Genomic DNA, 57671 nt, shown 5'->3' on the forward strand with positions numbered 1-57671 from the left:
GCACCAACGTTCTCACCTGCACGACCTTCGTCAAGCAGTTTACGGAACATTTCAACACCAGTACAAGTAGTAAGAGTAGTCTCTTTGATACCAACGATTTCTACTTCGTCACCTACACGTAGGATACCGCGCTCGATACGACCAGTTACAACAGTACCACGACCTTGGATTGAGAATACATCTTCAATTGGTAGTAGGAACGGTTGGTCAACTGCACGCTCTGGCTCAGGAATGTAAGAATCTAGTGCTTCTGCAAGCTCAACGATCTTGTCTTCCCACTGCTTCTCGCCGTTTAGTGCGCCAAGTGCAGAACCTTGGATAACTGGTAGGTCATCACCTGGGAAGTCGTATTCAGAAAGAAGTTCACGAACTTCCATCTCAACTAGCTCAAGTAGCTCTTCGTCATCAACCATGTCACATTTGTTCATGAATACGATGATGTAAGGGATACCAACTTGACGACCAAGTAGGATGTGCTCACGAGTTTGAGGCATAGGGCCGTCAGTCGCAGCAACAACTAGGATACCGCCGTCCATTTGTGCAGCACCAGTGATCATGTTTTTAACATAATCCGCGTGTCCTGGACAGTCTACGTGTGCGTAGTGACGTGCTGGAGTGTCGTACTCAACGTGAGAAGTTGCGATTGTGATACCGCGCTCACGCTCTTCTGGAGCGTTATCGATAGATGCGAAATCTTTAGCAACACCGCCGTATACTTTTGCAAGAGTAGTACAGATAGCAGCAGTTAGAGTTGTTTTACCGTGGTCAACGTGGCCGATAGTACCAACGTTTACGTGCGGTTTCGTACGTTCAAATTTTTCTTTAGACACAATCGTGTTCCTTCCTAGTTATGATTCGCCACGTTCATTATTGAGCGAGACGCGCCAGAAATTGCTATTTTATGCGCCAACTCTCGTTAGCGCAATATTTGGACGCATTGTTCTTTCAAAAAATGAAAAAAAATGCCTTCCTTTTGTTTAACCACGCTCTGCAATGATTGCTTTTGCAACATTGTTAGGCACTTCAGCGTACTCACTAAACTCCATAGAGTAAGAAGCACGACCTTGTGTCGCAGAACGTAAATCAGTTGCGTAACCGAACATGACAGACAACGGAACTTGTGCACGAATTATCTTCAGGCCAGCTGTCCCCTCGTCCATACCTTCGATGATGCCGCGACGACGGTTAATATCGCCAACAACGTCACCCATCCAGTCTTCTGGAGTAGTTACTTCAACTTTCATCATAGGCTCAAGCAAAACTGGTTGCGCTTCAAGTGCACCCGTTCTGAAAGCCATAGAGGCAGCGATTGTAAACGCCATCTCACTTGAATCTGTTTCATGGTAAGAACCATCATATAGTGTAGCTTTGATATCCAAAACTGGATAGCCAGCAAGCACACCATTGTTCATCTGCTCTTCAACGCCTTTAGCGACTGAAGCAATAAACTCTTTCGGTACGATACCATTGGCAATTTCATCCACAAAGACAAAGCCTTCGCCAGCTTCTGATGGTTCCAGTTTTAGCCATACGTGACCGTACTGACCTTTACCACCATGTTCACGGATAAATTTACCTTCCGCTTTCGCTGTACCACGAATAGTCTCACGGTAAGCCACTTGCGGGTTACCAACGTTGCAGTTCACGCTAAATTCACGCTTCATACGGTCAACGATGATATCTAAGTGTAGTTCACCCATACCAGAAATTAGAGTCTGGCCAGTTTCCGCATCCATATCAACGCGGAACGATGGGTCTTCCGCTGCTAGTTTACCTAGAGCGATAGTCATTTTATCTTGATCAGCTTGAGAGCTTGGCTCTACAACGATCTGAATAACTGGGTCTGGGAACTCCATGCGCTCAAGAACAATCTTATGGTTCTGGTCACAAAGGGTTTCACCAGTAGTCACATCTTTCAGGCCAATGATAGCTGCGATGTCACCTGCTCGTACTTCTTTTACTTCTTCACGCTTGTTTGAGTGCATTTGAACAATGCGACCTAAGCGTTCACGTTGCTTCTTCACAGAGTTGTAAGCTGTTTTACCGCTTTCAACAACACCAGAGTAAACACGGATGAAAGTTAAAGTACCAACGAATGGGTCTGTTGCAATCTTGAATGCTAGCGCTGAGAACGGTTCTTTGTCGTCTGCGTGACGCTCTGCTTCGTTCTCGTCTTCATCGATACCTTTAATTGCAGGGACATCAACTGGAGAAGGAAGGAAATCAACAACTGCATCTAGAACAGCTTGTACACCTTTGTTTTTGAATGCACTACCACAAGTAGCAAGTACGATTTCATTATTAAGGGTACGAGTACGAAGACCTTGTTTGATTTCAGCTTCTGTTAGTTCACCTTCTTCAAGGTACTTATCCATCAGCTCTTCATTTGCTTCTGCAGCAGCTTCAACAAGTTCTGTACGATATTCTTCAGCCATTTCTTGCATGTCTGCAGGGATATCTTCGTACGTAAAAGTCATGCCTTGGTCAGCTTCGTTCCAGTTAATTGCCTTCATCTTGATAAGATCGACAACGCCTTGGAAGTTTTCTTCAGCACCAATGTTCAGTTGAATTGGAACAGGAGTTGCGCCTAGGCGGTCCTTGATCTGTTCAACTACGCGCAAGAAGTCTGCGCCGGTACGGTCCATTTTATTAACGAAAACCATACGTGGAACTTGGTACTTATCAGCTTGACGCCATACTGTCTCTGACTGAGGTTCAACACCAGATGAGCCACAGAACACAACAACTGCACCATCAAGTACACGCAAAGAACGTTCTACTTCGATTGTGAAGTCAACGTGTCCAGGAGTGTCGATGATGTTGATACGGTGGTCCGAGAACTGAGCTTCCATACCACGCCAAAACGTAGTGGTTGCTGCTGAAGTGATCGTAATACCGCGCTCTTGCTCTTGCTCCATCCAGTCCATGGTTGCTGCACCATCGTGAACTTCGCCGATTTTATGAGAAAGACCGGTATAGAACAGAATACGTTCACTTGTGGTTGTTTTACCTGCATCTACGTGAGCAACGATACCGATATTACGGTATTGCTCTATAGGAGTTTTACGAGCCACGGTTGAATCCTCTTATTAGAGACTTAGGGACTATTGCTATGCCTAGATTATGCGTTAAAAGCGATGCTTCGCTAAAAATTGCTTGCCCTAGAAATAGCAATAGTTCCTAGCATAAGCATAGGAACTAAAGAAGTGCTGCAAGGAACCTTGCAGCACTAAAAAGGTATTACCAACGGTAATGTGCGAACGCTTTGTTTGCGTCAGCCATGCGGTGAACGTCTTCACGTTTCTTAACCGCAGTACCTTTGTTCTCAGACGCGTCTAGCATTTCAGCAGCTAGGCGTTGAGCCATAGATTTTTCACCACGCTTACGCGCAGCTTCAACTACCCAACGCATAGCAAGAGCGTTACGGCGAACCGGACGAACTTCTACAGGTACTTGGTAAGTTGAACCACCTACACGGCGAGATTTAACTTCTACCGCTGGGCGAACATTTTCAAGAGCTTCTTCAAATACAGCTAAGTGGTCTTTACCAGACTTCTCAGCCATTGAATCTAGTGCAGTGTAAACGATTTTCTCTGCAGTAGATTTCTTTCCGTCAACCATAAGGATGTTAACGAATTTTGCCAGCAATTCAGATTTGAACTTAGGATCTGGAAGGATCTTACGCTGACCTATTACGCGACGACGTGGCATGGATATTCTCCGTTGTCTTCTTCAGGTTTTTTCCAAAACTTTTCAGAATAATAAATAAAATAGTGTTTGGCCTTACTTAACGCTTTCTTTTAAAAAAGAAAATGCATTAAGACTTAGGACGTTTCACACCGTACTTAGAACGACCTTGTTTACGGTCGTTAACGCCAGCACAGTCTAGCGCGCCGCGAACAGTGTGGTAACGAACACCCGGAAGGTCTTTTACACGACCGCCACGGATTAGTACAACACTGTGCTCTTGAAGGTTGTGACCTTCACCACCGATGTACGAAGTTACTTCGAAACCGTTGGTTAGACGTACACGACATACTTTACGTAGTGCCGAGTTAGGTTTTTTAGGTGTAGTAGTGTAAACACGAGTACATACACCACGTTTTTGTGGGCACGCTTCTAGTGCAGGCACGTTGCTTTTAACAACTTGCTTTACACGAGGCTTGCGAACCAACTGGTTAATAGTTGCCATTAACTAGCTCCTGAAATTTACTTGAAAGTAAGCTTTGTGAAAAATCTATCCCTAATCACAAGTCGTAATTAGGGACGCAAAATTCTATTCAGCAGTGGGAGGTGTGTCAAGAAATATACAGATCTTTTTTAGCCGTCTAGAGCTCAGGATGGTCTAATTTTAACCAAACTGATAAAACACGCTTACCAAGTCACTGATTTGTCTTTCAAAACCGTCAGTTTAACGAAGCCATCGAAGTCAACTTGATCAATGGTACTTGAGACAAGTAGTTGTAAACCTCGGCTATCGAGATCTGGTTTTAACACCGACACCTGCTCTACTGCGCAGATTTGAGTGAATAACTCATGATTTGGAAGGCAAACATACACCGCATCTTCCACCAAAAGGAACTGATCCTGTGGCTGAGAGTAGGTCAATGCGAGTTTAAGTTTGTCGACTGATTTTACGATATGAAGCATAGCGTCCCTTAGAAAGTCAGTATCTGTTGGCACTGAGATAACTTCTGCGTTAACTCGTCGGCTTCAACGGTGGTCACATCGATCAACAGGTTGTCTGCTGAAAGACCAAACTGACTCAGACTATGCTGACACACATACACCTGTTCGATGTCGTAAAGGTCCATAAGTTTGAATGCAGAGATGTAGTCACGCGATAGTGTTTCGTCGGGCTGCTGCGCTTTAAGAAGCTGAGTCACCCCATCACCAACAAAGAACACGGCAATGTCTTCACTGTATGCGGACGCAGCAAGCAGGGCGTCTAACCCTTCTCTACCCGCAGCGGTCGTATGAGGGTAACTGTTAAATATAAAGGCTAACTTTCTCAAAACTGCACCACCCTATCTTGCGTTAGTAGTGCTTCCGATAAGCTCCCTAATCCGGCCTGAGTAAATCCAGTTGCTAGGTTAGAGGCACTTAGTTGATGTTGCTCTGCTTCTTCAGAGCTAATCACTCCGCGTCTTAGCGCAGCAGCCACACAGGTTTCAAGGCTAACATCGTGCTCATCAGCCAGCTTTTGCCAAGCTGAAGCTAAGTCAAATTCATCGTTAGCCGGTACGGTAAGGTCTGAGCCGTTACTGACGCCATCTTGATAGAAGAACACACTGTGAAGTTTGTGGCCCTGTTTAATCAGAGCCACGGCAAACTGGTAGGCACTTCTTGCTGACTGTGAGCCATACACCGGCCCATTAACTAGGAGTGTATAGCTTAGCAACCCTCTTCATCCTCTGTTTTACGTTGGCGGATGTATAGGTACACGGTGTGCTTAGAGATGTTCAGTCGCTCAGCAACGCGGTTAATCGCGTCTTTGATGTCGAAAATACCTTTATCGTACAACTCCATCACGATCTGACGGTTCTTAGTATTATTCGATACCGATTTGTCAGCGTTAATTTCTTCTATGGTGCGTTCAACCGTTTGGTCGACAAGTTCTTCAACGTCACTAGCGAAGTTAACCGATGATGCGGCTTCGTCTGCGTCTTGCGTAGGCATGAACGATTGCAGTACTTGTGAGAATGGCGCGTCTAGGTTCACGTTAATACACAGTAGGCCAATCACTCGGTCTTCACCGTTGCGGATAGCAACCGTGATCGACTTCATCAACACTCCACCTTTAGCGCGAGTGAAATATGAACGTGAGAAGTTACGCTTAGAACCTTCAATATCTTTTAGCATCTTCAATGCAAGATCGGTGATCGGCGAGCCAACCTGACGACCTGTATTTTCGCCGTTGGCAATTTTAATCGCAGAAGTATTGAGGTCTTCTAAAGAGTGCAAAACGATTTCACAAAACGGACCAATAAGGCTCGCAATACCGTCAACAACGGCCTCATAAGATCTTAGAATGATTTTATCGTGTTCACTGAATGGCATAACGTGGACTGATTCCATTTCAAGTAACACATCTGCATTGACTGTTTCTGTAGTAGTCACTTATTCCTTACCTTCGTGTGAAAAATCAACAAATTTATGTAAGTTTATCAGAAAATTTTAATTGCACACCTAGCTAACATTGCAACTAGTGATTTAGAACAAGTTTAAAAATCAAATACTCATCTTCAAATCATAAAAAAAGCCTAACTCAAAGTTAGGCTTTTTATTCAATCAACGTATTTTAGTACGAGGCTTTTGACCGATATTACTGTGCAGGAGCTGCTTCAGCGTTATCGATGTTTAGTAGTTCTACTTCGAATACTAGCGTTGAGTTAGCTGGGATAGTCGGTGTGTCTTGCTCACCGTATGCTAGCTCTGGCGGGATAACGAACTTGTACTTAGAACCGACTTGCATCAGCTGTACGCCTTCAGTCCAGCCTGGGATTACGCGGTTTAGTGGGAATGTTGCTGGTTCGCCACGATCGTAAGAGCTATCGAACTGAGTACCATCAGTTAGTGTACCTTTGTAGTGTACTTGAACTGTATCGGTGTCTTTTGGAGAAGCGCCTTCACCTTGTGTCATTACTTGGTAAAGTAGGCCAGATTCAGTTTGCTTAACGCCTTCAGTTTTAGCGAACTCAGCACGGAAGTCATCACCAGCTTTCTTCACTTCTGCAGATTTTTCTGCCGCTTGTGCTTGCATCGTTTCAGCAACACGCTTGTCTAGAGCTTCAAGAGCTGCGCGAGTTTCTTCTTCGTTAAGTGCTGTTTTCTCTGCAAATACGTCTTCGATACCTTGAAGAACCATATCTTTGTCTAGGTTGATACCTAGCTCGCTTGGCTTATCAATGCTTGTGCTTAGGTAGTTAGCGAAAGATACACCGATTGCGTAAGCCGCTTTGTCATCTTCTGTTTTAAAGTTTACTGCTTCAACTTTAACTTCTTCTACCTGTGGAGCTTCTGCCTTTGGTTCTTCTTTCTGACAACCAACTGCTAGCATAACCGTTGCGGCAAGCAGTGATACTTTTAAAACTGATTTCATTGAATTCTCCAATTAATGGCCAAGCCATTGGTTATTGTGCACAAATCTAATGATTAGATTGGTGTGAATACGTTAGTTATAACAATATACTAGTCATATGTCTTTCGACAAAAACCGGATTATTAGACGTGATGCAAATATTTTTCCATTCATTGCTATGTGCAATTGTCATCACCTTGTTAAATGGATGTTTTTTCTTCCAAGATGATGAGCAACGTTGGGAAATTGAACCCAACGGTGCCACCAGCTTTGCACTCAGCAGAGATGGACGCTTCGCCCTGCTCTACTCTCAGCAAAAACAACTACTGCTTTGGGATCTCGCCCAAAACCAAGAGTTGGCTCAGCTTGGCCCACAAGATCAGTTAGAAAACCAAGTATCACGTATCCGTATCTCGGACAATGGCCGTTTTGCCATTACCGCGAGCCAAATGAACTTCGCCGTTTGGGACTTATCTTGGACTCAAGCACAAGGGCTATGGTCTATCTCAGACGGCTTGATTCGCGATGTCGATATCTCTAGCAATGGTGAAAAAGTACTGCTTGGCCTTTCTAATGGCAAAGCCATCTATGTGGACTTAGTCACCGGACGCCGTCTGGAGTTCCTCGCTCACCGAGAAAAAGTGAATTCCGTATCCCTTTCATCCAATGGTCGCTACGCCTTATCCGGTGGCAACGACTACAAAGCCTACCTTTGGGATACTGAGTCGGGCTTGGTATTGCGCTCCTTTGAGCATGAACAAAGAGTAGTACGAGTCGCGCTACAACGCGATGGTGAGCTGGCTTTTACCTCTGATGGCGGCAACCAAGCAATGATTTGGGATCTTGAAACGGGCGAACCTCAAGCACAACTGCAAAGCTGGTCTCGACAGTTGATTTTCTCGAGTGCTCGTTTTTCTGATGACGGCAGTATGTTGGTGACAGGCACACCATCTAGCCAAGTGAGTGTGTGGAATACTCAGGATGGCAAACGAATTTCTCGCCACGATGCTGAGCCACTAAAAGATGCTCGCCCTCCTCGTGCGGTAGTGTATGATGCAGCCTTTGATGATAAGAACCGTGTGATATCGGGCACCTCTGCGGGCATTGCCCAAGCTTGGAATGTGGATTAAGAACGATGACAGAAAAGCGAGTTGAACAACTAGAAAGCCGCGTTAATGACCTAGAGTGTCAGCTAGCTTTCCAAGAACAGACCATTGAAGAACTCAATGAAGCGCTTAGCCAACAGCAAATGTTGATCACGAGAATGCAAGATCAGATGAAGTTCGTGGTTGGCAAAGTGAAAAATATGGATGGCTCTAACCTAGCAGACGCATCAGAAGAGACGCCACCTCCACACTATTAAGTTCAATTCAAATGGGCTACTGCTCATTTGCCATAATTGAAAAACAAAGGGCGGCAGAAAATATCTGTCGCCCTTTGTTTATGTACTTGGTAATTTAATTTACGCCTGTATGAGATTACTCATCAGCATAAATCTTCACTTCTACACGGCCTTGAGTATCAACGCTTGCACGATACATCCCAGAGCTGTTCATACCAAAATGAATATCGCCTTGGTCATCGATAGCGATCAAGCCACCTTCCCCGCCCATGGTTTTCAGTTCACCTTGGATAATGTGTTCACAAGCGGTATGCACATCTTCTTTGAGATAACGCATTCGTGCCGCCACATCACTCGCAACCATCTTTCTTAAGAAGAACTCGCCCATCCCGGTTGTTGAGACAGCAACGTTGCCATTTTCAGCCATGGTTCCTGCACCAATAATCGGAGAATCCCCGACACGACCGTATTTCTTATTGGTCACGCCACCGGTACTGGTGGCTGCCGCTAAGTTGCCCGCTTGGTCTAATGCGACTGCACCGACCGTGCCGTACTTTTTGTCGTCAGGGTATTTCTCAGCTTGCTGTTCATCATATTTCGCTTCAGACAAAGCAAAAATGCCTTTCTCTTTCATCGACTGAAGCTGGTCATAACGGCGTTCAGTAAAGAAGTAGTCTTGCTCAGTAAACGTATATTCATGCTCAAACGCAAACTTCTCGGCGCCTTCACCAATCAATAGTACATGGTCGCTTTTCAGCATCACATCACGCGCAAGTTCAATCGGGTTTTTGATATGACGAACGCCTGCAATTGCCCCCGCATCCATTTCGCGGCCATGCATCACAGAAGCGTCCATTTCAACAAATTCATCATGCGTTAGAACCGAGCCTTTGCCGGCATTAAAGTGGGGACTGTCTTCCATCACCTTAACCGATGCGACTACCGCATCCAGAGCATCACCACCCGATTGCAATATTTTATAACCAGCCAAAACCGATTTTTCCAAAGCCTCGGTAATACCCGCTTTTAATTCATCGCTCATTTGCTCTCGCAAGATGGTTCCTGCACCACCATGAATGGCAATTGAAAAAGGCTGTGACATACAAACTCTCCACTGACGTCGTCTTATAATATTGTGCTATCAATACCACATCCATGGTTCGATGTCTGATAGCGAAAACCAAACTTTTTGCGAATGCTTAGACTTTCGGACACTTGGTTTGGTGGATAAAAGCGAGATCAAAAAGCTAGAATCCTAAACACAAAAAGCCTCCACAAGGGAGGCTTTCAAGATTCTTAAACTAAACCGTTAATTCGGTATTAGTGAGAACCACAGCTACCGCCGCCGCAGCAGCCGTCTTTTTTCTCTTCACCGTGGTCATGGCCTTCGCCACCACAGCAACCGCCTTCGTGGTCATGATCGTGGTCGTGACCGCCACAGCCGCCTTCTTGGTGTACGTGACCGTGTTGAACTTCTTCTTCAGTCGCTTCACGAACCGCTACAACTTCAACGTCAAACGTTAGAGTTTGGCCAGCTAGCATGTGGTTACCATCAACAACAACTTCGTCGCCATCTACTTCAGTAACTTCTACTGGGATTGGACCTTGGTCAGTATCCGCTAGGAAACGCATGCCAACTTCGATTTGCTCAACACCTTGGAATACGTCAGCAGGAACACGTTGAACTAGTGCGTCGTTGTGCTCGCCGTATGCGTCTTCTGGAGTAACCGTTGCAGAGAACTTGTCGCCAGCTACTTTGCCTTCAAGCTCTTTTTCAAGACCTGTAATTAGGTTGTTGTGACCGTGAAGGTAATCTAGTGGAGCTTCTGCAGTTGATTGGTCAACTACTACGCCATCTTCAAGTTTCACTTGATATGCAACACTAACTACTACGTTCTTTTCAATTTTCATGAGAGCTCCAAGGAGGTTTGGACTAAGCTCGAACAGTTGAGCTTAGGAAAAATTCTGTACCCGGATATTATGGGGATCAATTAACGAAACTCAATCATTCAGGCTTAAAAATACCGATCATTTCTTGATTCGCGTGTTCAGATTTCTCTACAGTTTTCGGTTTACGCTGTTCTGTGAAGTCACAATCGACACATTCCACCAGCTCGATATTATTTTCAATCCACCAACGGAGTGTGTCTTGAGTATTACAACTTGGGCAGCTTGCTCCTGCGATAAAGCGTTTTTTCTGTTTCACGTTCTTATCCTTTACTACTCTGGATTCGTAGTTCTTCCACTCTAGATCTATTTAAGAAAAAGCAGAGACCACGTTTATTATTAGATTAGTTATCTAGACTGTTATTTCTTAGCTCAAGCTATATCTCTAAACTCAAGCTATTAGTTATCAATTCAGGCTACTGCCAATAGTTTCGAGACTGGTGATCGTTTTCCATCTCGTGTCCAAAAATCTCTTCAAGCTCTTTACGAGCCTCTTTCGCTCTTTGGGCCAACTCGGCATCTTCGTTATGCTGAGGCAGTAACTCTTTGAGCATACCATTATCCAACTTTCTAAAGTGTGCTTCTGCTCGCTTCGCTTTATATGGATGCATACCAAGTTCAGTCAATGTTTGACGACCTAAATCCAGTGCACCAAGGAAGGTTTCACGAGAGTAGTTACTCACACCGTGGTTAAGTAATTGATATGCTTCAACACGGCTTCGTGCACGAGCTAAGATCTTTAAGCGCGGGAAGTGCTGCTTACATAAATCGACGGTTTTCATGATTTCATCGGGAGAATCAGTACACAGCACAATCGCCTCTGCTTTATCAGCACCAGCTGCGCGTAACAGCTCGAGGTGAGTCGAGTCTCCGTAAAATACTTTGTAGCCAAACTTTCTAAGGATATGGATTTGGCTGGCATCACTCTCAAGAACGGTAATACGAATCTTATTGGCATACATCAAACGACCAATGATCTGACCAAAACGACCAAAGCCTGCAATGATCACTCGAGGACTGCGATCGACAACATCCGAAGACATTGCGTTTTCGCTGATTTGGTTAAGTTGACGAGCAAAGAATCGGTCTTGCAGCTTGAGCATCAATGGCGTGGTCACCATCGACAAACTCACAACCACCAGTAAGAACGACACTTGTTCGCCGCTTAAGATACCTTGAGCACTCGCCGCGGTAAAAATAACGAAAGCGAACTCACCACCTTGGCTGAGAATCATCGCCATGCGACTACGGGCTTTGGCTTGAGTACCGAAAATACGAGCTAGCCCATACAGCACTAAGCCTTTCAAAACCACGAGAGCTAATACAGCAATCAGTATCGCGAATGGGCTTTCAGCAAGTAAACCTAAATTCACCGCCATACCCACAGAGATGAAGAACAGACCAAGCAACAACCCTTTGAATGGGTCAATCGCAATTTCAAGCTCATGTCGATATTCACTTTCAGCTAGAAGCACGCCCGCTAGGAAAGTACCCAATGCCATCGACAAGCCAATCTGTTGCATGATGACGGCAATACCAATCACAAGTAACAGCGCTGCAACAGTAAATAGCTCACGCACACCACTCATAACGACGTAGCGGAACAAAGGCCTCAATAAGAAGTGGCCACCGACCAGCAGACCAATCACACCACCCAGCATCCAAAGCATGTCCGCCCAGCTGCCGCCTGTATTACCTGCTAGCAAAGGTAGCATTGCTAGCATAGGGATTACTGCAATATCTTGGAAAAGTAACACTGCAAAGCCAGACTGCCCCGCTTCTTTACCACCGAGTTCACGCTCTTCAATAACCCGCAACGCGATTGCGGTCGAAGACAAAGCTAAGCCCATACCTATCACTAGGCTAGTTTGCCACGTTAAACCGAACATACAGGCGATGGCGGTAATAATCAGGGTGGTGATCAGCACTTGCGCGCCACCCAGCCCGAGAATGGGGGCTCGCATCTGCCACAATTTTTTGGGGTTAAGCTCTAAGCCAATCAGGAAGAGCAGCAGTACTACCCCGAATTCGGAGAAGTGCAGAATCGCCTCTACGTCACTGATTAAGCCAAGTCCCCAAGGGCCAATCGCGACACCAGCTAACAAGTAACCGAGTACTGAACCCAAGCCAGCTCGCTGCGCGATAGGAACCGCAACCACAGCAGCCGCTAAAAATATAACGCTACTTTGTAGAAAATCATTAGTCAGAGCCATCATCTGCTCCTATATCTTGTAGCGGGTCTCGCAACCAATTTCGATACGCTTCTGCGTGTTGGTAACGCGTCATATCGGTAACATTTCGTGCCCAGTGTAAAACCAAAGGGGATATCCAATTCATCTGACACAAAGCAGCGGTAAGCTCGAATGGTTGCAAAATCTCTTGTAATGGATATTTATTATAGCCTGCGGCACCAAACGCCTCTTCTTTACCACCGGTTGTGATAACGCTACGCCAGTGTTTGCCCTTAAGTGCGCTTTGCTCACCAAAGGCAAAACCCTTACCTAACACGCGATCAAACCACTCTTTCAACAACGAAGGACATGAATACATAAACAAAGGGTGTTGGAACACAATCACATCATATTCAAGCAGCAACTCATGCTCGGAAGGCACATCAATAAAGAAGTCCGGATAGATGGCGTAGAGATCGTGGATTTTGACATTCCCAAGTGACTCTATCTTTTTAACCATGATCTGGTTAGCGATAGAGGTTTGCGGCTCAGGGTGCGCATAGATGACCAGCACCTTTGGCACGGGTTTGTCTGTCGAGGGAGTATTACTCATTCCTTTGAAACATTCCTTTGAAGGCTAAACGGTGGCAAGGCCACAAGAATTTAAGCAAAAGTTATTAATATGTTATTGGCATCATAACGCAAATTGCATTGTGATCGACTTTTATCTGGTTTCAGCCTACTATGCAGGCGTCTGTTCACCTCTAATTTCTATGCTATTTCAATTATGATTACTTTCTCTGATATTCAATTGCTACGCGGCGGTAAGCCACTCCTCGACCAAGCATCTGCGACTTTTCACCCTGGCGACAAGATCGGTTTGGTTGGTAAAAACGGCTGTGGTAAATCTACGCTATTCGCCTTAATTAAGGACGAACTGTCTATTGATGCAGGCTCATTCAGCAAACCTGCCCATTGGGAAATGGCTTGGGTTGCTCAAGAAACACCAGCATTAGAAAGAACAGCAATTGAATACGTGATTGATGGTGACCGTGAATACCGCGGCCTTGAAGATCAACTAGAGAAAGCTGAACAGGCCGACAACGGCACCTTGGTCGCAGAGATCCACGGCAAGATTGAAACCATTGGTGGCTACAGCATCAAGGCTCGCGCTGCCGAGCTGTTAGACGGCCTAGGCTTTAGCCAAGAACAAATGGCGTGGAACCTGACTCAATTCTCAGGTGGTTGGCGTATGCGTTTAAACCTAGCGCAAGCTCTACTGTGTCGCAGTGACCTACTGCTACTCGATGAACCTACCAACCACTTGGATTTAGACGCAGTAATGTGGCTAGAGCGTTGGTTACAAAGCTACCCTGGTACGCTAGTGCTTATCTCGCACGATAGAGACTTCTTAGACCCTATCGTCAACCGCATCGTGCATGTTGAAAATCAACAGCTCAATGAGTACACGGGTAACTACTCATCGTTCGAAACCCAACGAGCGCAAAAACTGATTCTGCGACAAGCGATGTACCAAAAGCAGCAGAAACAGATGTCTCACATGCAGAGCTACATTGACCGTTTCCGTTACAAAGCGTCAAAGGCTCGCCAAGCGCAAAGCCGTATTAAAGCGCTAGAGAAAATGGAACAAGTACTACCTGCTCAGTTTGATAACCCATTCAGCTTTGAGTTTAGAGAGCCAGACGCACTACCAAACCCAATCATGATGATGGATGAGGTATCTGCGGGCTACGACGACAACCTAATTCTAGAAAAGATTCGCTTGAACCTAGTACCGGGCAGTCGTATTGGTTTGCTTGGTCGAAATGGTGCTGGTAAATCCACGCTGATTAAGTTGCTTTCAGGCGAACTGAAACAACAAGGCGGCGAACTGAGCTATTCGCAAGGCGTTAAGATTGGTTACTTTGCACAGCACCAATTGGAAACGCTGCACCCTGAAGAAACCCCGCTGCAACACATGATGCAGATTGCGCCTAAACACACCGAACAACAACTGCGTGATTACCTAGGTAGCTTCGGTTTCCAAGGTGAAAAAGCGCTCGATAAAGTAGCACCTTTCTCCGGTGGTGAAAAAGCACGTTTAGTATTAGCGCTACTGGTATGGCAAAAACCAAACCTGTTGCTACTCGATGAACCAACCAACCACTTGGATCTCGACATGCGTCAAGCGCTGACTTTTGCCCTGCAGACGTTTGAAGGCGCAATGGTTATCGTATCGCACGACCGTTACCTACTGCGTGCAACTACCGATGATTTATACCTTGTACACGACCGCCAAGTAGCACCGTTTGATGGTGACTTAAGCGATTACTACAAGTGGCTAACCGAACAGCAGAAAGTTGAGCGCAAAGAAGCACAAGCATTGGCACCAGCAAAAGACGGTGCCAACAGTGCAGCAGCGAAAAAAGAGCAAAAACGTAAAGAAGCCGAGTTCCGTAAACTGACGGCACCACTGCGTAAAAAGCTTACTCAATTTGAAAAACAGATGGATAAATTAACTCAGGCTCTTGAAGAAGCCGAGCAAGAATTATCCGACACTTCACTGTATGAAGCTGAAAATAAGGCTAAACTGAATAAAGTACTCGCTCTCCAAGCGAGCAGTAAGTCACAGCTAGAAGAAGTTGAAATGGATTGGATGTCCACTCAAGAAGAGCTTGAGCAGATGGAACAGGATATGGATAGCTTATGAGCCCAGAGCACGCCCCAATATCACTAACACTGGAACGACTATGGCAATTTAGCCTTCAGTACTACAGTGTGCGCGGTGTAAAGGATGCGTGCCTAGCTTTGCAAAACCAGTTCCACGGCAACGTCAATTTACTGTTGCTTCTCAAATGGCTTGATGAGCAGCAATTGTCTTTTGCTGAAGAAGAGTGGCACAAAGTACAACAATGCTTGAGCCGCTCTGAAACCCTGCTTCATAGTTATCGAGAGCTACGTAAACACCTCAAAGCACACGTTGTCGACTCACTATACCGTGAAGCCTTACAGTTTGAGTTACAGCTTGAAAAGCAACAACAGTCCGATCTCGTCGACTGTATAAACTCCCTACAGCTTTACGCTAACCAGCAATCACCGCTCGCGTTTCAGTACTGTCGTTTATTAGGAGCAGAAAACCTCTACGACGCTTTTTCTGAACCAGCACCTCAGCCCTAGCTCATTCTCTTTCCTTTTTCTTCAATCAAGATCCAAGCTTAACTGCGCCCTGTCTCTCTTCATTTGCATGCACTGACTAATACGCACAATTAAGTGTTTAACGCACCTAACATTGATATTATTCAACTGGTTACCCATAGCCTGTTTTTGTGTCTCGTATAAGTGAAAGCCTTGCGCTTATGCCGAGAATCAACCAAGCTCAAATAAAAACGTGGGCGTTTCACTGCAAGCTCAACACGTTATCAAAGCCCATCAAAGAAGCATGGATCGTTTTTATGACAATATTTACCGCAGCCGCTGGTCTCTCTAATCCGCACTTACAAACCTTAGTGCCACGGTTTATTAGAAAACAGGCGCTGTTTCATCCTCACTGGCAAACCTTAGAAACTCCCGATGGTGACTTTCTTGATCTTGCTTGGAGCGAATCACCAGACTGTGACAACCCAAGCAATGATGATCGAAGTAACAAGCCGATATTCGTTCTATTCCATGGTTTAGAAGGTAGCTTTGAGAGCCCTTACGCCAACGGATTGATGAATGCATTTGCTAAAGATGGTTGGTTATCGGTAATGATGCACTTCAGAGGCTGCAGCGGAAAACCCAATCGCCTAGCTCGTGCTTACCATTCAGGTGAGGTCGAAGATGCGCGCTTTTTCCTAAGACACCTACACGCCCAGTTTCCGAATAACCCGAAGGTTGCGGTTGGCATATCTTTAGGTGGGAACATGCTGGCGAACTATTTAGCTGAGTACGCAGACGACCCATTGCTGTCGGCGGCGACAATCGTATCTGCTCCATTTGACTTAGCGTGTTGCTCGAGTCGTATTGAGCGCGGTTTCTCCAAGCTTTATAAGAAGTACCTGCTCAACTCTCTAAAATCGAATGCGTTAAAAAAAGTTAACCTGCTACAGGAAAAACTTGGCATCACAGCTGAAGCCATCAAGAACATCACCAAACTGTATGAGTTTGATGAACGAATCACTGCACCGCTGCACGGCTTCAAAAATGCCCAAGATTATTATGCGCAATGTTCTGCGCTGCCTAAGCTCAACAAGATTAAACTGCCGACGCAGATCATTCATGCCAAAGACGACCCTTTCATGACCGATGATGTGATCCCAAAGTTCGTTCTACCCGATAACATCGATTATCGACTGTTCCAAAAAGGCGGACATGTTGGGTTTATTACTGGCAGCACACTCAAGCCAAGATTTTGGTTAGAAGAAGCCTTGCCTGCCTACTATGAAAGTATCCAAGATTCGGCATAATGACCGAGCCTTAGTAAATAGAAGCAAAACATTACTAAGCACACATATTTCTACATCAATAAACATATCTATGAACATATCCATGAACATAAAAGAGAGAAGTATTTATGATCATCCCATGGCAAGACATTGCGCCAGATACACTGGAAAACCTCATCAAAGAGTTCGTGCTGCGTGAAGGCACAGACTACGGCGACGTAGAGGTTTCACTGCAAAACAAGATTGACCAAGTGAAACATCAATTAGCTTCAGGAGAAATCAGCATCGTGTTTTCTGAACTCCATGAAACCGTTGATATTCAAGTCACAAAACGCTTCTAAGCTGCGCTCATAAAGGAGCCGTGTTATAGTGGTAAACGATTGCTAACAAGTAAGTTACTCAAAAGACAAGGGTTGTCATGTCCGCTAAACATCCAATTATTGCGGTGACGGGTTCATCTGGAGCCGGCACCACCACTACCTCAGAAGCCTTCCGTAAAATGTTCAATATGATGGACGTGAAGGCAGCTTGGGTTGAAGGGGATAGTTTCCATCGCTTCACACGTCCAGAGATGGATGTCGAGATCCGTAAAGCGCGCGAGCAAGGTAAGCACATCAGCTACTTTGGTCCTCAAGCCAACGACTTTGGTGCGCTAGAAGAGTTCTTCCGTAAATACGGTAACGAAGGTACAGGTAAAGTAAGAAGCTACCTGCACACCTTTGATGAAGCCGTGCCTTACAATCAAATGCCGGGCACCTTCACGCCATGGCAAGAGATCCCGGAAAATTCCGATGTGATGTTTTACGAAGGCTTGCACGGCGGTGTGGTTGATGGCGACATTAACGTTTCTCAACACGTCGATTTGCTGATCGGCATGGTGCCCATCGTAAACCTAGAGTGGATTCAAAAATTCGTTCGTGACACTCGCGATCGTGGTCACTCACGCGAAGCGGTAATGGACTCCATTGTTCGTTCAATGGATGATTACCTCAACTACATTACCCCGCAATTTTCGCGCACTCACATAAACTTTCAGCGTGTTCCAACCGTAGATACATCGAACCCACTCAACGCCAAAGGGATTCCAAGTTTAGACGAAAGCTTCGTAGTTATACGTTTGCGTGGCATCAAAAACGTCGATTTCCCCTACCTTCTGGCTATGATTGATGGCTCGTTTATGTCTCGTCATAACACGCTAGTGGTGCCAGGCGGCAAGATGAGTTTTGCTATGGAGCTCATTGTGAGGCCAATCCTGCAACAACTTATCGAAACCGGAAAAATAGGTTAACAAAACGACATTCTGGTTGATTACTTTTCATACCGTGATCATGTGCACAATTTTGCGTAAAAAATCGTAGCTTGGTCACGATTAAAATCAAGAAATAGTACCTGAAAAAGGATACTATTCTTAAACGAAACACAAGATAGCTTGCAGCACTCAACGAGTGCTCTTATCCTACAAGTCAATCCAGGCTTAGCTAAAATACGGAAAGCGGCAAGCATACCCTGCAGAGGAAGTGAGATATTATGGTTCTAGGTAAACCTCAAACCGATCCAACATTAGAGTGGTTCCTTTCACACTGTCATATTCATAAGTACCCTTCAAAAAGTACTTTGATTCATGCTGGTGAAAAGGCAGAAACCTTGTACTACATCGTTAAAGGTTCTGTGGCAGTTCTTATCAAAGACGAAGAAGGTAAGGAAATGATTCTCTCTTACCTAAACCAAGGCGACTTCATCGGTGAGCTTGGCTTGTTCGAAGAAGACCAAGAGCGTACTGCTTGGGTTCGTGCTAAATCTCCTTGTGAAGTAGCTGAAATTTCTTTCAAGAAATTCCGTCAACTTATCCAAGTGAACCCAGATATCCTAATGCGCCTTTCAGCGCAAATGGCAAACCGTCTACAAGTAACTAGCCAAAAGGTTGGTGACTTAGCGTTCCTTGACGTAACAGGTCGTATCGCTCAAACGCTACTAAACCTAGCGAAACAGCCAGATGCAATGACTCACCCTGACGGCATGCAAATCAAGATAACTCGTCAAGAGATTGGCCAGATCGTTGGTTGTTCTCGTGAGACAGTTGGTCGTATCTTGAAGATGCTAGAAGAGCAGAACCTAATTTCTGCACACGGTAAAACTATCGTGGTATACGGCACTCGTTAATCTCGATTAACTGAGCCAAAAATTTGAAAGCCACCAAATGCAAATTTGGTGGCTTTTTTGTTTTCTAAAGATCTATAGAACAGAAACGAGAAGAACTCACAGAATCCTATTTGTAAACTTCCTCGAAGCGAAGCGTACTCGCATATCTAGGATAAGTCCGTTCTCGTACCTTTTATTAACCGTTGGTGCTCTCAAAGATCTTATCCGCCGATGCGGCCACAAAACCTGTGTAAAGCTCACCGTTGACCATCGCATAACGCTTAGCGAACTCATAGAAACCACCAGGAATCATCTCATTGCCTTCAACAAATGAAACTGGGACTTTGTCTGCCATTGTTGATGATTGCTCTAATAAGACCTCTGGAGAGCCTTTAACCTCACCGCCAGATGCGTTGATAGTAAAGCCAGACTCGCTCAGGTAGTCATTCACCGCCTGCACTTCATCAAAGTTATTCAGCTGGTTCACACTTACCGTAAAGTGGTTTGCACCATATCCATGAGCCGCTAGCCAAGATGCGTATTCGCTCTCTTTAGCTAGTACTTGGAAATCAGCGAAGCTCAAATCCCATTGGCGACCACCAAACAAGAACTCATGACCTTGAAGCTTGCTTGCATCAACCTGCTCAACTAACTTAGCAACGATCTGTTGTAATTCACTAGAACACTCTTCGACCTTCAATTCACTAATGAACACTTTTGGCTGCTTCGGGTCTGGGTGCTCGTAGTGTTTAGCCACTAGCTTCTTGCTCTCAAACAGGTAGTCGCCACACGCCTTGTAACCCAGTTCCAGGAAAGGCTTAGCTAGTGTTTCAATACCGAGAGGGGCAACATTAAAAGTACGCAGTGCAATATGGTCGTTGATCAGCGCTTCATCTTCTTTCAGCAAGTGATGCACTTTCTCAGCCGATGGACACAGCCTGTGAATGTAATCGTCCCATAGTGATTTAAAGAGTAGATCGGGCGTCATGGTGACTCCTTGTCAGAGGTTCTAGCAAGCTAGTAATTTGGATTAGAAAGGGAGAGGCTGAGACACAGAGTCAGCAGCCATCAGCCTGTGACATACTTGTTCTATTATTATCTACCGCCCAATCTAGGTGTCGGACGTGATGGAAAAGGGAAGCGATAACACCACTTCCCTGTTTCAAGCTTAACCAATGAGCCTAAGACTCATTAGCCTAAATTAAAGCTCAATACCTGGGCTAAACGATGCTGGTAGTTGAGTTTCGCCACCTTCCATTGAAGCCATAGGGTAAGCACAGTAGTCAGCTGCGTAGTAAGCACTTGGACGTAGGTTGCCTGAAGCACCCGGACCACCAAACGGTGCATCACCACTTGCGCCTGTTAGCTGACGGTTACGGTTAACAATACCCGCACGGATATGGTCAACGAAGTATTCCCATTCAGAATCGTCTGTTGATACAAGGCCTGCAGACAAACCAAAGCGTGTGTCGTTAGCTAACTCGACCGCTTGCTCTAGCGATTGGTAACGAACCACTTGCAGCAATGGACCGAAGTACTCTTCATCTGGCAGGTCAGCAATATTGGTTGCATCGATAATGCCCGGAGAAACAAACGCCGCTTGACCCGCTTTTGCTTCTACTAGGCTGACACCACCTAACGATTGCAGATTAGCTTGCGCGTCTAGAATAAATTTAGCTGCAGCTTCAGAGATCTGAGGGCCCATGAAAGGTGCAGGTTCAGCGAATGGCTGATCGACACGAATCTTTTGCGTAGCTGCGACCAGTTTATCTAGAAGCAGATCGCCCTTCTCGCCAACAGGCACATACAAGCGACGAGCACATGTACAACGCTGACCCGCACTGATGAACGCCGATTGGATGATAGTGTATACCGTTGCGTCTGCATCACCGTATTGGTCGCTGATCACCATAGGGTTGTTGCCGCCCATTTCTAGTGCCAGCATCTTGCCCGGTTGGCCCGCGAATTGACGATGCAGGATATGACCAGTATTCGCACTACCCGTAAATAGCACGCCATCAAGACCTTTAGCATCAGCCAGTGCGATACCTGTCTCTTTAGCGCCTTGCACTAGGTTGATTACGCCAGCAGGAAGACCCGCTTCTTGCCATAGCTTCATTGCGAATTCACCCGTCCAAGGTGTCTGCTCTGAAGGCTTGAATACTACGGTGTTGCCCGATAGCAGAGCTGGAACAATATGACCGTTAGGTAGGTGACCTGGGAAGTTGTAAGGGCCAAATACAGCCATAACACCTAATGGACGATGACGCAGTACGATTTGGTTACCTGCCGCTTCACGCGAAGCTTCACCAGTACGCTCGTGGTATGCACGAATAGAGATAGCGATCTTGCCCGCCATCGCGCCCGCTTCAGTGCGAGTTTCCCAAATCGGTTTACCCGTCTCTTTTGCAATAATCTGTGCAATCTCTTCGCTGTTCTCTTTTACCTTCTCAGCAAAGTTCAACACGATCGCTTCACGCTCTGCAAAGCTCAATTTTTTCCAAACCAAGAAGGCTTCACGAGCTGCTGCTACTGCAGATTCAACCTGCGCTGGTGTTGCGCTATCACCCTGCCACACTACTTCATTGTTGTATGGGCTTACTGATGTCATGGCGTCACCTTGACCTGCCACCCACTGTCCTGCTATCCACTGAGTCATACTTCTATCCTTAAAATCTTCGACAGATAATCGCCGCTCTTACTGAGCCAACATGCGAACAAATTCGCCTTCTTTTACTTCAAGAGCGCTCGCTACTTCAGATGATAAAATCACTGTGTCGCTTGCTTGGTCATACGCACCTTTCGCGGCTACTGCGCGGAAGTTCTCAAACGAGGTATTACCAATTAGGAAGTCTTTAGAGCTAGAATGCTCTGCAATTTGAACCTGTGCTCTAATTGAGTGACGCACCGATTCGATGTTTCTTAGATCACACTCAACCGTTGGGCCTGCATCAAAGATATCGACATAGCCACGGTTAGTGAAACCTTCACGTTCCAACAACTTAAGTGCAGGGCGCGTATTGTCATGAACCTCTCCAATCACCGCCTGAGCTTCTTTGCTCAATAGGTTCACGTAGATAGGTAGCTTTGGCATTAGGTCAGCAATGAAACCTTTCTTACCTATACCGGTTAGGTAATCCGCAAGCGTGAAATCAATCGAGAAGAAATGCTCTTGCAGCCATTGCCAGAAAGGAGAATTACCTTCTGCATCCGATACACCACGCATCTCAGCAAAAATCGTTTTCGAAAAACGCTCTGGGTGCTCAGACATGATCAGGAAGCGACACTTCGACATCAAACGACCATTCAATCCACCACGGAAAGCTGGGCGCAAGAACAATGTGCAGATCTCACTGCATCCTGTGTAGTTATTACCGAAAGTCAGTAGCTTCACGACGTTATTCACGCCAAGCTTTTGCGATGAGTGAACCACTTTGCTGATGTGGTACGAATAAAACGGGACATCCCAGCCAATTGAGGCTTCAATGCCAGTCGTACCCGCAACTTCACCGGTTTCTGTGTCGAAGCCAACCATCAGGTAGCCTTCGTCACCGGGCTCAGTCACGTTTTGCTTGGCAAAGCTGTATTCAGAGTGAGTAATACGGTTAGTTAACAGTTCTTCGTTAACCGGAAGAGATGTGAATCCGTGACCAGATTCAACCGCGCAGGTATGCAGCGCATCGTAATCAGATAATTTTATTGGGCGAACAACTAGCATCAATATTCCCTCCAGATGCAAAATAGGCCCAAAACCAGAAGCTTGGGCCTTTAGCAGAACGTCATGGGAGCGCTCTATTGGCGATCATTCCTATGACGCCGCTCAGGCTAAACTAGCGTAGCGATTGCTTTGTCTAGTTTTGATAAGCCTTCTTCAATTTCTTGTGTAGTAATAACCAGTGATGGCGTGAAACGAACCACGTTTGCACCCGCAACCAGTACCATCAAGCCTTGTTCGCCTGCTGCTACCAATACGTCACGTGCACGGCCTTGCCACTCTTCGTTAAGTGCAGCACCTAGTAGTAGGCCTTTACCACGAACTTCACTGAAGATTTGGTACTTGTCGTTAATCTTAGCTAGACCATCGCGGAACAGAGCTTCACGCTCTTTCACGCCAGCTAATGTTTCAGGTTGGCTAACCACATCAACAACCGCCTCAGCAACAGCACACGCCAGTGGGTTACCACCGTAAGTAGAACCGTGCGTACCAACTTTTAGATGTGTCGCGAGTTCAGTGGTCGTAAGCATTGCACCGATAGGGAAACCACCACCTAGAGATTTAGCCGTGCTTAGAATATCTGGTGTCACACCTAGGCCTTGGTAAGCGTAAAAGTTACCGGTACGACCATTACCCGTTTGCACTTCATCAAAGATAAGCAGTGCATTGTGTTTATCACACAGTTCACGAACCGTGTTCACGAATTCAGACGTTGGAGAGATGATACCGCCCTCGCCTTGCAGAGGTTCCATCATGATTGCACAAGTACGATCAGAGATGTGCGCTTCTAGCGCTGCAATATCGTTGTAAGGCAGGTGAGTCACATCGCCCGGTTTAGGACCGAAACCATCAGAGTAAGCTTCTTGACCACCAACCGTTACGGTAAAGAAAGTACGACCGTGGAAACCTTGTTTGAATGCAATGATTTCAGATTTCTCAGGACAGTGAACATCCGCCGCCCAACGACGAGCTAGCTTCAATGCTGCTTCATTCGCTTCTGCGCCAGAGTTGGCAAAGAATACTTTTTCTGCAAAACATACGTCGGTTAGCTTTTTCGCTAGACGCAGTGCAGGTTCGTTGGTCATCACGTTACTTAGGTGCCAAATCTTGTTTGCTTGCTCAGTAACTGCGTTAACCATTGCCGGGTGACAGTGACCCAAACAGCTCACAGCGATACCACCAGCAAAGTCGATATACTCTCGGCCTTGTTGGTCCCAAACGCGTGCGCCTTCCCCTTTTACTGGGATCATTTCCATTGGGTTATAACAAGGCACCATCACCTCATTAAACAGACTACGTTCTACTTTATTTTCCACTGTCATCGTACATTCCTTCTCGATACCGCAAGCTTCGCAAATAAGCGTAATGGTTCATAAGTGAGACAAAGATATTTTGTCTCGCCATAATCCCGCTGCAGCATTATATTTACATTTAATTAACCTTTTCAATAGTAGATTATTCTTTAGCCATCCCTCACAACCAGCTAAACGTCACTACCTATGACTATTTATGCATCAATTAATCTGTTTTATGAAGCTTTTTTTACCTAAACGTATGACTAGTAATAGCAAAGCCTTACTGGCACAGCGGTATATAGGGTTCGAGAGGAAATAACGCGAATAATTTTGCATAGGCTAAAAACTTAGCGAAGCGAGAGAGAAATGTTATAAAAAGTGATCGGCGTCAGAGGGAGAGAGACGCGTAAAGCCCGAATTTAAACGCTTAACGAATGGGCTGACAGGTTTAACTGGCTTATTTAGGCGGAGAAAGGGTCAAATTTAAACACTTAGCGTGCTAGGAAGTTAGCGAGAAGTTGGTGTCCTTGCTCTGTTTTAATCGATTCAGGGTGAAATTGCACCGCATCAATCGGCAAGGTTTTGTGTTGATAACCCATGATCTCATCCATGCTGCCATCTTCAAACTCCGTCCAAGACGTCAGTTCAAAGCAATCTGGTAGCGTGCCATTTTTCACCACTAGTGAGTGGTAACGTGTCACGGTCAATGGGTTGTTCAATCCCTGAAAAACACTCTTGCCATTGTGGCGTATCGGAGAGGTTTTACCGTGCATCACTTGTCTGGCTCTCACCACTTCACCACCAAACACTTGGGCAATGGCTTGATGACCAAGACACACTCCTAAGAGCGGCAGTTTACCAACGAAGTGTTCGATGACTTGTAGAGAAATGCCCGCATCATCCGGTGTACAAGGACCCGGCGAGATAACAAGATGACTAGGATTTAGCGCTTCGATGCCCGCAATATCAATCTCATCGTTGCGAACAACTTTTACAGTTACCCCTAACTCACAGAAATACTGATACAAGTTATAGGTAAAGGAGTCGTAGTTATCGATGATAAGTAACATGGGTCGAAATCGTTTGCTAAATACTAAAGGATTGGGAGATATAGGGGCGGTATTGTGCAATACCCATAGCGAAAGGCAAGTGGAAACTGCATTTCGCCAATAATTAAGGCCAACCTAAGTTGACCTTAATTGTTTACAGATAGCCTTAAGTTACCTGAATTGGCTTGCTTGTATGGCTTGCCAATCTACTTACGATTTAGCTACTTGCGACGACGCCACATTGCTAGACCAAACAATGACATCAATGCACCCAAGCCGAATGAACCGCCGACTCTGAGCTCAAGAACCGCAGGATCATGATCCGATGAACGGAAGTGATCTTGGTACTTAGGCAGATCGCCTTTATACTCTTCGTTGTAGTCAAACAACGTCGATTCGCCACCGTTAATGTGCCAGTCAGTTGCATCCACAACCATGTCTTTCAGGCTGTCGCTGATCAACAGGTGATCCAGTGCGCCCACTTCGTCATTGTATGAGTAGCTCCAGCTGTCTGGGTGCTTTTGAGCCACAGCATTAATGTAACCGTAGTTCTTAGTAATCACCGCGCCGTTATCACCAAACTGTTCAACACCATCAATGTAAGTGTTACGAGCCGCTTTGATTTGCTTACCGTATTTCTCTTCAGAGTAATCCGTTAGCACCAGCATTGGATCTTCCATGCCGTACGAGTTCATATCACCCAGGATCACTTTGTGACCTTTGATACCATCGAGCGCTTCACCCAGTGCCACCGCCGCAGCTACGCGGAAGTTCTCACATGAGCCTTGCTTGTCGGCATCAACACCACCTTGACCACCCTGTTCAACCGGTGCTGCATCTTCCCAACACTTAGAGCCTTTAGATTTAAAGTGGTTAATCGCTACGGTCAGTTTCTCTTTGGTACCTTTGACCTTGAAAGTTGGCGCTAATGAGTCACGCTGGTAGTTCTTACCGTCCTCAATCACCTTACCTGAATCGTCTAACACCTCTGGTGCTTGTTGGCTTGGCATCGCGATAACGCGGCTGTCTTTTAGCTTAACTACCTTCTTACGGTAAATAACACCCGTTGTGATTACGTCAGTACCAATCGAGTCCATCTCGTCGGTTACGCCATCTTCATTTGAATCAACAGCGACAAACGTATAACGGTCTTTCTTACGCTCAATGCGATCATTCAGCTGGTTAACAAGCTGTTGAATCGCTGAACCTTCACCAAAGCCGTTGTTCTCAATTTCCATCAAACCAATGATGTCAGCGTCTAGACGAAGAATCGCGTTCACAATCTTCTCTTGCTGCATTTCAAACTCAGTGATGGTGTTCGCGCCACGGTTGTTGCCGTGCTGGTTCGCGTCACCGCCAAATGGAGAGTTGAAGTAGTTCAATACATTGAAGGTCGCAATACGCAGGTCACCTTCATCCATGTCTGGTTTGTCAGTACGTGGGTCGTTACGAACGAAGTTTTCAGCCGAGATCTGGTTAGTCGCAATTAAACGGTATTCACCGTAGCTGTAAGTCAACACACCTTCTAGGCCGACAATGGTGTCATCGATACGGATGTAGTCTTCGGTCGAACCATCTTGGTCGATGTCGGTACGGCCAAAATCTGGGTAGAAAGGAACTTGTCCGTCACCCGCTTTTTGATCCGTTTCAACGAAAAGGCGACGATCAGCGTTGTCTTCTGTTTGTTGTTTCGCTTCATCAGAACCGGCAGCAAAAAGCTGGTTCGGCTGCATGTTGATACGCTCATGGGCTAATACCATGTTGTTACGACGACCTGCGTAGTCATAAACGAAGGTACGCGTCACTCGCATATCAAGCGCTTCGGTTGTTTTCAGCAACATGCCTTCGTAGCGTTCAAGCGTTGCAGCGAAGTTCTCATCACTGTCTAGCGCTTCAATCGCCGTCGCTTCAGGGGATTGCTGTTCGCCCTGCTTTAGCCATTGGTTGTTTTCAACTTTAAGCTGAGTGTGGCTGTAGTATTCTTGAACCTTACCTTTCACACACACCACATCACCCGCAACTAAATCTGAGCTTGACTGGTTAGTGTGAATAAATAGACCTTCAGAGGTACTTGAATTGAAGTCATCCTCAATCGCTTGCAGATAGAAGCCTTTGGTTAGGCCAGTAGTCACTGCGCTAACTACACCTTTTACGAAGTATTCATCGTCGGTGATGTACGGGTAGCCATCGATGAACGGTGATGTTGCACCCTCGCCTTGGATCTCTTGAATGGTGGTAAATACCGGGTCTGAGCCATCTTCTGTACAAGTAAAGGCTTCTGGCAGCTCAACACTGTCTAGTGAACCTAGCCCTTCAATACTGTCTTTTGGTAGCGATACCCATTGTGAAGCATCAAACGTCGCAGAAGGTGTTTGTGTCGCACGAACCAAAGTAACATCTTTGCCCCAGTCCACATCGCCCATCAAACCAACAACATCATGCACCGAACCATCTGCATTCAAGATAGCTAGCGGGTCGTCACCATTATGATTAGCCAATGAAGCATTTAGAATGTCAGCGACCGCCTTAATCTCATCACTAGCACTGGTATGAGCAACAACAAGCACCTCACCGGGCGCTAAAACGTGGCCATCTAAAGGTAAAGTGGCGCCCCATGATCCGTTGCCATTGGCAGACTTCGCCAGTGAGTAACCATCTAAGTTAATGCTGCTATCGCCGTTATTGGCGATCTCAACCGCTTTGTTGTAGCTGCCGCCTTCCACATATTGTGAAATAAACAAATCAGCGTGTGCGCTTGTGGTTAACAAGCTACCAATTGCCACTGCTAGCAATGAAGGTTTGTGTAAAAGAGCCATCCGTTTCACCTGAGTTCATTGATTTATAGTCACTGCCATCTATGGGCAGTCATGTATTTTGTGGTAACTATCAGGTTTATTTATGAAAGGAATAAGTCAGTTGGCAAGAAAATGAGGAACTTATCACTTTGGAATCATCAATTGTTTGGCACGTTATATATTTCCAACATATATAGAAATGAGTATGAATTTATAAAGTTCAGAAGTGCTGAATAAGATCATCTGCACAGCATTAATATGATGGATATGCTAGTCAGATACTGCGTAAATTATCAATTCAAACAAGGGGTTTTCGAGGAAGGTAAATGGAATGGGCATTAAAAAGCCCAAAGTAAACAAAAGCTACTTTGGGCTCAAATTTTCAAGCGAGTCGTGTTAGTTCACCCTATGGGCGAGTAACAAAACCTACTGCTTCGTATGCTTTTTTCAGTGTTACTGCAGCACGCTCAGACGCTTTTTCAGCACCCGCTTTCATTACTGCGTCCATGTAAGCACGATCAGCACGGATACGGTGGTATTCAGCTTGAATCGGCTCAAGCATCTCAACTAATGCTGCGCCTACATCTTTCTTGAATGGACCGTACATCTCAACACCTTGGTATTGCGCTTCGATCTCTTCAAACGTTTTACCTGTCGCTGCTGAGTAAAGACCCATTAGGTTAGAGATACCCGCTTTGTTTTCCCAATCGTGAGCAATACGTGGCGGTGTTTCTGCATCAGTTTGCGCTTTGTTGATCTTCTTGATGATCGACTTAGGCTCTTCTAACAGAGTAATCACGTTCTTACGGTTATCATCCGACTTAGACATCTTCTTAGTCGCATCTTGCAGGCTCATTACACGTGCATTCACTGTTGGAATGTAAGGTTCTGGCACTTGGAAGATTGGCGTTTCAGGACCGTAGATGTTGTTGAAACGAGTTGCGATATCACGCGCTAGCTCTAGGTGTTGTTTCTGGTCACTACCTACTGGCACTTGGTGAGCACCGTAAAGCAGGATGTCTGCAGCCATCAACACTGGGTAGTCGTATAGGCCTACGTTTACGTCGTTTGAGTGACGTGCAGACTTATCTTTAAACTGAGTCATACGGCTCAGTTCACCCATTTGCGTGTAACAGTTAAGAAGCCAACCAAGTTGAGCATGCTCTGGTACGTGTGACTGAACAAATAGCGTGCTCTTCTTTGGATCAACACCGACAGCAAGACAGATTGCGAGTGCGTCTAGAGTCGCTTCATGCAGTGCTTTCGGGTCTTGGCGAACCGTAATTGCGTGAAGGTCTACAACACAGTATTGGCAATCGTAATCATCTTGCATCTGTTGCCATTGACGTAGAGCACCCAAGTAGTTACCGATACTTAGTTCACCAGATGGTTGAACACCACTCAATACGATGGGCTTGCTCATGGTTTTAATTCCTTTGCTTATTCGCTAAGTTTATTGAACGCTTAGCTTCTTAACTTAAATATAGAAAAGCCGCACAGCTCTTTCTGCGCGGCTCATCCAGTGTACTCATTGATAAGTATTTTGCTAGTGGGTTAGCTAACTTTTGTCCGCTTTATGCTGAAACTAGAACGACATCTAGTAATTGAGCAACGTTATCCGCCACATAGTCAGGGTTTGATGCTGAAATTGGCTCACCGTGATTGTAGCCATAAGTCAGACCAAACGAGTAGCAACCCGCATTCTTAGCCGCTTTGATGTCGTTGCTTGAATCACCAACCATCAACATCTCTTCCGCTTTAACGTTGTGCTTTTCTAGCAACCAGTTCAGCGCTACTGGATTCGGTTTTTTCTCTGGGAAAGAGTCGCCGCCTAAAACATCAACAAAGTACTTATCGATACCGTGTTGCGCCAGAACGTCGGGTACAAACTTCGATGGTTTGTTGGTCACAAGCGCCATAGTGAAACCCGCATTATGCAGCTCTGCCAGCGTCTCTTTTACTGATGGGTAAAGGTGGCTCAGCTTGTGGCCGCCCTGCTCGTAGAAATCATCAAACAAGATGCGTGCTTTCTTCAGCAGCTCAGGATCTAGGCTTGGATCAACAGTTAGGTTACGGCTGAGTGAACGCCCGATAAGCACGTCAGCACCATTGCCAACATAGTCGCGAACTTGTTCTTCACTCACTGAAGGGAAACACAGCTCCTGACAAGCTTGGTCAGCGGCGACAGCTAAATCAGGCACGCTGTCTAACAAGGTTCCATCCAAATCAAAGGCGATCAGTTTTATTGAGCTTAATGACATCTTACTTTCCTATTAATTATATTCGTCTTATGTGTTGAGCGATAAGACGTAAAAAAGGGGCCAATGAGCCCCTTAATATTCAATCTATCTGTAGTTTTACGATTATGCGTTTACTTTTGCAAGCTCTGCACGCATCTCATCAATCACTTCTTTGTAATCCGGTTGGTTGAAGATAGCAGAACCCGCAACGAACATATCTGCACCCGCTTCTGCGATTTCACGGATGTTATCCACCTTCACACCGCCATCAATCTCAAGGCGAATGTCGCGGCCTGACTCATCAATCAGCTTACGAACAGCACGTAGTTTATCTAGCGTGTGAGGAATGAAAGATTGACCGCCGAAGCCAGGGTTCACAGACATTAGTAGAATCATGTCTACTTTGTCCATGATGTAATCTAGGCAAGAAAGCGGTGTTGCAGGGTTAAGAACCACACCCGCTTTACAGCCGTGCTCTTTGATGAGCTGTAGAGTGCGATCGATGTGCTCTGAAGCTTCAACGTGGAAGGTAATCATTGATGCGCCCGCTTTTGCAAACTCAGGAACAATACTGTCCACAGGCTTAACCATAAGGTGCACATCGATAGGAGCAGTAATACCGTAGTCGCGCAGCGCTTTACAAATAGGCGCGCCAAAAGTCAGGTTAGGTACGTAGTGGTTGTCCATCACATCGAAGTGCACAACATCAGCACCAGCTGCGAGTACTTTTTCTACGTCTTCACCAAGACGAGCAAAATCTGCAGACAAAATCGATGGAGCGATTAGAAAATCTTTCATACCAAACCTCTTAAGAGTGAGTAAATTACGAATGTCACCGTCTTAGTGATATCTCATACACAAATACAAGACTCAAGCCCAAGACTATTTGGTGTGCAATTCTACCTAAGCACCTAAGCAGATCCTAGCAGTTCGAAAGATTAGTTTAAGAAAGTATCCGTTGGTCACTCAATTTAATGAGTTTAGCGGCTGTTCTGACCAGAACTATTCCGCTGATGTGTGTTGCTGGTTTTTCTCTTTATGGAAAAGCGCCAGCAGCTCATCAACTTTATTACGCCCAGCGCCATTACGGCTGATGGTGCGTTTCACCTTGACCACGTTTAACTCAGCACCATGATATAAGCGACGCGTTAGTGTCGTATCGTGGTTTGAAATCAAAACAGGAATACCACGCTCCATTGCTGCTTTTTCAGCAACATCCGCCAATGCAGCTTGGTCATCTAAGCTAAAGCCATTACCTGCGTATGAGGTAAAGTTAGCCGTGTTCGACAACGGTGCGTATGGAGGATCGCAGTAAACCACACAGCCTTTGCGCGCGCGGCTAAAGGTTTCATGGTATCCCTCACAGACGAAGGTGGCCTTTTTCGCTTTCTCGGCAAAAAACTCCAGCTCGGCTTCTGGGAAGTAAGGTTTTTTGTAAGAACCAAATGGGACGTTAAAACCGCCCTTCTTGTTGTAACGACATAGGCCATTAAAGCCAAATCGATTCATATACAAGAAAGCCAACGAACGATACATGACGTTATCTGTACCATTGAACTCAGCGCGAATATCTAAGAAGGCTTCTTTGCGGTTGTTCTCAGGACAGAACCAGCGCTTCGCTTCCGTGATATAAGTTTCAGGATCGGTTTTAAGTAGGTTGTACAGGTTGATAAGATCGGGGTTGATATCTGCAAGCAGGTACTGTTCAAAGTCAGTATTCAGAAATACTGAGCCGGCACCGACAAACGGTTCTACCAATTTACGAGCAGGTGGCAGGTGACGTTGGATGTCTTCAACTAGGCCATATTTACCACCAGCCCATTTTAGAAAGGCACGCTGCTTTTTCATTTACTGCTCTATCTATCAACTCAAAAATAAGGCTGCGGAATGTAACATATTTTGAGGCTAAGCTCAGGGTTATTTCGCACGTTCTATCTCTCGATGCACTTGATTCATCGATTTTGCCCAAGGTTCCAACTGTTGAAGGGGTTTTGATAACGCACTTACCGCGTCTCGCGCCACTTGAATCGTTGGGTAATCTTGATAAGTGATGATAAACCACTTGGTGTCGTTACGAAGTGTTGGGTAAATACGAACCTTGTTCTCAAGGTCATATTCTTCAATGAAGGATTGCACATCCTCCAATGAGGTCATCGCACTCAACTGCAAGGTATACGCGCGCGGCGAGATAGCTTGTAACTCTTCACGAGCAAATGAGAAGGTAATCTTTTTAGTCGGCGGTGTTGAATCAGTTAGATCTGATTCTTCATCAACTGTTGGTTGTGGTTCGGCTTGTGCTGCATCAGGTTGCGCGCTAGCCGCTGCCTCTGTATTTTCCTCAACAGCCGCATCAATCGCGCTGGTATCGGCACTTTCAGGCTTATCATCAAGCAGAGCATCAACCACGTCAGAGGTGATCACAACGCGTTGCTGATCTTGTTCCACTTCCCCAACACTCGCGGTATCTTCAACGACAGTTGGCGGCAAAGATGAGCTATCGTCGTCAGCGCCTTGGTAACTCATGTCAGCTTCGGTTTCAGAATCTACCATTCCGTCGATACCAGCTTGCTCGGTACCACTTTCCACTTCAAAAGTTGGGATAGCTGTCTGTTCAATCGGTGCGATAAGCGACTGCGCTTTATCGTCTGGTGTTGGCTGACTGAACATCCACCAATAGCCGCCACCAATTAAAACCAACAACAAGGCCACCACAATCGCGATATTGATCGGTGAGCCAATAATTGAGCGAATAATAATCCTTTTTTCCACTTTCAATTCTCCTAAAGCCATTAACTCACCGGGCAGAGGTTGCGCTTTACTAAACGCACGTCGCACGCGAGTTTCAGACTCATCATCAACATATCGAATCACCAGTGATTCAAAGAAATGTTCAGCTTCTGGTTGCGAAAGGTCATCGATCTCGAGATCGATAGGCTTGTGTTGTTGACCGTAACTCAAACGCGTTAATAACGTATCTAAGTGGCCAGGTTCCGAGAAGAGAACGATATTGATCGTCCATTGAGGGTTTGATTGAGCTTCTAGTACCAACATCCATAATTCGGATACCAATAGCTCAGAAAGTCGTTGGGCATCATCAACGACGATAACCACATTACACGGCTCTCCATCCAGTAACCTAGTCAGGCTATCTGATAAAGAATCATGTTGATTAAACAGGGGATCAGAAACAATTTGGCTAAGAATAAGCGCGCGGCGTTGTTGATCGTCTTGGCTTGGATGACAAAGCAGTAAACACTGATTTTTTTCAGTCGACCACGCTTCCAGATAACGCTGAGCTAACCAAGAACGGCCCGAGCCAGTTTTACCAGCAACCGTGACTAGGTTTGAACCAAAGTTAGTCAAAAGCTGTAAGCGCTCTAGCAGCTCAACTTGAGATTCTAACTCTAATACTCTTAATTCATGAGCCAAACTCATTGGGGATCCCTACTGATAAGATCGATCAGTAAAACGCTTCAGTTGCCTAGAGTTTAGCTAGGCAACCTCACAACCAAATTTAAAGAGTACGGCAGAAATCGATCGCTTGTTTAATGATGTCTTGAGGCACATCAGCAACCACTTCAGCAGTACCAATACTTGTTGGTAATACCAAACGCAACTGACCAGACAGCACTTTTTTATCGCGCATCATGTGCTTCATAAAGTCTTCAAAAGACATGCTTTCTGGCGTATGGATTGGTAATTTCGCATTCTTGAGTATAGAAATAATTCGCTCAAGTTGCTGCTGAGAGATCAGCCCCTGTAATTGAGCAGTTTTCGCTGCCATTACAGTGCCTGACGACACAGCTTCACCATGTAGCCAATTACCATAGCCTAGTTCTGCTTCAATCGCATGACCAAATGTATGACCTAGGTTCAATAACGCTCTGATTCCTGACTCTTTTTCATCTAAAGCCACCACTTCAGCCTTAATTGCACAACAACGAGCAATCGCGGTGATCAGTGCCTCTTCATCAAGTTGATAAAGTTTCTCTAGATTCTGCTCCAACCAATCAAAGAAGGCTTCATCGTAAATGATGCCGTATTTGATCACCTCAGCAATGCCAGCTGCAAACTCACGCTCTGGAAGCGTTGATAAACAGTTAGTATCGATGATCACAGATTTCGGTTGGTAAAAAGCGCCGATCATATTCTTACCAAGAGGATGGTTTACTGCGGTTTTACCACCAACAGAAGAGTCCACTTGAGAAAGAAGGGTCGTCGGGATTTGAATGAAATCTATACCGCGCTGGTAACAAGAGGCAGCAAAACCGACCAAGTCACCGATTACACCACCACCTAAAGCAATCACCACCACATCGCGGCTGTAATTTCCTTCAAGCATGTAGCTCATCACTGAATTGAACGTTTCAAGGGTTTTGTACTGTTCACCGTCTGGCAGCTCGAGAAGAGATGTCTGACAGCCTACTTGATCCAATAGCGATAAAATTTTATCTGCATAAAGAGGCGCTACTGTCACATTACTGATAACAACAACTTTCTGTTTGCCTGATAAAAAAGAAAGGTACGCCGGGTCTTCAAATAACCCGGCGCCAATAGAGATAGGGTAGCTACGCTCAGCTAGATTGACCGTAATCCGTTCCATGGGTTTGCTCTCCGAAAAATGAACTTAACGTTCTTCTAGCATTTTTACGATCTGGTTGGCTACCACTTTTGCACTTTGGTCGTCAGTACGAACTGTGTAGTCCGCCACTTCTTCGTATAGTGCGTTGCGAGATACAGCTAGATCTTCTAGCACATCACGCGGGTTGTCTGTTTGAAGTAGAGGGCGTTTCTTGTCGCGGTTAGTGCGAGCAAGTTGCTTTTCAATTGTTGTCTCTAGGTATACAACAATGCCTCGTGCAGATAGACGGTTACGGTTTTCTTTGCTCAACACTGAACCACCACCTGTCGCAAGAACAATACCTTGTTCTTCTGTCAGATCATTGATTACAGATTCTTCGCGCTTACGGAAACCTTCTTCGCCCTCAACATCAAAAACCCATGCGATGTCTGCGCCAGTGCGCTCTTCAATCACAGTGTCAGAGTCTAGAAACTCCATATGAAGTTGGGAAGCTAGGTGTCTACCAATTGTACTTTTGCCGGCGCCCATTGGGCCAACAAGAAAAATATTGCGTTTCTCAGCCATGTTTTTAGCAGTAATTTACAACGTTAATTCAATGACATCGCCACAAGGTAGGTCAGTACAAGTACTGAAATTAAAAGGCCCGTGGCACCGATTCCTCACAGATAATTCGTGATAAGACCCGAAATTATCAAGGTTAGGTGCCACTAATGCAACTTTATTTTTAATCTAATTGTTCATTACTGAATCACAACTTTGGGTGTGACAAAAATAAGTAGTTCACTTTTACCCACATTTTCATAGCTGCGACGGAACAATGCACCCAAAACTGGCAGGTCTCCCAACAGAGGAACTTTATCCACAGTGCTGCTTACGCTGTGTTGAAATATCCCGCCAAGAACGACAGTTTCACCATTATTAACAAGCACTTGCGTACCTATTCTTTGCGTGTCAATTGCTACCGCTTCCCCTGTTCCGGTCTTGACCACTTGCCCAGGTCTATCTTGAGTCACGCTCAAATCCAATACCAAACGATTGTCGGGTGTGATCTGCGGCGTCACCTTGAGGCTCAATACCGCTTTCTTAAATGCGACCGACGTTGCACCACTTGAAGAAGACTCTAAGTAAGGGATTTCAGTACCTTGCTCAATATAAGCGGGCTTTTTATTGGTGGTGATTAAGCGTGGGCTAGAAATAATCTCAGCTTTCGACTCTTGTTGAAGTGCCGACAGTTCAAGGTCGAGCAAAGTATCCGACCCAAGCTTGGCGACTTGAAAAGCAATGCTCGATGCATTCGGCGATGTCGCCCCCAAGTTAACGTTGAGGTAGTCATCAATCGCACTGTTGCCACCATCATCGTCATACGGTGTGATTTGTGATGGATGATTACCTTCTATTGAACCACCAACGGTGAAGCTTCCGTTGGTTGATGAAACGCCCCAGCGCACGCCAAGCTCATCAAGATTACCCTCAGTGACGGTCACGATACGCGCCTCTATCTGCACCTGTTTCACGGGAATATCTAAGGATTCAATGATGCCTCGTATCACGGTAATGTTCTCCTCCAACTCACGAATCAATAAAGAGTTAGTGCGCTCATCAATGGTAATCGAACCGCGATCAGACAACATGCTGACCGCACCTTCACCGCCAATCATGTCGGCAATATCGGTGGCCTTAGCAAAGTTAATCTTGATGATTTCCGACTTAAGCTCCCCAAGCTCCTCTTCTAAACGCGATTTTTCTAACGCTTGTTGCTCTCGAAGATCGAGCTCCGCTTTAGGTGCCACCAAGATAACATTACCATCAACTCGCTTATCCAAGCCTTTAACTTGCAAGATAATGTCGAGAACTTGCTGCCAAGGTACGCCATCTAAACGTAAAGTGAGGTTTCCGGCGACCGAATCAGATACGACTAAGTTAAAATCGTTATAGTCAGCAATCAGCTGCAGGACATTTCGTACTGGGATGTCTTGGAAGTTAATCGATATCAGCTTGCCCTCTTTCTCTAGAACGCTTTTTTCTTTGGTCACTTGATCGATAACTGGTTTGCTGATCACCACCTCAATAAAACGTCCCTTTAGATTGTATTCATACTGATAGTCATTGCTAATCGTCGCTAGAAGCCGAGTGCTTGGTGTCTCTTTATAGACTTCAATACCTTCAACCAAGGTAGCGAAGTCTTTTACATCTAGTAGGTAAAGCTTGTCATCATCAACCTGAGTATTGATCAACTCGATACTTAACCCTTCCTGAGCACGTTGAACATCCACCACAGCGGTGCTGGTCGCTAGCTCAATGATAATGACGGCGTCTTTATCCTTATTAACCCTAAAATCAATATTCTCTAATTTATTTGGTAGGCTCTCTGCGTAACTAAATACGCTAAAAACCAACATCACAGACACCATCAAGCCTTTCAGCCCTTTGTTCATTGACTCACTTATTCCTTTAATCATATTTACATCTCATATCCACATCATGTGACATTGGTTTACTTCAGAGCCAGCCTAACGTTGCGCTTATGCCAACAACCTAAGCCATCTGGAAGAGTTTCATTAATCTGAACGTACTGGCTGGTCACCTTAGTAACTCGGCCATTGTTTAGGCCGATAAACTGGCCTTTCTTGACGTTTACCACGTTGCCTTTCGGTGTTTGCACTAGCCCAAACACACTTGAACCACTGCCCATTACACCTCTTAAACGAAGCTTGCTCAGCGGGTACTTCTCTAACTTTCCGTTACGAGAGCGAGCGCTAGGTTGCCAACAGTCTTTCTTAACCAAAGGCTGGTTTTGCACAATGGCTTCTTTAGGAAGTTCAAAGGGAGGACGAAAGGCTCGGCGCTGATAAGTCGCCGCCGTGAATTCAGTTGCTGGGACAAGTTGCTCGACATCTTTTCTCGCCTTAGTTTCAACCTGTGCCACGAAGTCTGGGAGTGAATCCTGATTTGCTTTGCAGCCTGACAGTGCAAGCAGCAACACGATTGAGTAAAGCGCGCTATTGGGTTTCATCATTGACCTCCGATTTAAACTGGTAGGTATAAGCTCGAACCCTAAAGTGCAGAGTGCTACTTTCTTGGCTAACTCGCTGCCAGTTCACATCATCAAAGCTAATGATGCGCGGCAGCTTAGCGATGGCAGCCGAAAAGTCACCAATCTCATGGTAGTCACCCGTCAGCTCGATATTGAGCGGTAAACGATAGAGAAACTCCTTGTTCTGTTTTTGTCCCCAATCGATTCGAGTAAAGGTCAGCGAATTATCCAAGCCGAGTTCATTCACAGACGCCAACATACTGGCTAGCTCTTTTTGAACAGGCAGCTGCTCTAACAGGTAATCGTAGCGACTGGTTAGTTCATCCAGCTGACTCTGCAATTTAGGCAAGGCTGCAACCTTATTGGCCTTAATTCGCAAGGTCGTCTTTAAGGTTTGTTCTTGTTGCTTCATCTGTTGCAGTTCATCGTCGAGTGGCAACACATAAAGCCAAGTGCCTACACCTTGGATTAACACTATCAACACCAGAATCACGAGAAGCTGAGGCAGCAATGGCCACTCGGTGATCTCATCAACATCGAGATCTTGCAAGCTCATTCTATTTTGAAGGTTAGCCATGATGCGTCTCCTTCTCTTTTCTGCTCGCGGTTGTGTTTTCTAAAGAGACAGGGCTAAACACAAAAGAGACCTTGAAGGTCTGAAATTCTTTATTGAAGCGTTTGCGGTTATGAACGATAGAGTGCATCTCGACCCCTTCCAGGGAATCTGAGCGCTCTAAGTTGTCCAACATAGTCGCAAGACGAGCGGTACTGTCACTGATGCCCGACATCTCAATCTCCTGACCATTCATCTTTATCTTGTCGACATACACGCCCTCAGGAATCAGCTCTGGCATCAGGTTCATGAAGTCGGTGGTTTTATTGCGGCCAAGCTGCAAAGACTCCACCACATCAAGTCGAGTGAGAATGGCTTTGTGCTCTTGTTCGGCGACTTTTAATGACTGAATTTGTCGGTCGAGCTCAGCGATGTATTGATTAAGATAATTGAGGCGCGCTTGCTGCCTGGCTTGTTGGTCATAAAAGTAGTTACCGACCGCCCATTGCCCACCAAGCGCAATGATGACGCCAAGAATAACCAAATGAACAAAACGCTTCTTATGCTGAGCACGAATCTCATCACGCCACGGCAGCAAGTTAATTTGATGCAACATGCTTTTCTCCCTGCCACTTGAGTCCGCTCATCGCCATACCCGCGGCAATACCAAAGTGTTGCCAGTCCATTGGCAGTCTACGTCTCTTGGCGACCTTGTTCTCAAACAGAGACAAAGGATTCAATGACTCACAGCTCAGCTGAAAATGGCGCTCTAACTCTTCGGTTACCATAGGAATACTCGCACCCTCACCCATCAGCCAGATCCCAGAGATAGGTTGCTGCGCATTTCCCGATGAATAGAGCTGTAATTGGCGCTTGAGCTTCTCAATCAAATGAACAATGAATTGATGGGTATCTTCAGCCGTGCCGAACACACCTTCTATATCACTTGGGTTATCCGAGCTGCGAAGATCTTGAGTACCAAAAGCGATGTCTTTATAGAAAGGCGCTGAATTCTGCGGGATAACTCCTAACGACGTTTGGTCGATTCCAACATCCACCAGCAACCAGTTATTCTTATCGGGATACAAGCGCGAAGCCAATTGCCAGATGTTTAGCAGCCCATGGGCCTGTGTATCTACCACCACAGGTTTAAAACCAGCCTTAGTTAATGTATCCGCTCGGCTATCGACGACTTCCTTACGAGTGGCGTACACCTGATAACTGCTTGTCGAACCTTTACCAAATCGTTTGTCTTCCAGCTTTACAAAATCTAAACTCAGCTCCTCGATAGGAAAGGGAGATTGATGGGCGAAGGTTTGATAGATAGAAAACTCTTTTTCTCTGTCTTCTAACTCACTCTCTATTTGTAGTACTTTGCTGATCACCGTGTTATCAGGTACCGAAATGGCGACGTTGCGACAGCCAAAAGGCAGTCCTTTCCTAAGTTCTTTAAGTTTCTTAACAGTTTTCTGATACTCCAAAGTATGGTTAGCTGTAAAAATGTCGTCCGAAATCGGCAGCTCTTTGTATCCCACTAGGGCATACAACTCCCCCACGGGTTTTAGTACCACGGCTTTGATGCTGTGATGATTTATATCTATACCTGTAATTAATGATGAACCCATGTGACCTAGCTCCTGAAGTGCCAAGCATTTCGTTGATTATCTAGGGGTTGTGATTATTAGTTAAATAAGCGTTAATAAACGAAAGCTAAGTTTTTAGCCTAGAGTACAAGGGTTTGCTGCTTATCAGCCTTAACTAATCAGGGATTATCCGGTGAAGTTCATAAAGCGATTATTCATATTTACATTGATTTGCATGATTCTTGGAGTCAGTACAATTTTCGGGTTTTATTATTACGTAAAACCAGAGTTGCCTGATGTCGCCACTTTGCGCGACGTAGAACTCCAAACGCCGATGCAAGTCTTCAGTCAAGACGGTAAGTTGATCTCTCAATTTGGCGAAAAGCGTCGTAATCCGGTGACTTATGACGAGATTCCTCGCCACTTAGTTGAGGCTCTGATTGCCACCGAAGATAGCCGTTTCTATGAGCACCCTGGTATTGACCCAATCGGTATCACACGTGCAGCACTCGTGGTTGCAATGTCGGGTTCAGCAAAACAAGGGGCGAGTACCATTACTCAGCAGCTTGCGCGTAACTTCTTCTTATCTAATGAGAAAAAGATTATGCGTAAGATCAAAGAGATCTTCATTGCGATCCACATTGAGCAACTGCTTAGTAAAGAAGAGATCATGGAGCTTTACGTAAACAAGATCTTCCTTGGTCACCGTTCGTATGGTTTTGGCGCTGCAGCACGTGTTTACTTCGGTAAGGATCTTCCTGATCTAACACTGAGTGAAATTGCGACACTTGCGGGTATGCCCAAAGCACCTTCGACAATGAATCCTATTTACTCTGTTGAGCGCGCGACTAACCGTCGTAACGTCGTATTGCGTCGTATGTTAGACGAGCAATACATCACTCAAGCAGAGTTCGATGACGCTCGTAGCGAAGAACTTATCTCGAAATACCACGGTGCAGAGATCGAACTGAGCGCGCCGTATGTTGCAGAAGTTGCACGTGCTTGGATGGTGGAACGCTACGGTGAAGAAGCTTATACATCAGGCATGAAGGTCTACACGACTGTTGATTCGAAACTGCAAAAAGCAGCGAACCAAGCCGCAATTAAGAACCTACTTGGCTACGATGAGCGTCATGGCTACCGTGGCGCTGAAAAAGTATTGTGGCAGACTGCGCAATCAGCGTGGGATCAAGAACAAATCGTTAAACACCTTAAGTCTCAACCAACCTATGGTGACCTAGTCCCTGCTGTTGTTACCGCAGTTAATTCGAAAAGTGCGCAAATTTGGGTTAAGAACCAAGGTAAAGGCACTATCGAATGGCAAGGTATGAACTGGGCACGCAAATTCCTAACGGATAACCGCCAAGGACCAGCGCCTTCTCAAGCAAAAGAGATTCTAGCTGTTGGTGAACAAATCTGGGTTCGCCATGAAGCCGTTACAGGCGATGAAGTCTCTGAAGAGCCGACAGAAGAGTCAGCGACTGCAGAATCAGAAACACCAGTTGTATGGCGACTTAGCCAAGTACCTAATGCGAACACCGCATTTGTTGCAATGAATCCGAACAACGGCGCTGTGTTGTCGATGGTGGGTGGCTTTAACTTCGTACACAACAAGTTCAACCGTGCAACGCAATCTATTCGTCAGGTGGGTTCTGGTATCAAACCATTTATCTACTCAGCAGCGATTGAGAAAGGCTTAACGCTAGCCTCACTGATCAATGATGCCCCGATTAACCAATGGGATAAGAGCCAAGGCACAGCATGGCGACCAAAGAACTCGCCACCGACTTATGTGGGTCCAACTCGTCTACGTATTGGCTTAGCTCAGTCTAAAAACGTAATGGCGGTACGTGTACTACGCGAAGTAGGCCTGGATGATACTCGTAACTACCTTACTCGATTTGGTTTTGATATTGACGAAGTACCGCGCTCTGAAACTATTGCGCTAGGTGCTGGTAGCTTAACGCCAATGAAAGTAGCGCAAGGTTACTCGGTATTCGCTAACGGTGGTTACTACGTTGAACCTTTCTACATCAGCCGCGTTGAGACTCCATTTGGCGAGACTGAGTTTGAAGCGACACCAAAAGTCGTCTGTAAAGAAGATTGCAAACAGACCATCACAGCCGATCCAATGGCGGATGAGTTTGCAGAGCAAGACGTGGATGCGAAAGTTCAATACGCACCTCAAGTTATCTCTGAGCAGAACGCATTCCTAGTTCGTGAAATGATGTACAGCAACATCTGGGGCGGCGGTGATTGGAGTGCGGGTACAGGTTGGAACGGTACAGGTTGGCGTGCACAACCACTGAAACGTCGTGATATTGGCGGCAAAACCGGTACGACTAACGACTCGAAAGATACTTGGTACAGCGGCTACGGCCCTGGCATGGTTGCAACGGTATGGGTTGGTTTTGATAACCACAACCGCAACCTAGGCAGAACCAAAGCGAACTCAAACCTTGGTAAGAACCAAATTACGGGTGCAGAAGCTGGCGCGAAAACAGCAGAACCTGCATGGGTTGATTTCATGGGTACTGCGTTAGCGGGTGTTCCTGCTGAACGTAAAGAGATTCCGGAGAACATCGTTCGTGTTCGTATCGACCGTGAAACTGGCTTATTGACTAATAAGTTCGATAGCTCATCAATGTTCGAGTACTTCGAAAAAGGCACTGAGCCAACCGAGTACATCACAGAACGTTTCAATGACGACATCTACTCAACCTCATCAGGTGAAGCAGTAGAAGAACTGTTCTAGCTAGGGTTTGTTGAACCTAGTAAGTTGAACCAACAAAAAGGGTTGATATGAATTCATATCAACCCTTTTTTTATATCTATACCTTACCAGCTTGGGCTCTGAGATCGAGTGTTAAGCTGTTTTCTCCAGTTGAGTTCGGATAGTCTCAGCCAATTGCTCGAAACGTCCCTTCAATGGAGAACCCGGACGGTAAGCCACGACAATTCTACGTGAAGGCGTTGGATTCACCGCAGGTACGTAACACACACCGTCTTTCTGCTTCTCTTTCGGCACAGATAGCTGAGGAAGCAAGGTAATACCCGCCCCCGCCGCAACCATGTTACGCAGCGTTTCTAAGCTAGTCGCCTTAAAGCGCTCATCATCTTTGGCGCCCGCCGCAAAACAGAAGCCCAAGGCTTGGTCTCTTAAACAGTGACCGTCACCTAGCGCCAGTACGGTCTGTCCATTTAGCTGCAGCATATCGATAGTGTCTTGCTGAGCCCACTCGTGGTCACATGGAACGGCAACACTTAAGGGCTCGTCATACACATCAATCTCTTTGAACACCGCGGTTTCATCAACTGCAGCCAGTACCAAGCAATCAAGCTTGCCATCTTCAAGTTGACTCACTAGCTGATGGGTCTGAGCTTCATGCAAGTAAAGCTCAAGATCTGGGAAGCTCTCTTTAAGATGAGGAACAATCTTAGGCAAGATGTAAGGACCCACGGTTGGAATAAAACCAATGTGCATTGGCCCCGTCATCGCTTCACCGTGGCCACTCGCCATATCTTTAAAAGTTTTCACTTCATTGAGAATACGCTTGGCTTGTTCAACAAGTTGTAACCCTGATTCTGTAAATATCACCTTCCTTGGACTACGCTCGGTTAACTGAAGTCCGATTTCATCTTCTAGTTTGCGTATTTGACCGCTTAGTGTTGGCTGACTGACAAAGCACGCTTCTGCCGCTTTTCGGAAGTGTTTATGCTCTGCGAGCGCTACCAAGTATTCAAAGTCACGAATGTTCATGATCAGTCTCTTACCTCAGGTTTTAATAAGAACAAGGGTTCTAACAAAAACATTTAAAAGAAAAATGCCATTGATAGAATTTACCTATCAAAACCATAACATCAAACGATTAGAGCTATCAAAGGATTTATCTAATAATGGGCTCAACGAAACGAAACAGAGCGAAGAAAAACGTTAAGCTCTGATAGAACAAAATTAAAAATACTATTTAAGGAAATCAATATGTTTGCATCTAAAGAAGGTCAATCAATCCCTCAAGTAACATTCCCAACTCGCCAAGGTGATGCATGGGTTAACGTAACGACTGAAGAGCTATTCAAAGACAAAACAGTTATCGTATTCAGCCTACCAGGTGCGTTTACGCCAACATGTTCTTCAAGCCACCTACCTCGTTACAACGAGCTACACTCTGTATTCAAAGAAAACGGTGTTGATGACATTCTGTGTGTTTCAGTAAACGACACATTCGTAATGAACGCTTGGAAAGCAGACCAAGAAGCAGAAAACATCACATTCATCCCAGATGGTAACGGTGATTTCACAGACGGCATGGGGATGCTAGTTGAGAAAAACGACATCGGTTTCGGCAAACGTTCATGGCGCTACAGCATGCTGGTTAAAAACGGCGTGGTAGAAAAAATGTTCATCGAAGAAGACGTACCAGGCGACCCGTTCAAGGTTTCTGATGCAGATACTATGCTTAACTACCTTGCTCCTGAGCACAAAGAGCAAGAGTCAATCACAGTATTCACTAAGCCAGGCTGTCCTTTCTGTATGAAAGCAAAACAGAACCTAATCGACAAAGGTCTGAACTACGAAGAAGTGGTTCTAGGTAAAGATGCAACAACAGTAAGCCTACGTGCAATCTCTGGTCGCACTACCGTTCCTCAAGTATTCATCGGTGGCAAACACATCGGTGGTAGCGAAGAACTAGAAGCTTTCCTAGGTTAATCACTTAGTCGCAAGTAAACGCTTAGTAAATAAATAGCAGTAATACCAGCTAACCCACCCTCTTGTGGGTTAGCCATTCCAAACGCTCTTATCTGAGTTTTGGAAAAAAGAATATAGCTGGTGACTCGCCTGTCTTTTACTAACCTATAGTTAGTAACAAAAAGCAGAACCACAAGCTAAACCTAATAAAACAGAATCACAAAACTGACCCACTATCCTGACTCTCAAAAAATCACCAGAGTTGGAGGGGTTCGTTCAAACCAAATTTAGCCATTGCGAGAAAATTATTATGAAACAAGTCAATGTAGATGTAGCAGTTATCGGGGGCGGTACGGCAGGTTTAGGTTCTTACCGCGCTGCAAAAGCACACACTGACAGTGTCGTGATGATTGAAGGCGGCCCTTACGGTACAACCTGTGCTCGTGTTGGTTGTATGCCATCTAAACTGCTTATTGCAGCAGCGGAAAGCGTACACCAAATCGAGAAAGCACCAGCTTTTGGCGTTCACCCACAAGGTGATATCGTGATTAACGGCCGTGAAGTGATGGACCGAGTGAAGTTTGAACGTGACCGTTTTGTTGGTTTTGTTTTAGAAGGTGTTGATGAAATCCCAGAGCAAGACAAGATCTCTGGCTACGCAAAGTTTTTAGACGACAGCACACTACAAATTGATGACCACACGGTTGTCACCGCTAAACGTATTGTTATCGCAACTGGCTCTCGCCCTGCATACCCTGCCGTTTGGAATGAGCTTGGTGACCGTCTGATCATTAACGATGACGTGTTCAGCTGGGATGATTTACCAGAATCGGTTGCAGTATTTGGCCCTGGTGTTATTGGTCTTGAGCTTGGCCAGTCACTACACCGCTTAGGTGTGAAGACCAAACTGTTCGGTTTAGGTGGTCAAGTTGGCCCAGTAACCGACCCAGAGATCATGGCTTACGCAGATAAAGCCTTCAATGAAGAGTTCTACCTAGATGCCGACGTGAAAATCGAAAGCATGAAGCGTATTACCACTGAATCGGGTGAGGCTCGCGTCGAAATCCAATTCATCAATAAGCAAGGTGAACTAGAAACTAACGTCGTTGAGTACGTACTGGCAGCAACGGGGCGTCGTCCCAACACCGACAAACTTGGCCTAGAGAATACCTCTCTAGAACTTGATGAGCGTGGTGTTCCAATCGCTGACCACTACACGCTACAAACATCATTGCCATCAGTATTCATTGCAGGTGATGCAAGCAACCAACTACCTCTGCTACATGAAGCAGCAGACCAAGCCCGCATTGCAGGTGACAACGCTGGTCGCTTCCCTGAGATTCGTGCAGGTCTACGCCGCTCTAAAATCTCAGCGGTATTCTCTGACCCGCAAATCGCGATGGTTGGTGAATCCTACAAAGAGATCACCACCCGCTTAGGCACATGTGGTTGTTTCGCAACGGGTGAAGTGTCGTTCGAGAACCAAGGTCGTTCACGAGTGATGCTACGCAACAAAGGTATTCTGCACGTTTACGGCGAGCAAGGTACAGGCCGCTTCCTTGGTGCTGAGATGATGGGACCAAACGCAGAACACTTAGCTCACTTGTTAGCATGGGCACACCAGAACAAGATGACGGTTTCTGAAATGCTAGACATGCCGTTCTATCACCCAGTAATTGAAGAGGGTGTACGAACAGCGCTGCGTGACCTCAACGCGAAACTGCACTTAGGCCCAGAGATGGTGAAACACTGTCTAGATTGTGGACCTGGTTGTTAATCTCGGTTGATTGAGACAGAACACATAAATTAGATACTAAAAAGGAAAGCCATTGGCTTTCCTTTTTGTTTTTCGGCAACGAACAAATAACAGATTCCCGACTACGCTCCTTCGTCGCTTTCGGGAATGACGTTGATTTATTTAAGCCACTAAACCAAAACTTAAACCGTCATTCCAGAACCGAGGGACGAGGTATCTGGAATCTCTTAAAACCGTTACTTATCGCTAAATGCGAGAGAATTACTTCTCAGCTGCAATCACAGAGATCTCAACTAGCAGTGCTTCGCGAGCCATGTCGCCAGTCACACATGCGCGAGCTGGAGCGTGACCTTCTGGAACCCATGCATCCCATACTGCGTTCATTTCTTGGAAGTCTTTCATGTCTTTCAAGTAAATCGTTGCTGACAGCATGTGCTCTTTGTCGCTGCCTGCTTGCTCAAGTAGCGCTTCTACTTTATCTAGCATGGTCTGTGTTTGTTCAGTGATGTCTTTAGTTGCATCAGCACAAACTTGGCCACATAGGTAGATAGTACCGTTGTGTTTAACAATACGGCTCATACGTTGCTTGGTTTCTTGGCGCTCAATCATCGATCTTCTCTCTCTATGTCACCGTGATCCAATATCTTGTGACGTGGTATTATCAGGGCAACAAGCATAACGCGAATCAAGCCCAAGATGACATGTATTCATTGCAATAAAAATGAAAAAATCTTCAACAAACTCGGTCGCTGCCAACGTTGTATGAACCAACTCATGGTGCTGTCGCTCTTGAGTTGGGGAACATGGTGGTTACTTTTCAGGGAAGACCCGAAAACCATCAATGCCATCGCCTTGATGATGGCCGCTTTCGCGTTCAGTGGCTTGTTATCGCTGCATTGGATAATGAAGTTAGTGGTGCTGCCTTTAAGGAACAAAAAGCGTTAGCTGAGGAGTTTGCTGGATAGGCAATAATGGTTAGATGATAGGTTCAATACATCAATCGTGCACCGTAATTATCGAGCTATTATCATTTACCAAACAGCGGATAGAAAAAAGCCCCAGAACCAATCGATTCTAGGGCTTTCTTAGAAAATTCTAAGAAAAAGCAGTGGTACTTTAATAGACCGGGCTTTTCTTAGTTTGTTCCCAAAAAAGATCAGATTTTTGATCTTTTTTTTAGGAGCTATAAAATCAATGTCTTATGCAACATTAACCTTAGCGATAATCTGCTCTACCAAGTTCACTTCCAACGCCACTTCATCACACGCATGTTGACGAGGACACTGGTCACAATCTTTCAGTACCTTCTCAGGCAGTAGAGATTTCGATGTCGGTAAGAAATCATGCTTCATGAAGAACTCTGGTGTACGAGTCAGCACAAACACCTTCTTGATGGCCATTTGTCGCGCTTTCTCAACCAAGTGCTGCACAATCGCAGTACCCTGCCCTTGACCTTGCCAGCCAGCCTCAACACCGAGTGAGCGAATTTCTGCTAAGCCAGAGTCATACACATAGAGTGATGCACAACCTGTCACCTCTCCATGATGTTCCGCGACCGCAAACGAGCCAATATCACGCACCAGTTCATTACGAGAACGAGGTAGATTTTCACCCATGTTCGCCCAGTAAGCGACCATGCCTTCTAACGCTTCAATATCAGTCAGACGAGCAGGACGAACCTTAACGATGGAAGTGTCACGCTGTGATAAACGTTTCTCAGCTTGGTCAACCGCGTAAGCCACTTGCTGTGGAGATACACCACCTAGCGCGCTACGTTTTTCAAGACACGATTCAATGGTCAGGATGTCATATACATCCTCTTCAATCACCTCAGAGAACTCTTTCATCTCTGCGATGGTTAATTCTTCTAATGCACAGCCTTTAGCAATCGCCGCTACTACTGTTACACCGACAATATGGTGAGCTTCACGGAAAGGAATCCCTTTCGCTACTAGGTAATCAGCCAGTTCAGTTGAGTTCGCGTAGCCTTGTTTCGCCGCTTCAAGTGTACGTTCGCCGTTCACTTTAATGCCGTCAAAACAGAGCGCTGCCATTTCCATACAATCATTCCAAGTATCTAAAGCGTCGAACAGACCTTCTTTATCTTCTTGCATGTCTTTGTTGTACGCCAAAGGCAGAGCTTTTACTGTCATCATCATTGCAGCTAGTGAACCGTAAACACGGCCAGTTTTGCCACGGATAAGTTCTAACGCATCCGGGTTTTTCTTTTGTGGCATCAGAGATGAACCTGAAGTCACGGTATCTGCTAACTCGATGAAGTTTGATTCACCTGAGTTGTAGAAAATCATATCTTCTGCAAGACGCGAAAGGTGAAGCATAGAGATAGAAGCGATCGACATCAGCTCCATCACATGGTCACGGTCAGAGACTGAATCTAGAGAGTTGCGCGTTGCACGACGGAAACCTAAGTTGTGAGCTAACTCTTCACGGTCCATCGGGTAAGCAGTTCCGGCAAGGGCACCAGAACCCAGCGGACATGTATCTAGACGCTTAATCGCATCATTCAAACGTGAATAATCACGTTCAAGCATTTCAACGTAAGCCAAGCACCAGTGAGCAAAAGTTACCGGCTGAGCACGTTGTAAGTGAGTGTAGCCAGGAAGCACAGTTTCTTGATGCTGAGAAGCAACGTTGACCATTTGGCTCTGTAGGCGATCCAATGCCAATAGCAGTTGGTTACCTTGCTGACGACACCACAGTTTCAGGTCGGTCGCCACTTGGTCATTACGAGAACGGCCTGTGTGAAGCTTTTTGCCCAAATCACCGACTTTGCCGATAAGTTGTTGCTCAACCCAGCTGTGAATATCTTCTGCATCAGAACGTAGAATCTGTTCAGGATCTTCCATCACCTCAAGTTTTAGCTCATTCAGCGCTAACTCAAGCTTCTGTTGCTCTTCTTCTGTTAATACGTTGACCGACAGTAGAGCTTTAGACCAGGCAATTGAGCCCACAATGTCTTGCTCAGCCAATCGGTAATCAAAACGAAGAGAATCGTTAAAATCTTTGAACCGGGTGTCTGCTGCTTGGGTAAATCTACCGCCCCATAATGCCATTGTGTATCTCCTAATTGCACAGTGCTCACTGTTTTTGCAAATGATAATTCTGATTAAGATTCAGTATTTTTCTGATGGTTTAAACTTACGGCAATTCAAAATGAAAATAAAGTATTAATTCATTATTTTCACATATTTATTCACCACAAATTGAATCCATTGATTATTTTCAGCGTGGAGCGCGAATTATATGCCATTCGATAGTAAAAACCGAAGCTGATTTATTAAGCGAATAGAAAGTAAAAAGCCCACTCACTAATCAATAGTGAATGGGCTTTGCATAATAATGTCTGTTTACTGACCTTCAACCTTTCGCTAAAGGCTAGCGCGCTAACTCATTATTAGGATTACTTTTGGCTATTCAGAGCACGAATACGGCTTGATAGCGAGTAAAGACGGATGAAGCCTTCAGCGTGGCTTTGGTCGTAAACTTCATCTTCACCAAAGGTTGCAAACTCTTCTGAGTACAGGCTGTTGTCAGAACGCTTCTGAGTCACCGTTGCATGGCCTTTGTAAAGTTTGATAACCACTTCGCCATTCACGTCTTGTGCTAGCTCTTCTGTCGCGGCAAGGATTGACTTACATAGTGGAGTGAACCAACGACCGTCGTATACAAGGTGAGAAGCTTTAACACCTAACTCTTCACGGAATTCGAATGCCGCTTTATCAAGAACCAGTTGCTCTACTGCACGCAGTGCTTCCATCATGATTGTGCCACCCGGAGTTTCATAACAACCACGAGACTTCATGCCAACAAGACGGTTTTCTACGATATCGATACGACCAACACCGTGCTTAGCGCCCTTCTCATTTAGGTAAACCAGTGCGTTGTATGGCGTCATTGTTTCACCATCAACCGCTACCACTTCGCCTTTTTCAACTTTAAGCGTCACTGTTTCAGATTCGTTTGGTGCCTGCTCTGGGTCTACAGTCCAAGCCCAGCAATCTTCGTTCGGTGCGTTCCATGTATCTTCTAGAACGCCACCTTCTGTTGAGATGTGCCATGCGTTTGCATCACGCGAGTAAATCTTAGTCAAAGAAGCAGTACAAGGAATGTTACGCTCTGCTAGGTAATCTAGACACTCTTCACGGCTCACTAGATCCCACTCACGCCATGGTGCAATTACGTGTAGGTCTGGTGCTAGTGCTGCGAATGCACCTTCAAAACGAACTTGGTCATTACCTTTACCCGTACAACCGTGACACAGTGCGTCTGCACCTACCTTACGTGCTACTTCAACCTGCGCTTTCGCGATGATTGGACGAGCCATTGAAGTACCTAGTAGGTATTTACCTTCGTAGTAAGCGCCCGTTTTCAGCGTTGGGTAGATGTAATCTGCCACCATCTCTTCTTTAAGGTCAGCGATGTAACACTCAGAAGCACCCGAAGCTTTCGCTTTCTCTTCGATACCAATCAACTCTTCGTCGCCTTGACCAACATCCGCAACAAACGCAACCACTTCACAGTCATAGTTCTCTTTCAACCATGGAATGATTACTGATGTGTCTAGACCGCCAGAGTAGGCTACTACAACTTTCTTTACGTTAACTTTGCTCATTTTCTTTCTCCTAGTTTCCATACTGCACATGGCGGTCAGCGTTGGAAATGACTTCATAATTATATGTTTATTTAATTTGTCTAAATTCTTTAAGTAGTGACTCGTTGTAAGACCTACTGAGGTAAAAACTGTGTTCCTATGCTTTTACCTGAAAACAGTTGTGTTAGCTTTTCTGGGTATCGCCAAGTGGCAACTTCGATTGGTCGTCCAAGGTCGTTAGCGGCTTCTAGTGCAGCTTGAACCTTAACGATCATGCCGTCAGTAATCACTTTGCCTGTAATAAGGTCATCAGCTTGCTGTTGATTAAGGCTTGGAATGAGGTGGCCTTTGCCATCCAACACACCACTTACATCAGAAAGTAGCACCAGTTCAGCATCAAGTGCGCCTGCAACGGCAACCGCTGCTTGATCGGCATTGACGTTCATCAGTTGGCCTTGCTCAGTCAGACCAATTGAGCTAATGATTGGCAGTGCGCCCGCATTAAGAATCGCTTGCAGAACGGTTGAGTCGCCCGGCTCCGCTTTTCCTACTGCGCCCAGCTCAGGGTTCAGTTCGCTCACTTTGCATAAACCACCATCTGCAAGGCTCAAACCAACGGCATTGATACCATCTTTAATTGCCTGACCTTGAAGTAGTTTGTTGGCCGTGCCCGCTAGTGCACCAGCGATCACAGGGATCTGGTCATAAGGAGTAACACGTAGCCCTTCTTTCTTGACGGTTTCGAGGTTCAACTTATTCATTAGGTCGTCAACAAGGTAACCACCGCCGTGAACAATCACGATAGGTCGCTGTGCCTGCTGTTGGTAAGCTGAAATAGCACCAAATAACTTGCTGAGTGTTTCACCACAAGATAGCGCAGCGCCACCTAACTTTATGATTAATGGTTGATTATTAAGGCTCATATCTAGATTCCTTTACACTAACGCAGTTAATGGCGCAAAACCATAACGTAAATTTAAACACTGCATCGCTTGGCTAGATGCACCCTTTAATAAGTTATCAATCGCTGAAACAACGATGATGTGCTGACCTTGAACCTTCCAACCTAAGTCGCAGAAAGGCGTCTGTTCTACATCTTGAATTCTTGGCAGTGTCTCTTCGAGTAGTCTCACTGCAGGTTTACCTTGGTAAGCTTGCTCAAAGGCATCTTGTATCTGTTGCTCTGTCACGCCTTCAGCCAGTTTCATGGTGATGGTCGCTAAAATACCGCGCTTAAAGTTGCCGAGGTGCGGAGTGAAAATCACATCACATCCTAAATGTGCAGCCATTTCAGGTTGATGACGGTGATTGAATACGCCGTAAGCTTGCAGACTCACTTCGCAGAAGCTGTTAACCATAGTCGCCTTACGACCCGCTCCAGTAACACCGCTGGTCGCGTTAATCACAGGCCATTGGTTCTCATCCAGTAACTTCGCTTCAACCAAAGGCTTAATCGCCAATTGTGATGCGGTTGGATAACAACCCGCGACTGCAACAAGTTGAGCTTCTTTAATCGCTTGCTCATTCCATTCCGCTAAACCGTAAGCGGCTTTATCTAGCCATTGTTCGTGTTGGTGTTCAAAACCGTAGAACTCTTGGTAGAAGTTCTCGCCTTTAACTCTGAATGCACCCGATAGGTCGAAGACTTGGCAATCGTTTTCTAGAAAAATTGGCGCTAGGTCGTGACTTACTTCGTGTGCGGTAGCTAAGAAAATCACATCAGACTGCTTTGCTACTTCTTCTGGATTCGTTAATGGCTGTACTGGCATATCAATCAAGCCAGCTAACTTACCGTGCAGTGCCGCAATAGGTTTACCTGCGTCTACACTATTGGCTGAGACATATAAACCTGATAGCGTGAGCTCAGGGTGTCTGTTTATCATTAGAGCCAGTTCTGCTCCTGTGTAGCCGCTTGCGCCAATGATCGTGGTTTTCAACATCTCAACACATCCATTCCTGAGGTAAGTTACATTTCAAAATTTGACTATTCATACTTAATTTTTGGCCTTATTTGATTTCTTATGCATTAAATATGATTTAATATGTGTTTTACCGACTTATAGTTTTCCTGTCAATAGTAGAAGTGAAGATATTATGCAATTACCGAGTTTTCTTGAGGTCTACAAAGGCCTAATTTCCACCGACTCTATTAGTTCTACCGATCCAAGCTGGGATCATGGCAACGAAAAAGTGATCGAAAAAATGGCTCAATGGTTTAAAGACTTAGGCTTTAGCGTTGAGGTCGTGGAGGTCGAGCCCGGCAAGCATAATATGGTCGCAAAGATGGGCTCAGGTGAAGGTGGCTTGTTATTAGCGGGACACAGCGACACAGTGCCATTCGATGAAGGGCGTTGGAACTTCGATCCTCACGCACTAACAGAACACAACAATCGCTTCTATGGGTTAGGCACGGCCGATATGAAAGGCTTTTTCGCTTTCGTTTATGAAGCGGCAAAGAAGATGGATTGGAGCAAACAGGCGAAGCCACTTTATGTATTGGCAACCTGTGATGAAGAGACCACCATGCTAGGCGCACGTCACTTCACGGAGAATGCACCATTTAAACCGGATTACTGCATCATTGGTGAGCCAACCAGCCTTGTGCCTATACGTGGTCATAAAGGTCATGTCGCCAATGCCGTGCGAGTAACCGGTAAATCAGGTCACTCTTCGGATCCTGCATTAGGTGTCAACGCCATCGAAATCATGCATGAAGTGCTGTTTGCTTTGATGCAGCTGCGTGACAAGTTAGTCAAAGAGTATCACCACCCAGGTTTCGCTATTCCAAGTCCGACTCTAAACCTTGGCCATATTCACGGCGGTGATAGCGCTAACCGAATCTGTGGCTGTTGTGAACTACATTACGACGTTCGTCCTTTACCAGGCATCAGCTTAGATGGGTTGGATAACATGCTGCGCAGCGCACTCAAGGAAGTAGAAGCAAAATGGCCGGGCAGAATTGACATTACTCCGCTGCATGAGCCGATTCCGGGTTACGAGTGCCAACACGATCATCCATTTATTGGTGGTATGGAATCGGTGTGCGAGATTGAATCGCAAACCGTGAACTACTGTACAGAGGCACCTTTCCTTCAAGAGCTGTGTCCAACCTTAGTACTAGGTCCGGGGTCAATCGACCAGGCTCACCAACCGGATGAGTTCTTAAGCTTCGATTTTATTGACCCAACAATTGATGTTCTGAGTAAATCGATCCGTAAATATTGTTTCTAGTTATTGCTACCCGTTCGATATTTTTATACAAAAGCTACCCCAAAAGGTGGCTTTTATTCTGTTATCTCTGACATAGCCTGTTCTTGTAATTAAATTTCACTTTATTCCACAGTATTGAAAAATTTACTTCTCCCACATTTCTAAACCTAATAATTGCAAACTTAGAATGCTTTATTTGACTAGATACAGCAGTTTTCGCTAGATTGTGTACTTAACAAGGAACAATGGATGTAATTTTTTTACGAGGCAGGATGACAATGAACGAGAAATACGCCGCTCTCAAGAGTAACGTAAGCATGCTGGGACGCTTGCTAGGTAACACAATCCAAGATGCACATGGTGACGTTATCTTAGAGAAAGTGGAAACTATCCGTAAACTTTCCAAATCCGCCCGCGCAGGCAACAAAGCTGACCGTGACAGCCTAGTTGAAGAAATCAAAAACCTGCCGAACGAACAACTCACTCCTGTTGCTCGTGCATTTAACCAATTTCTCAACCTCACCAACATGGCAGAGCAGTACCACACCATCTCTCGCCACTGTGAGGAGCATGTTTGCGAACCAGACGTGCTGCAATCTCTATTTTCCAAATTAAACCAAAACGACATCAGCAAGCTAGATGCGGCTCAAGCTGTTCGCGACCTGAACATTGAACTCGTTTTGACTGCACACCCAACAGAGATCACTCGTCGCACCATGATCAACAAGCTGGTTAAGATCAACGAGTGTCTGTCTAAATTAGAATTAAGCGACCTATCACACAAAGAGCGCGTGAAAACCGAACGTCGCCTAGAGCAACTTATCGCTCAAGGTTGGCACTCAGATGTGATTCGTCAACAACGCCCAACGCCACTTGATGAAGCTAAGTGGGGCTTTGCGGTTGTAGAAAACTCTCTATGGGAAGCAGTACCAGATTTTCTACGCGACATGGATGGCCGACTAAAAGGCTACCTTGGTGAAGGCCTGCCGATCGATGCACGCCCAGTACACTTCTCATCTTGGATGGGCGGTGACCGCGATGGTAACCCATTCGTAACGCACACCATCACTAAAGAAGTGCTGCGCCTATCTCGCTGGAAAGCTGCAGACCTTTACCTAGGCGACGTTAATGAGCTGATTACCGAGCTGTCGATGACTAAGTGTAATGATGCGGTTCGTGAACTAGCAGGTGATGAGCACGAAGCTTACCGTGCAATCCTTAAGAGCCTACGCACTCTGCTGAACAACACGCTAGAAGTGCTTGACGCAAAACTGCATGATGCTGAAGTACCGAAGAAAGAAACACTGCAGAACATCGACCAACTTTGGACACCACTTTACGCGTGTTACCAATCGCTGCACGAATGTGGCATGGGCGTAATCGCAGATGGTTCTCTGCTTGATACCCTACGTCGCCTAAAAGCATTCGGTGTGCATTTAGTTCGTCTCGATGTTCGTCAAGAAAGTACCCGTCACTCAGATGTCCTATCTGAACTGACTCGCTACCTAGGCATTGGCGATTACGACCAGTGGAGCGAGCAAGACAAGATTGCTTTCTTAACCAATGAATTAAGCTCAAAACGCCCACTGCTACCGCGCGACTGGGAGCCATCTGAACAGGTCAAAGAGGTTTTGGACACCTGTAAGGTAATTGCAGCTCAACCTCGTGAAGCCTTCGGCGCTTATGTGATTTCTATGGCTCGTACTGCATCGGATGTACTGGCTGTTCACTTGCTTCTGCAAGAATGTGGTTGCCCATACCGCATGGACGTATGTCCACTGTTCGAAACGCTAGACGATTTGAACAACTCAGAAGCGGTAATGAAGCAGCTAATGAGCATCGACTTGTACCGTGGATTTATCCAGAACCACCAAATGGTGATGATCGGATACTCTGACTCAGCGAAAGATGCGGGCGTAATGTCTGCAGGTTGGGCCCAGTATGACGCGATGGACAAGCTGGTTAAAGTTTGTGATGAAGAAGGCATTGAACTGACTCTATTCCACGGTCGTGGCGGTACGGTTGGTCGTGGTGGTGCGCCAGCGCACGCTGCTCTTCTTTCTCAGCCACCTAAGAGCTTGAAAGGCGGTTTACGTGTAACTGAGCAAGGCGAAATGATCCGCTTTAAGCTTGGTTTACCAGACGTTGCTGTAAACAGCTTTAACCTTTACGCAAGTGCGATTCTAGAAGCGAACCTTCTGCCGCCACCAGAGCCAAAACAAGAGTGGCGCGACTTAATGGAAGTGCTGTCTCAAGTCTCTTGTGAGGCTTACCGTAACGTGGTTCGTGGTGAAGAGAAATTCGTACCTTACTTCCGTCAAGCGACGCCTGAACTGGAGCTAGGTAAACTGCCTCTTGGTTCTCGCCCTGCAAAACGTAACCCGAATGGCGGCGTAGAAAGCCTACGTGCAATTCCATGGATCTTCTCTTGGAGCCAAAACCGTTTGGTACTTCCTGCATGGCTAGGTGCTGGTGAAGCCATTCAATACTCTGTAGACCAAGGCCATCAAGCGCTACTGGAAGAGATGTGTCGTGAATGGCCATTCTTCTCAACTCGTCTGGGTATGTTGGAAATGGTGTACTCGAAGTGCAACATGGAAATTGCGAAGTACTACGATCAACGTCTTGTTGACGAAGAGCTATTGCCTCTGGGTGAGTTACTGCGTGAACAGCTACAAAAAGACATCAAAGCGGTACTGAATGTAGAAAATAACGAGAACTTGATGCAGAGCGACCCTTGGGGGCTTGAGTCAATTCGCTTACGTAACATCTACGTGGAGCCACTAAACATGCTTCAAGCAGAACTGCTGTACCGTACTCGTAAGTGTGAAACACCACCAGCAGAGCTAGAAGAAGCGCTAATGGTGACGATTGCAGGCATTGCAGCAGGTATGCGAAACACTGGTTAATTAGTGGTTTCTACTATAAAAAGAACAAAAGGTCGCCACGCGCGACCTTTTTATTTTGCAAAATAACCACTAGTGAGTATTTTGTCAGTTTTTTGGGTTATTTTGTCCATGTATTCTACTTTATGCTTATTATTTAGATATACTACTGCTCCGCTGCGGAAACACTCCAAAAAAATAATCTGCAGCAATTTGATCAATAAACTGGTCAACCTAGGTGATAAACGGCTTTGTAAGGTGACATAACCAACCGATGAGTTGGTGCTACTTAGACATAACCAATATAACGTGCCATTAGAAGCACACTTGTTGTTTAAGTATTTGTTTACTGTTTACCATTTGGATTTCAGACATGTCATTACCACACGTAATTCTAACCGTTTTAAGTACACGCGATGCTACTGGTTACGATATCACAAAAGAATTCTCCGCAAGCATTGGTTACTTCTGGAAAGCTAGCCACCAACAAGTTTACCGCGAGCTAAATAAAATGGCTCAGAACGACCAGGTAACTTGCGTGCTTGAGCCTCAAGAAGGCAAACCAGAT

General features: G+C 45.7%; 54 protein-coding genes (1 of these 54 running past the window's edge). 16 read left to right on the forward strand and 38 right to left on the reverse strand.

The window, feature by feature from the left end:
• The 9 genes from tuf to fkpA all read right to left on the reverse strand — a co-directional run.
• On the reverse strand, positions 1-830 hold an 830-nt coding region (tuf, locus tag CWO13_RS20255; RefSeq protein WP_108083435.1), incomplete at its 3' end, for an elongation factor Tu.
• Positions 831-977: 147 nt separating this feature from the next.
• On the reverse strand, positions 978-3074 hold the full coding sequence (fusA, locus tag CWO13_RS20260) for an elongation factor G (protein ID WP_017061101.1): 2097 nt from the start codon (positions 3072-3074) through the stop codon (positions 978-980).
• Positions 3075-3240: 166 nt separating this feature from the next.
• Complete coding sequence (gene rpsG, locus CWO13_RS20265; RefSeq protein WP_010435163.1) at positions 3241-3711, reverse strand: 30S ribosomal protein S7; 471 nt, start codon at positions 3709-3711, stop codon at positions 3241-3243.
• Between the two features lie 106 nt (positions 3712-3817).
• The gene (gene rpsL, locus CWO13_RS20270; protein ID WP_004737194.1) at positions 3818-4192 is read right to left on the reverse strand and encodes a 30S ribosomal protein S12; all 375 of its coding nucleotides are present in this window, start codon (positions 4190-4192) and stop codon (positions 3818-3820) included.
• 182 nt (positions 4193-4374) lie between these two features.
• A complete protein-coding gene (gene tusB, locus CWO13_RS20275) occupies positions 4375-4650 on the reverse strand; it encodes a sulfurtransferase complex subunit TusB (protein ID WP_048659145.1) in 276 nt (91 codons plus the stop codon).
• 8 nt (positions 4651-4658) lie between these two features.
• On the reverse strand, positions 4659-5015 hold the full coding sequence (gene tusC / locus CWO13_RS20280) for a sulfurtransferase complex subunit TusC (protein WP_102433290.1): 357 nt from the start codon (positions 5013-5015) through the stop codon (positions 4659-4661).
• Complete coding sequence (tusD, locus tag CWO13_RS20285; RefSeq protein WP_017063709.1) at positions 5012-5401, reverse strand: sulfurtransferase complex subunit TusD; 390 nt, start codon at positions 5399-5401, stop codon at positions 5012-5014. Before tusD ends, tusC begins: the two co-directional genes overlap by 4 nt.
• A complete protein-coding gene (locus CWO13_RS20290) occupies positions 5395-6120 on the reverse strand; it encodes a helix-turn-helix transcriptional regulator (RefSeq protein WP_004729851.1) in 726 nt (241 codons plus the stop codon). The genes tusD and CWO13_RS20290 overlap by 7 nt, the downstream gene beginning before the upstream one ends.
• A gap of 205 nt (positions 6121-6325) precedes the next feature.
• A complete protein-coding gene (gene fkpA, locus CWO13_RS20295) occupies positions 6326-7102 on the reverse strand; it encodes an FKBP-type peptidyl-prolyl cis-trans isomerase (protein ID WP_048659147.1) in 777 nt (258 codons plus the stop codon).
• Positions 7103-7233: 131 nt separating this feature from the next.
• Here fkpA and CWO13_RS20300 point away from each other — a divergent pair, with 131 nt between their 5' ends.
• Entirely contained in the window at positions 7234-8211 is a 978-nt protein-coding gene (locus CWO13_RS20300) for a WD40 repeat domain-containing protein (protein ID WP_048659148.1), read from the forward strand.
• 5 nt (positions 8212-8216) lie between these two features.
• A complete protein-coding gene (locus CWO13_RS20305; RefSeq protein ID WP_009848930.1) occupies positions 8217-8444 on the forward strand; it encodes a SlyX family protein in 228 nt (75 codons plus the stop codon).
• Positions 8445-8559: 115 nt separating this feature from the next.
• On the opposite strand, the gene CWO13_RS20310 is transcribed toward CWO13_RS20305, so the two are convergent.
• The 5 genes from CWO13_RS20310 to kefG all read right to left on the reverse strand — a co-directional run bounded on the left by CWO13_RS20310 (position 8560) and on the right by kefG (position 13154).
• The gene (locus CWO13_RS20310) at positions 8560-9525 is read right to left on the reverse strand and encodes an isoaspartyl peptidase/L-asparaginase family protein (RefSeq protein ID WP_102433292.1); all 966 of its coding nucleotides are present in this window, start codon (positions 9523-9525) and stop codon (positions 8560-8562) included.
• 218 nt (positions 9526-9743) lie between these two features.
• Positions 9744-10334, reverse strand: a complete 591-nt coding sequence (gene slyD, locus CWO13_RS20315) for a peptidylprolyl isomerase (RefSeq protein WP_017061108.1) — start codon at positions 10332-10334, stop codon at positions 9744-9746.
• A 94-nt stretch (positions 10335-10428) separates the two neighbouring features.
• On the reverse strand, positions 10429-10629 hold the full coding sequence (locus CWO13_RS20320) for a YheV family putative zinc ribbon protein (protein ID WP_029235422.1): 201 nt from the start codon (positions 10627-10629) through the stop codon (positions 10429-10431).
• Positions 10630-10786: 157 nt separating this feature from the next.
• Positions 10787-12583 carry a glutathione-regulated potassium-efflux system protein KefB gene (kefB, locus tag CWO13_RS20325; RefSeq protein WP_048659150.1) on the reverse strand — a complete coding sequence of 599 codons (1797 nt, stop codon included), beginning with the start codon at positions 12581-12583 and terminating at the stop codon, positions 10787-10789.
• Positions 12570-13154 (reverse strand): glutathione-regulated potassium-efflux system ancillary protein KefG, encoded by a 585-nt coding sequence (gene kefG, locus CWO13_RS20330; protein ID WP_048659151.1) that lies wholly within the window; start codon positions 13152-13154, stop codon positions 12570-12572. Before kefG ends, kefB begins: the two co-directional genes overlap by 14 nt.
• Positions 13155-13328: 174 nt before the next feature.
• On the opposite strand from kefG, the gene CWO13_RS20335 reads away from it, so the two are divergent.
• From CWO13_RS20335 to crp, 6 genes are all read left to right on the forward strand, one after another.
• On the forward strand, positions 13329-15251 hold the full coding sequence (locus CWO13_RS20335; RefSeq protein WP_108083436.1) for an ABC transporter ATP-binding protein: 1923 nt from the start codon (positions 13329-13331) through the stop codon (positions 15249-15251).
• Positions 15248-15718 (forward strand): TIGR02444 family protein, encoded by a 471-nt coding sequence (locus CWO13_RS20340; protein ID WP_048605369.1) that lies wholly within the window; start codon positions 15248-15250, stop codon positions 15716-15718. The genes CWO13_RS20335 and CWO13_RS20340 overlap by 4 nt, the downstream gene beginning before the upstream one ends.
• 275 nt (positions 15719-15993) lie before the next feature.
• Positions 15994-16986, forward strand: coding sequence for a hydrolase (locus tag CWO13_RS20345; RefSeq protein WP_048659215.1), 993 nt, complete (start codon positions 15994-15996; stop codon positions 16984-16986).
• A gap of 107 nt (positions 16987-17093) precedes the next feature.
• A complete protein-coding gene (locus CWO13_RS20350; protein WP_108083437.1) occupies positions 17094-17306 on the forward strand; it encodes a YheU family protein in 213 nt (70 codons plus the stop codon).
• A gap of 77 nt (positions 17307-17383) precedes the next feature.
• The gene (locus CWO13_RS20355; protein ID WP_010435210.1) at positions 17384-18253 is read left to right on the forward strand and encodes a phosphoribulokinase; all 870 of its coding nucleotides are present in this window, start codon (positions 17384-17386) and stop codon (positions 18251-18253) included.
• Between the two features lie 239 nt (positions 18254-18492).
• Entirely contained in the window at positions 18493-19125 is a 633-nt protein-coding gene (crp, locus tag CWO13_RS20360) for a cAMP-activated global transcriptional regulator CRP (protein WP_004729651.1), read from the forward strand.
• A gap of 175 nt (positions 19126-19300) precedes the next feature.
• Here the strand turns inward: crp and CWO13_RS20365 are convergent, their stop codons facing one another.
• The 18 genes from CWO13_RS20365 to pilM form a co-directional block, all read right to left on the reverse strand.
• A complete protein-coding gene (locus tag CWO13_RS20365) occupies positions 19301-20092 on the reverse strand; it encodes a DUF1338 domain-containing protein (RefSeq protein WP_048659154.1) in 792 nt (263 codons plus the stop codon).
• Positions 20093-20305: 213 nt separating this feature from the next.
• Entirely contained in the window at positions 20306-21763 is a 1458-nt protein-coding gene (astD, locus tag CWO13_RS20370) for a succinylglutamate-semialdehyde dehydrogenase (RefSeq protein WP_048662992.1), read from the reverse strand.
• A 39-nt stretch (positions 21764-21802) separates the two neighbouring features.
• Positions 21803-22822 carry an arginine N-succinyltransferase gene (astA, locus tag CWO13_RS20375; RefSeq protein WP_102433297.1) on the reverse strand — a complete coding sequence of 340 codons (1020 nt, stop codon included), beginning with the start codon at positions 22820-22822 and terminating at the stop codon, positions 21803-21805.
• A gap of 107 nt (positions 22823-22929) precedes the next feature.
• Positions 22930-24141, reverse strand: a complete 1212-nt coding sequence (locus tag CWO13_RS20380) for an aspartate aminotransferase family protein (protein ID WP_108083438.1) — start codon at positions 24139-24141, stop codon at positions 22930-22932.
• Between the two features lie 464 nt (positions 24142-24605).
• A complete protein-coding gene (locus CWO13_RS20385) occupies positions 24606-25184 on the reverse strand; it encodes an aminodeoxychorismate/anthranilate synthase component II (RefSeq protein ID WP_048605375.1) in 579 nt (192 codons plus the stop codon).
• A 200-nt stretch (positions 25185-25384) separates the two neighbouring features.
• Positions 25385-27979 carry an ExeM/NucH family extracellular endonuclease gene (locus CWO13_RS20390; protein ID WP_108083439.1) on the reverse strand — a complete coding sequence of 865 codons (2595 nt, stop codon included), beginning with the start codon at positions 27977-27979 and terminating at the stop codon, positions 25385-25387.
• A 385-nt stretch (positions 27980-28364) separates the two neighbouring features.
• On the reverse strand, positions 28365-29381 hold the full coding sequence (gene trpS / locus CWO13_RS20395; protein ID WP_016796005.1) for a tryptophan--tRNA ligase: 1017 nt from the start codon (positions 29379-29381) through the stop codon (positions 28365-28367).
• A gap of 151 nt (positions 29382-29532) precedes the next feature.
• Positions 29533-30219, reverse strand: coding sequence for a phosphoglycolate phosphatase (locus CWO13_RS20400; protein ID WP_102433299.1), 687 nt, complete (start codon positions 30217-30219; stop codon positions 29533-29535).
• A 102-nt stretch (positions 30220-30321) separates the two neighbouring features.
• The gene (gene rpe / locus CWO13_RS20405) at positions 30322-30996 is read right to left on the reverse strand and encodes a ribulose-phosphate 3-epimerase (RefSeq protein ID WP_017068835.1); all 675 of its coding nucleotides are present in this window, start codon (positions 30994-30996) and stop codon (positions 30322-30324) included.
• 204 nt (positions 30997-31200) lie between these two features.
• The gene (locus tag CWO13_RS20410) at positions 31201-32046 is read right to left on the reverse strand and encodes a Dam family site-specific DNA-(adenine-N6)-methyltransferase (protein ID WP_048659159.1); all 846 of its coding nucleotides are present in this window, start codon (positions 32044-32046) and stop codon (positions 31201-31203) included.
• Between the two features lie 69 nt (positions 32047-32115).
• Positions 32116-33633 carry an SPOR domain-containing protein gene (locus tag CWO13_RS20415; protein ID WP_055319910.1) on the reverse strand — a complete coding sequence of 506 codons (1518 nt, stop codon included), beginning with the start codon at positions 33631-33633 and terminating at the stop codon, positions 32116-32118.
• A gap of 79 nt (positions 33634-33712) precedes the next feature.
• Entirely contained in the window at positions 33713-34801 is a 1089-nt protein-coding gene (gene aroB, locus CWO13_RS20420) for a 3-dehydroquinate synthase (RefSeq protein ID WP_017061124.1), read from the reverse strand.
• A 24-nt stretch (positions 34802-34825) separates the two neighbouring features.
• Positions 34826-35344: a shikimate kinase AroK gene (gene aroK, locus CWO13_RS20425; RefSeq protein WP_017061125.1), complete on the reverse strand. Its 519-nt coding sequence runs from the start codon at positions 35342-35344 to the stop codon at positions 34826-34828.
• Between the two features lie 176 nt (positions 35345-35520).
• Positions 35521-37215 (reverse strand): type IV pilus secretin PilQ, encoded by a 1695-nt coding sequence (locus tag CWO13_RS20430; RefSeq protein ID WP_102433300.1) that lies wholly within the window; start codon positions 37213-37215, stop codon positions 35521-35523.
• Positions 37216-37274: 59 nt separating this feature from the next.
• Positions 37275-37793 carry a pilus assembly protein PilP gene (locus CWO13_RS20435; RefSeq protein WP_048659163.1) on the reverse strand — a complete coding sequence of 173 codons (519 nt, stop codon included), beginning with the start codon at positions 37791-37793 and terminating at the stop codon, positions 37275-37277.
• Positions 37780-38391, reverse strand: a complete 612-nt coding sequence (locus tag CWO13_RS20440; protein ID WP_048659164.1) for a type 4a pilus biogenesis protein PilO — start codon at positions 38389-38391, stop codon at positions 37780-37782. The genes CWO13_RS20435 and CWO13_RS20440 overlap by 14 nt, the downstream gene beginning before the upstream one ends.
• Positions 38384-38983: a PilN domain-containing protein gene (locus CWO13_RS20445; RefSeq protein WP_102433302.1), complete on the reverse strand. Its 600-nt coding sequence runs from the start codon at positions 38981-38983 to the stop codon at positions 38384-38386. Before CWO13_RS20445 ends, CWO13_RS20440 begins: the two co-directional genes overlap by 8 nt.
• On the reverse strand, positions 38967-39992 hold the full coding sequence (gene pilM, locus CWO13_RS20450) for a type IV pilus assembly protein PilM (RefSeq protein ID WP_102433303.1): 1026 nt from the start codon (positions 39990-39992) through the stop codon (positions 38967-38969). The genes CWO13_RS20445 and pilM overlap by 17 nt, the downstream gene beginning before the upstream one ends.
• Before the next feature lie 151 nt (positions 39993-40143).
• Here pilM and CWO13_RS20455 point away from each other — a divergent pair, with 151 nt between their 5' ends.
• A complete protein-coding gene (locus CWO13_RS20455; RefSeq protein ID WP_170960798.1) occupies positions 40144-42705 on the forward strand; it encodes a penicillin-binding protein 1A in 2562 nt (853 codons plus the stop codon).
• Between the two features lie 111 nt (positions 42706-42816).
• Here the strand turns inward: CWO13_RS20455 and oxyR are convergent, their stop codons facing one another.
• The gene (oxyR, locus tag CWO13_RS20460; RefSeq protein ID WP_102433305.1) at positions 42817-43710 is read right to left on the reverse strand and encodes a DNA-binding transcriptional regulator OxyR; all 894 of its coding nucleotides are present in this window, start codon (positions 43708-43710) and stop codon (positions 42817-42819) included.
• Here oxyR and CWO13_RS23745 point away from each other — a divergent pair.
• The 3 genes from CWO13_RS23745 to CWO13_RS20475 all read left to right on the forward strand — a co-directional run bounded on the left by CWO13_RS23745 (position 43709) and on the right by CWO13_RS20475 (position 46417).
• Positions 43709-43888 (forward strand): hypothetical protein, encoded by a 180-nt coding sequence (locus CWO13_RS23745; RefSeq protein WP_102433306.1) that lies wholly within the window; start codon positions 43709-43711, stop codon positions 43886-43888. The genes oxyR and CWO13_RS23745 overlap by 2 nt on opposite strands.
• 44 nt (positions 43889-43932) lie before the next feature.
• Complete coding sequence (locus tag CWO13_RS20470; RefSeq protein WP_048659171.1) at positions 43933-44661, forward strand: glutathione peroxidase; 729 nt, start codon at positions 43933-43935, stop codon at positions 44659-44661.
• A 289-nt stretch (positions 44662-44950) separates the two neighbouring features.
• A complete protein-coding gene (locus CWO13_RS20475; protein ID WP_055319906.1) occupies positions 44951-46417 on the forward strand; it encodes a dihydrolipoyl dehydrogenase in 1467 nt (488 codons plus the stop codon).
• 240 nt (positions 46418-46657) lie between these two features.
• Here the strand turns inward: CWO13_RS20475 and CWO13_RS20480 are convergent, their stop codons facing one another.
• A complete protein-coding gene (locus CWO13_RS20480) occupies positions 46658-47005 on the reverse strand; it encodes a RidA family protein (protein WP_004729674.1) in 348 nt (115 codons plus the stop codon).
• Between the two features lie 87 nt (positions 47006-47092).
• Here CWO13_RS20480 and CWO13_RS20485 point away from each other — a divergent pair, with 87 nt between their 5' ends.
• On the forward strand, positions 47093-47341 hold the full coding sequence (locus CWO13_RS20485; protein ID WP_080967687.1) for a DUF3624 domain-containing protein: 249 nt from the start codon (positions 47093-47095) through the stop codon (positions 47339-47341).
• Between the two features lie 254 nt (positions 47342-47595).
• On the opposite strand, the gene argH is transcribed toward CWO13_RS20485, so the two are convergent.
• The 4 genes from argH to argC form a co-directional block, all read right to left on the reverse strand.
• Entirely contained in the window at positions 47596-49470 is a 1875-nt protein-coding gene (gene argH / locus CWO13_RS20490; protein ID WP_017061136.1) for an argininosuccinate lyase, read from the reverse strand.
• A 347-nt stretch (positions 49471-49817) separates the two neighbouring features.
• A complete protein-coding gene (locus CWO13_RS20495; protein ID WP_017632086.1) occupies positions 49818-51029 on the reverse strand; it encodes an argininosuccinate synthase in 1212 nt (403 codons plus the stop codon).
• Between the two features lie 113 nt (positions 51030-51142).
• On the reverse strand, positions 51143-51931 hold the full coding sequence (argB, locus tag CWO13_RS20500) for an acetylglutamate kinase (protein WP_017061138.1): 789 nt from the start codon (positions 51929-51931) through the stop codon (positions 51143-51145).
• Positions 51932-51943: 12 nt separating this feature from the next.
• The gene (argC, locus tag CWO13_RS20505) at positions 51944-52948 is read right to left on the reverse strand and encodes an N-acetyl-gamma-glutamyl-phosphate reductase (protein WP_102433309.1); all 1005 of its coding nucleotides are present in this window, start codon (positions 52946-52948) and stop codon (positions 51944-51946) included.
• Positions 52949-53102: 154 nt separating this feature from the next.
• Between argC and argE the strand changes: the two genes are divergently transcribed.
• The 3 genes from argE to CWO13_RS20520 form a co-directional block, all read left to right on the forward strand.
• Positions 53103-54239, forward strand: a complete 1137-nt coding sequence (argE, locus tag CWO13_RS20510; protein WP_102530065.1) for an acetylornithine deacetylase — start codon at positions 53103-53105, stop codon at positions 54237-54239.
• 251 nt (positions 54240-54490) lie between these two features.
• Positions 54491-57127 (forward strand): phosphoenolpyruvate carboxylase, encoded by a 2637-nt coding sequence (ppc, locus tag CWO13_RS20515; RefSeq protein ID WP_170960799.1) that lies wholly within the window; start codon positions 54491-54493, stop codon positions 57125-57127.
• A 349-nt stretch (positions 57128-57476) separates the two neighbouring features.
• Positions 57477-57671, forward strand: the start of a protein-coding gene (locus CWO13_RS20520) for a PadR family transcriptional regulator (RefSeq protein WP_102433311.1). 345 nt of this gene lie beyond the right edge of the window; the window shows 195 of its 540 coding nt (coding positions 1-195); the start codon lies at positions 57477-57479; its stop codon lies beyond the right edge, outside the window.

The sequence above is a fragment of the Vibrio sp. ZF 223 genome, assembly GCF_003050585.1.
In the GTDB taxonomy this organism is placed as follows: Bacteria; Pseudomonadota; Gammaproteobacteria; order Enterobacterales; family Vibrionaceae; genus Vibrio; species Vibrio crassostreae.

What these genes read in the sequence shown, in the direction of transcription:
- CWO13_RS20345 (WP_048659215.1), top strand. Translation starts at nt 15,994, where the DNA reads ATGACAATATTTACCGCAGCCGCTGGTCTCTCTAATCCGCACTTACAA.
- CWO13_RS20350 (WP_108083437.1), top strand. Translation starts at nt 17,094, where the DNA reads ATGATCATCCCATGGCAAGACATTGCGCCAGATACACTGGAAAACCTC.
- aroK (WP_017061125.1), bottom strand. Translation starts at nt 35,344, where the DNA reads ATGGCTGAGAAACGCAATATTTTTCTTGTTGGCCCAATGGGCGCCGGC.
- CWO13_RS20435 (WP_048659163.1), bottom strand. Translation starts at nt 37,793, where the DNA reads ATGAAACCCAATAGCGCGCTTTACTCAATCGTGTTGCTGCTTGCACTG.
- CWO13_RS20365 (WP_048659154.1), bottom strand. Translation starts at nt 20,092, where the DNA reads ATGACGCCCGATCTACTCTTTAAATCACTATGGGACGATTACATTCAC.
- CWO13_RS20470 (WP_048659171.1), top strand. Translation starts at nt 43,933, where the DNA reads ATGTTTGCATCTAAAGAAGGTCAATCAATCCCTCAAGTAACATTCCCA.
- CWO13_RS20355 (WP_010435210.1), top strand. Translation starts at nt 17,384, where the DNA reads ATGTCCGCTAAACATCCAATTATTGCGGTGACGGGTTCATCTGGAGCC.
- CWO13_RS20340 (WP_048605369.1), top strand. Translation starts at nt 15,248, where the DNA reads ATGAGCCCAGAGCACGCCCCAATATCACTAACACTGGAACGACTATGG.
- trpS (WP_016796005.1), bottom strand. Translation starts at nt 29,381, where the DNA reads ATGAGCAAGCCCATCGTATTGAGTGGTGTTCAACCATCTGGTGAACTA.
- rpsL (WP_004737194.1), bottom strand. Translation starts at nt 4,192, where the DNA reads ATGGCAACTATTAACCAGTTGGTTCGCAAGCCTCGTGTAAAGCAAGTT.
- CWO13_RS20380 (WP_108083438.1), bottom strand. Translation starts at nt 24,141, where the DNA reads ATGACAGTGGAAAATAAAGTAGAACGTAGTCTGTTTAATGAGGTGATG.
- CWO13_RS20305 (WP_009848930.1), top strand. Translation starts at nt 8,217, where the DNA reads ATGACAGAAAAGCGAGTTGAACAACTAGAAAGCCGCGTTAATGACCTA.
- CWO13_RS20385 (WP_048605375.1), bottom strand. Translation starts at nt 25,184, where the DNA reads ATGTTACTTATCATCGATAACTACGACTCCTTTACCTATAACTTGTAT.
- CWO13_RS20430 (WP_102433300.1), bottom strand. Translation starts at nt 37,215, where the DNA reads ATGAACAAAGGGCTGAAAGGCTTGATGGTGTCTGTGATGTTGGTTTTT.
- rpe (WP_017068835.1), bottom strand. Translation starts at nt 30,996, where the DNA reads ATGAAAGATTTTCTAATCGCTCCATCGATTTTGTCTGCAGATTTTGCT.
- CWO13_RS20390 (WP_108083439.1), bottom strand. Translation starts at nt 27,979, where the DNA reads ATGGCTCTTTTACACAAACCTTCATTGCTAGCAGTGGCAATTGGTAGC.
- CWO13_RS20440 (WP_048659164.1), bottom strand. Translation starts at nt 38,391, where the DNA reads ATGGCTAACCTTCAAAATAGAATGAGCTTGCAAGATCTCGATGTTGAT.
- astA (WP_102433297.1), bottom strand. Translation starts at nt 22,822, where the DNA reads ATGCTAGTTGTTCGCCCAATAAAATTATCTGATTACGATGCGCTGCAT.
- CWO13_RS23745 (WP_102433306.1), top strand. Translation starts at nt 43,709, where the DNA reads ATGATCAGTCTCTTACCTCAGGTTTTAATAAGAACAAGGGTTCTAACA.
- crp (WP_004729651.1), top strand. Translation starts at nt 18,493, where the DNA reads ATGGTTCTAGGTAAACCTCAAACCGATCCAACATTAGAGTGGTTCCTT.
- CWO13_RS20485 (WP_080967687.1), top strand. Translation starts at nt 47,093, where the DNA reads ATGACATGTATTCATTGCAATAAAAATGAAAAAATCTTCAACAAACTC.
- CWO13_RS20475 (WP_055319906.1), top strand. Translation starts at nt 44,951, where the DNA reads ATGAAACAAGTCAATGTAGATGTAGCAGTTATCGGGGGCGGTACGGCA.
- rpsG (WP_010435163.1), bottom strand. Translation starts at nt 3,711, where the DNA reads ATGCCACGTCGTCGCGTAATAGGTCAGCGTAAGATCCTTCCAGATCCT.
- oxyR (WP_102433305.1), bottom strand. Translation starts at nt 43,710, where the DNA reads ATGAACATTCGTGACTTTGAATACTTGGTAGCGCTCGCAGAGCATAAA.
- argB (WP_017061138.1), bottom strand. Translation starts at nt 51,931, where the DNA reads ATGAGCCTTAATAATCAACCATTAATCATAAAGTTAGGTGGCGCTGCG.
- CWO13_RS20480 (WP_004729674.1), bottom strand. Translation starts at nt 47,005, where the DNA reads ATGATTGAGCGCCAAGAAACCAAGCAACGTATGAGCCGTATTGTTAAA.
- CWO13_RS20445 (WP_102433302.1), bottom strand. Translation starts at nt 38,983, where the DNA reads ATGTTGCATCAAATTAACTTGCTGCCGTGGCGTGATGAGATTCGTGCT.
- argC (WP_102433309.1), bottom strand. Translation starts at nt 52,948, where the DNA reads ATGTTGAAAACCACGATCATTGGCGCAAGCGGCTACACAGGAGCAGAA.
- argE (WP_102530065.1), top strand. Translation starts at nt 53,103, where the DNA reads ATGCAATTACCGAGTTTTCTTGAGGTCTACAAAGGCCTAATTTCCACC.
- kefG (WP_048659151.1), bottom strand. Translation starts at nt 13,154, where the DNA reads ATGAGTAATACTCCCTCGACAGACAAACCCGTGCCAAAGGTGCTGGTC.
- tusB (WP_048659145.1), bottom strand. Translation starts at nt 4,650, where the DNA reads ATGCTTCATATCGTAAAATCAGTCGACAAACTTAAACTCGCATTGACC.
- CWO13_RS20415 (WP_055319910.1), bottom strand. Translation starts at nt 33,633, where the DNA reads ATGAGTTTGGCTCATGAATTAAGAGTATTAGAGTTAGAATCTCAAGTT.
- astD (WP_048662992.1), bottom strand. Translation starts at nt 21,763, where the DNA reads ATGACTCAGTGGATAGCAGGACAGTGGGTGGCAGGTCAAGGTGACGCC.
- argH (WP_017061136.1), bottom strand. Translation starts at nt 49,470, where the DNA reads ATGGCATTATGGGGCGGTAGATTTACCCAAGCAGCAGACACCCGGTTC.
- CWO13_RS20300 (WP_048659148.1), top strand. Translation starts at nt 7,234, where the DNA reads ATGCAAATATTTTTCCATTCATTGCTATGTGCAATTGTCATCACCTTG.
- CWO13_RS20410 (WP_048659159.1), bottom strand. Translation starts at nt 32,046, where the DNA reads ATGAAAAAGCAGCGTGCCTTTCTAAAATGGGCTGGTGGTAAATATGGC.
- CWO13_RS20495 (WP_017632086.1), bottom strand. Translation starts at nt 51,029, where the DNA reads ATGAGCAAAGTTAACGTAAAGAAAGTTGTAGTAGCCTACTCTGGCGGT.
- CWO13_RS20335 (WP_108083436.1), top strand. Translation starts at nt 13,329, where the DNA reads ATGATTACTTTCTCTGATATTCAATTGCTACGCGGCGGTAAGCCACTC.
- CWO13_RS20400 (WP_102433299.1), bottom strand. Translation starts at nt 30,219, where the DNA reads ATGTCATTAAGCTCAATAAAACTGATCGCCTTTGATTTGGATGGAACC.
- kefB (WP_048659150.1), bottom strand. Translation starts at nt 12,583, where the DNA reads ATGGCTCTGACTAATGATTTTCTACAAAGTAGCGTTATATTTTTAGCG.
- fkpA (WP_048659147.1), bottom strand. Translation starts at nt 7,102, where the DNA reads ATGAAATCAGTTTTAAAAGTATCACTGCTTGCCGCAACGGTTATGCTA.
- slyD (WP_017061108.1), bottom strand. Translation starts at nt 10,334, where the DNA reads ATGAAAATTGAAAAGAACGTAGTAGTTAGTGTTGCATATCAAGTGAAA.
- CWO13_RS20310 (WP_102433292.1), bottom strand. Translation starts at nt 9,525, where the DNA reads ATGTCACAGCCTTTTTCAATTGCCATTCATGGTGGTGCAGGAACCATC.
- pilM (WP_102433303.1), bottom strand. Translation starts at nt 39,992, where the DNA reads ATGGGTTCATCATTAATTACAGGTATAGATATAAATCATCACAGCATC.
- aroB (WP_017061124.1), bottom strand. Translation starts at nt 34,801, where the DNA reads ATGGAACGGATTACGGTCAATCTAGCTGAGCGTAGCTACCCTATCTCT.
- ppc (WP_170960799.1), top strand. Translation starts at nt 54,491, where the DNA reads ATGACAATGAACGAGAAATACGCCGCTCTCAAGAGTAACGTAAGCATG.